This is a genomic window from Staphylococcus sp. HMSC34C02 (assembly GCF_001838705.1).
Lineage (GTDB): Bacteria > Bacillota > Bacilli > Staphylococcales > Staphylococcaceae > Staphylococcus > Staphylococcus borealis.
Genome location: NZ_KV838566.1, coordinates 1 through 57671 on the forward strand (window position 1 = coordinate 1; position 57671 = coordinate 57671).

The 57671-nt window shown below is 33.3% G+C and carries 53 protein-coding genes and 1 pseudogene; 14 read left to right on the top strand and 40 right to left on the bottom strand.

The annotated features are described in order from the left end of the window. Positions 1–174: 174 nt before the first annotated feature. Positions 175–1776 carry an L-lactate permease gene (locus HMPREF3239_RS02840; RefSeq protein ID WP_070854642.1) on the bottom strand — a complete coding sequence of 534 codons (1602 nt, stop codon included), beginning with the start codon at positions 1774–1776 and terminating at the stop codon, positions 175–177. A 375-nt stretch (positions 1777–2151) separates the two neighbouring features. Between HMPREF3239_RS02840 and HMPREF3239_RS02845 the strand changes: the two genes are divergently transcribed. Further along, the gene (locus HMPREF3239_RS02845) at positions 2152–3840 is read left to right on the top strand and encodes a CDP-glycerol glycerophosphotransferase family protein (protein WP_070854643.1); all 1689 of its coding nucleotides are present in this window, start codon (positions 2152–2154) and stop codon (positions 3838–3840) included. A 184-nt stretch (positions 3841–4024) separates the two neighbouring features. Here HMPREF3239_RS02845 and HMPREF3239_RS02850 read toward each other — a convergent pair whose 3' ends face one another. Further along, positions 4025–4540, bottom strand: a complete 516-nt coding sequence (locus HMPREF3239_RS02850) for a GNAT family N-acetyltransferase (RefSeq protein WP_070854644.1) — start codon at positions 4538–4540, stop codon at positions 4025–4027. Positions 4541–4702: 162 nt separating this feature from the next. On the opposite strand from HMPREF3239_RS02850, the gene tatA reads away from it, so the two are divergent. Continuing rightward, the gene (gene tatA / locus HMPREF3239_RS02855) at positions 4703–4936 is read left to right on the top strand and encodes a twin-arginine translocase TatA/TatE family subunit (RefSeq protein ID WP_141763584.1); all 234 of its coding nucleotides are present in this window, start codon (positions 4703–4705) and stop codon (positions 4934–4936) included. Continuing rightward, positions 4878–5633, top strand: a complete 756-nt coding sequence (gene tatC, locus HMPREF3239_RS02860) for a twin-arginine translocase subunit TatC (protein WP_070854646.1) — start codon at positions 4878–4880, stop codon at positions 5631–5633. The genes tatA and tatC overlap by 59 nt, the downstream gene beginning before the upstream one ends. Before the next feature lie 67 nt (positions 5634–5700). On the opposite strand, the gene HMPREF3239_RS02865 is transcribed toward tatC, so the two are convergent. The 3 genes from HMPREF3239_RS02865 to efeO are packed head-to-tail and all read right to left on the bottom strand — an operon-like array spanning position 5701 to position 9510. Beyond that, a complete protein-coding gene (locus HMPREF3239_RS02865) occupies positions 5701–7446 on the bottom strand; it encodes an FTR1 family iron permease (protein WP_070854647.1) in 1746 nt (581 codons plus the stop codon). Next, the gene (gene efeB, locus HMPREF3239_RS02870) at positions 7427–8653 is read right to left on the bottom strand and encodes an iron uptake transporter deferrochelatase/peroxidase subunit (protein WP_070854648.1); all 1227 of its coding nucleotides are present in this window, start codon (positions 8651–8653) and stop codon (positions 7427–7429) included. Before efeB ends, HMPREF3239_RS02865 begins: the two co-directional genes overlap by 20 nt. Further along, complete coding sequence (gene efeO, locus HMPREF3239_RS02875) at positions 8650–9510, bottom strand: iron uptake system protein EfeO (protein WP_053028659.1); 861 nt, start codon at positions 9508–9510, stop codon at positions 8650–8652. The genes efeB and efeO overlap by 4 nt, the downstream gene beginning before the upstream one ends. Positions 9511–9844: 334 nt before the next feature. Between efeO and HMPREF3239_RS02880 the strand changes: the two genes are divergently transcribed. After that, complete coding sequence (locus HMPREF3239_RS02880) at positions 9845–10840, top strand: acrylyl-CoA reductase family protein (protein ID WP_070854649.1); 996 nt, start codon at positions 9845–9847, stop codon at positions 10838–10840. 56 nt (positions 10841–10896) lie between these two features. Here HMPREF3239_RS02880 and HMPREF3239_RS02885 read toward each other — a convergent pair whose 3' ends face one another. From HMPREF3239_RS02885 to HMPREF3239_RS02920, 8 genes are all read right to left on the bottom strand, one after another. Beyond that, on the bottom strand, positions 10897–11298 hold the full coding sequence (locus tag HMPREF3239_RS02885) for a GNAT family N-acetyltransferase (RefSeq protein WP_053028661.1): 402 nt from the start codon (positions 11296–11298) through the stop codon (positions 10897–10899). Positions 11299–11319: 21 nt separating this feature from the next. Beyond that, entirely contained in the window at positions 11320–12351 is a 1032-nt protein-coding gene (locus HMPREF3239_RS02890; RefSeq protein ID WP_053028662.1) for an NAD(P)/FAD-dependent oxidoreductase, read from the bottom strand. Positions 12352–12548: 197 nt separating this feature from the next. After that, complete coding sequence (locus HMPREF3239_RS02895) at positions 12549–12965, bottom strand: DUF2871 domain-containing protein (protein ID WP_070854650.1); 417 nt, start codon at positions 12963–12965, stop codon at positions 12549–12551. A 207-nt stretch (positions 12966–13172) separates the two neighbouring features. Next, positions 13173–13784, bottom strand: coding sequence for a YcnI family protein (locus HMPREF3239_RS02900; protein WP_070854651.1), 612 nt, complete (start codon positions 13782–13784; stop codon positions 13173–13175). Between the two features lie 14 nt (positions 13785–13798). Next, the gene (locus tag HMPREF3239_RS02905) at positions 13799–15046 is read right to left on the bottom strand and encodes a copper resistance protein CopC (protein WP_070854652.1); all 1248 of its coding nucleotides are present in this window, start codon (positions 15044–15046) and stop codon (positions 13799–13801) included. A gap of 415 nt (positions 15047–15461) precedes the next feature. Next, positions 15462–16817, bottom strand: coding sequence for an MATE family efflux transporter (locus HMPREF3239_RS02910; RefSeq protein ID WP_053028666.1), 1356 nt, complete (start codon positions 16815–16817; stop codon positions 15462–15464). Positions 16818–16929: 112 nt separating this feature from the next. Then, on the bottom strand, positions 16930–17358 hold the full coding sequence (locus tag HMPREF3239_RS02915) for a MarR family winged helix-turn-helix transcriptional regulator (protein ID WP_053028667.1): 429 nt from the start codon (positions 17356–17358) through the stop codon (positions 16930–16932). Between the two features lie 161 nt (positions 17359–17519). Next, positions 17520–18797 (bottom strand): YhgE/Pip domain-containing protein, encoded by a 1278-nt coding sequence (locus HMPREF3239_RS02920; protein WP_070854653.1) that lies wholly within the window; start codon positions 18795–18797, stop codon positions 17520–17522. Positions 18798–18962: 165 nt separating this feature from the next. On the opposite strand from HMPREF3239_RS02920, the gene HMPREF3239_RS02925 reads away from it, so the two are divergent. After that, positions 18963–19577, top strand: a complete 615-nt coding sequence (locus HMPREF3239_RS02925; protein ID WP_053028669.1) for a TetR/AcrR family transcriptional regulator — start codon at positions 18963–18965, stop codon at positions 19575–19577. Between the two features lie 31 nt (positions 19578–19608). Beyond that, positions 19609–20550: a magnesium transporter CorA family protein gene (locus HMPREF3239_RS02930; RefSeq protein ID WP_070854654.1), complete on the top strand. Its 942-nt coding sequence runs from the start codon at positions 19609–19611 to the stop codon at positions 20548–20550. A gap of 46 nt (positions 20551–20596) precedes the next feature. On the opposite strand, the pseudogene HMPREF3239_RS02935 reads toward HMPREF3239_RS02930, so the two are convergent. Then, positions 20597–22037: pseudogene (locus tag HMPREF3239_RS02935) on the bottom strand (sucrose-specific PTS transporter subunit IIBC). Positions 22038–22217: 180 nt separating this feature from the next. On the opposite strand from HMPREF3239_RS02935, the gene HMPREF3239_RS02940 reads away from it, so the two are divergent. From HMPREF3239_RS02940 to HMPREF3239_RS02955, 4 genes are all read left to right on the top strand, one after another. Further along, positions 22218–22595: a YbgA family protein gene (locus tag HMPREF3239_RS02940; RefSeq protein WP_070854655.1), complete on the top strand. Its 378-nt coding sequence runs from the start codon at positions 22218–22220 to the stop codon at positions 22593–22595. Between the two features lie 1010 nt (positions 22596–23605). Further along, positions 23606–25711, top strand: coding sequence for an AraC family transcriptional regulator Rsp (gene rsp / locus HMPREF3239_RS02945; RefSeq protein ID WP_070854656.1), 2106 nt, complete (start codon positions 23606–23608; stop codon positions 25709–25711). 61 nt (positions 25712–25772) lie between these two features. Then, positions 25773–26201 (top strand): pyridoxamine 5'-phosphate oxidase family protein, encoded by a 429-nt coding sequence (locus HMPREF3239_RS02950; protein ID WP_156304915.1) that lies wholly within the window; start codon positions 25773–25775, stop codon positions 26199–26201. Between the two features lie 211 nt (positions 26202–26412). Continuing rightward, positions 26413–26766: a DUF4889 domain-containing protein gene (locus HMPREF3239_RS02955; RefSeq protein WP_053028691.1), complete on the top strand. Its 354-nt coding sequence runs from the start codon at positions 26413–26415 to the stop codon at positions 26764–26766. Between the two features lie 150 nt (positions 26767–26916). On the opposite strand, the gene HMPREF3239_RS02960 is transcribed toward HMPREF3239_RS02955, so the two are convergent. Next, complete coding sequence (locus tag HMPREF3239_RS02960; protein WP_053028692.1) at positions 26917–28194, bottom strand: cation:dicarboxylate symporter family transporter; 1278 nt, start codon at positions 28192–28194, stop codon at positions 26917–26919. A gap of 162 nt (positions 28195–28356) precedes the next feature. Beyond that, the gene (locus tag HMPREF3239_RS02965; RefSeq protein ID WP_053028693.1) at positions 28357–28716 is read right to left on the bottom strand and encodes a DUF3139 domain-containing protein; all 360 of its coding nucleotides are present in this window, start codon (positions 28714–28716) and stop codon (positions 28357–28359) included. Between the two features lie 281 nt (positions 28717–28997). Here HMPREF3239_RS02965 and HMPREF3239_RS02970 point away from each other — a divergent pair, with 281 nt between their 5' ends. Next, on the top strand, positions 28998–29441 hold the full coding sequence (locus HMPREF3239_RS02970) for a MarR family winged helix-turn-helix transcriptional regulator (protein WP_070854657.1): 444 nt from the start codon (positions 28998–29000) through the stop codon (positions 29439–29441). A gap of 223 nt (positions 29442–29664) precedes the next feature. Further along, on the top strand, positions 29665–30081 hold the full coding sequence (locus tag HMPREF3239_RS02975) for an Hsp20/alpha crystallin family protein (protein ID WP_053028695.1): 417 nt from the start codon (positions 29665–29667) through the stop codon (positions 30079–30081). Positions 30082–30149: 68 nt separating this feature from the next. Here the strand turns inward: HMPREF3239_RS02975 and HMPREF3239_RS02980 are convergent, their stop codons facing one another. The 19 genes from HMPREF3239_RS02980 to HMPREF3239_RS03070 form a co-directional block, all read right to left on the bottom strand. Next, positions 30150–31307, bottom strand: coding sequence for a nitrate/nitrite transporter (locus HMPREF3239_RS02980; protein ID WP_070854658.1), 1158 nt, complete (start codon positions 31305–31307; stop codon positions 30150–30152). 367 nt (positions 31308–31674) lie between these two features. Then, a complete protein-coding gene (gene nreC / locus HMPREF3239_RS02985) occupies positions 31675–32328 on the bottom strand; it encodes a nitrate respiration regulation response regulator NreC (RefSeq protein ID WP_011274985.1) in 654 nt (217 codons plus the stop codon). 21 nt (positions 32329–32349) lie between these two features. Then, a complete protein-coding gene (gene nreB, locus HMPREF3239_RS02990; protein WP_053028697.1) occupies positions 32350–33384 on the bottom strand; it encodes a nitrate respiration regulation sensor histidine kinase NreB in 1035 nt (344 codons plus the stop codon). Positions 33385–33393: 9 nt separating this feature from the next. Beyond that, complete coding sequence (nreA, locus tag HMPREF3239_RS02995) at positions 33394–33843, bottom strand: nitrate respiration regulation accessory nitrate sensor NreA (protein WP_053029050.1); 450 nt, start codon at positions 33841–33843, stop codon at positions 33394–33396. 23 nt (positions 33844–33866) lie between these two features. Continuing rightward, positions 33867–34550 carry a respiratory nitrate reductase subunit gamma gene (narI, locus tag HMPREF3239_RS03000; RefSeq protein ID WP_070854659.1) on the bottom strand — a complete coding sequence of 228 codons (684 nt, stop codon included), beginning with the start codon at positions 34548–34550 and terminating at the stop codon, positions 33867–33869. Then, positions 34543–35118: a nitrate reductase molybdenum cofactor assembly chaperone gene (gene narJ, locus HMPREF3239_RS03005; protein ID WP_070854660.1), complete on the bottom strand. Its 576-nt coding sequence runs from the start codon at positions 35116–35118 to the stop codon at positions 34543–34545. Before narJ ends, narI begins: the two co-directional genes overlap by 8 nt. Continuing rightward, the gene (gene narH / locus HMPREF3239_RS03010) at positions 35111–36664 is read right to left on the bottom strand and encodes a nitrate reductase subunit beta (protein WP_070854661.1); all 1554 of its coding nucleotides are present in this window, start codon (positions 36662–36664) and stop codon (positions 35111–35113) included. The genes narJ and narH overlap by 8 nt, the downstream gene beginning before the upstream one ends. After that, complete coding sequence (locus tag HMPREF3239_RS03015; RefSeq protein ID WP_070854662.1) at positions 36654–40337, bottom strand: nitrate reductase subunit alpha; 3684 nt, start codon at positions 40335–40337, stop codon at positions 36654–36656. The genes narH and HMPREF3239_RS03015 overlap by 11 nt, the downstream gene beginning before the upstream one ends. A gap of 206 nt (positions 40338–40543) precedes the next feature. Further along, positions 40544–41488, bottom strand: a complete 945-nt coding sequence (gene cobA, locus HMPREF3239_RS03020) for a uroporphyrinogen-III C-methyltransferase (RefSeq protein WP_070854663.1) — start codon at positions 41486–41488, stop codon at positions 40544–40546. Beyond that, positions 41479–41793 carry a nitrite reductase small subunit NirD gene (gene nirD / locus HMPREF3239_RS03025; RefSeq protein WP_011274977.1) on the bottom strand — a complete coding sequence of 105 codons (315 nt, stop codon included), beginning with the start codon at positions 41791–41793 and terminating at the stop codon, positions 41479–41481. The genes cobA and nirD overlap by 10 nt, the downstream gene beginning before the upstream one ends. Positions 41794–41796: 3 nt before the next feature. Further along, on the bottom strand, positions 41797–44208 hold the full coding sequence (gene nirB, locus HMPREF3239_RS03030) for a nitrite reductase large subunit NirB (RefSeq protein ID WP_070854664.1): 2412 nt from the start codon (positions 44206–44208) through the stop codon (positions 41797–41799). Between the two features lie 248 nt (positions 44209–44456). Continuing rightward, entirely contained in the window at positions 44457–45173 is a 717-nt protein-coding gene (locus tag HMPREF3239_RS03035; protein WP_053028704.1) for a sirohydrochlorin chelatase, read from the bottom strand. A 205-nt stretch (positions 45174–45378) separates the two neighbouring features. Beyond that, entirely contained in the window at positions 45379–46200 is an 822-nt protein-coding gene (locus HMPREF3239_RS03040) for a formate/nitrite transporter family protein (protein WP_070854665.1), read from the bottom strand. 142 nt (positions 46201–46342) lie between these two features. Continuing rightward, a complete protein-coding gene (locus HMPREF3239_RS03045) occupies positions 46343–46525 on the bottom strand; it encodes a hypothetical protein (RefSeq protein WP_053028706.1) in 183 nt (60 codons plus the stop codon). A 59-nt stretch (positions 46526–46584) separates the two neighbouring features. Next, positions 46585–47064, bottom strand: coding sequence for an SRPBCC family protein (locus tag HMPREF3239_RS03050; protein WP_070854666.1), 480 nt, complete (start codon positions 47062–47064; stop codon positions 46585–46587). A 158-nt stretch (positions 47065–47222) separates the two neighbouring features. After that, a complete protein-coding gene (locus HMPREF3239_RS03055; RefSeq protein ID WP_053028707.1) occupies positions 47223–47738 on the bottom strand; it encodes a YceI family protein in 516 nt (171 codons plus the stop codon). A 136-nt stretch (positions 47739–47874) separates the two neighbouring features. Next, positions 47875–49425, bottom strand: coding sequence for a zinc ABC transporter substrate-binding lipoprotein AdcA (gene adcA, locus HMPREF3239_RS03060; protein ID WP_070854667.1), 1551 nt, complete (start codon positions 49423–49425; stop codon positions 47875–47877). Between the two features lie 442 nt (positions 49426–49867). Then, positions 49868–50461: a DsbA family protein gene (locus HMPREF3239_RS03065; RefSeq protein WP_053028709.1), complete on the bottom strand. Its 594-nt coding sequence runs from the start codon at positions 50459–50461 to the stop codon at positions 49868–49870. A 22-nt stretch (positions 50462–50483) separates the two neighbouring features. Beyond that, positions 50484–50843: a DUF4467 domain-containing protein gene (locus HMPREF3239_RS03070; RefSeq protein WP_053028710.1), complete on the bottom strand. Its 360-nt coding sequence runs from the start codon at positions 50841–50843 to the stop codon at positions 50484–50486. Between the two features lie 254 nt (positions 50844–51097). On the opposite strand from HMPREF3239_RS03070, the gene HMPREF3239_RS03075 reads away from it, so the two are divergent. After that, complete coding sequence (locus HMPREF3239_RS03075; RefSeq protein WP_070854668.1) at positions 51098–52342, top strand: aminoacyltransferase; 1245 nt, start codon at positions 51098–51100, stop codon at positions 52340–52342. A 73-nt stretch (positions 52343–52415) separates the two neighbouring features. On the opposite strand, the gene HMPREF3239_RS03080 is transcribed toward HMPREF3239_RS03075, so the two are convergent. The 4 genes from HMPREF3239_RS03080 to HMPREF3239_RS03095 form a co-directional block, all read right to left on the bottom strand. After that, a complete protein-coding gene (locus HMPREF3239_RS03080; protein WP_053028712.1) occupies positions 52416–53147 on the bottom strand; it encodes an amino acid ABC transporter ATP-binding protein in 732 nt (243 codons plus the stop codon). Further along, positions 53144–53863 (bottom strand): amino acid ABC transporter permease, encoded by a 720-nt coding sequence (locus HMPREF3239_RS03085; RefSeq protein WP_070854669.1) that lies wholly within the window; start codon positions 53861–53863, stop codon positions 53144–53146. Before HMPREF3239_RS03085 ends, HMPREF3239_RS03080 begins: the two co-directional genes overlap by 4 nt. Then, entirely contained in the window at positions 53844–54644 is an 801-nt protein-coding gene (locus HMPREF3239_RS03090; protein ID WP_053028713.1) for a transporter substrate-binding domain-containing protein, read from the bottom strand. The genes HMPREF3239_RS03085 and HMPREF3239_RS03090 overlap by 20 nt, the downstream gene beginning before the upstream one ends. 264 nt (positions 54645–54908) lie before the next feature. Continuing rightward, positions 54909–56360, bottom strand: a complete 1452-nt coding sequence (locus HMPREF3239_RS03095) for an MDR family MFS transporter (protein WP_070854670.1) — start codon at positions 56358–56360, stop codon at positions 54909–54911. Positions 56361–56527: 167 nt separating this feature from the next. Between HMPREF3239_RS03095 and HMPREF3239_RS12260 the strand changes: the two genes are divergently transcribed. Beyond that, positions 56528–56641, top strand: a complete 114-nt coding sequence (locus HMPREF3239_RS12260) for a putative metal homeostasis protein (protein ID WP_107629047.1) — start codon at positions 56528–56530, stop codon at positions 56639–56641. 94 nt (positions 56642–56735) lie between these two features. Here the strand turns inward: HMPREF3239_RS12260 and HMPREF3239_RS03100 are convergent, their stop codons facing one another. Beyond that, positions 56736–57422 carry a 2,3-diphosphoglycerate-dependent phosphoglycerate mutase gene (locus HMPREF3239_RS03100; RefSeq protein WP_070854671.1) on the bottom strand — a complete coding sequence of 229 codons (687 nt, stop codon included), beginning with the start codon at positions 57420–57422 and terminating at the stop codon, positions 56736–56738. Positions 57423–57671: the final 249 nt, after the last annotated feature.

Consider the following 57671-nt stretch of genomic DNA (forward strand, 5'->3'; position numbering starts at 1 on the left):
TGCGAATTTGCTAAATAGCATTATTATATTATTTTTGTCCCAGACTGTTTTTATACAATAAATAAGCCAGTAAATGAATTTATAAAAAAACTCATTTACTGGCTATTTTTCTAGGAATTATGTGCCGCTCTCATCTTCATAAGAACTATATTTATAAGCACTCATTTATATTGATTACAGAATTAGAGATAAGATAAATGTCCAAATACAGATGAAGATTAATAATCCAACACTGTAACGTAATGTCATTTTAAGTAATTCTGATTCTTTACCTACTTCTTTAACAGCAGCAGTCGCGATTGCTATTGATTGAGGTGAAATTAATTTCGCTGCTACACCACCCACTGTATTTGAAGCTACGAGTAATGAACCGCTTGTACCAATTTGTTGTGCAACTGATGCTTGAATTGGTGCGAATAATGAGTTGTTATTAACCACTGATCCAGTCATAAATACACCAATCCATCCTAAGATAGGAGATAATACTGGGAAGACATTTCCAGTTTTAGCAATACCTTGACCCATTGCTGCACTTAAACCACCATATGTAGTGATTTTAGAGATAGCAAGAATGAAACAAATTGTTAATACTGGCAACCATAATTCTTTAAATGTGACACCAAATAAACGTCCTGCATCTCCGAAACTTACTTTCTTAGCCATTAATACTGTGATAATGATTGTGATTAAAATCGCTGTACCTGTTTGTCCAATGAAATTGAAACTTAACATGATTGATTTATTAGCCACTTCACTGAATGTACCTGGTAAAGTGAAGTTAAGCACTAATGCCGATAATTTACCGTTTGGTAAGAATAAGTTTTTAAAGAATGGTGCACTCCAAATCATAACTACAATTGTTAAGATAACGAATGGACTCCATGCATACATAATTTCTTTTGCATTATGGTGTTTCGCCGGCTCAGGTTCCACATCTTTTTGCACTCTGAAAATATGTTTTGGTTGGAATTTTCTTGAGAATAAAGCTAAAGCACCCATTGTTACTAATGGTGGGATGATATCAGCTAATTCAGGTCCGTTGAACACTGTTAATAATCCTTGCAATAATGTATAAGTTACTGATACAACTAAGATAGCTGGTAATGTTTCTTTAACACCTTTTAAACCATCAATGATAAAGATAAGTAAGAATGGTATAAAGAAGTTAATAATTGCTAATGTTAATGTAGATGTTTGTGATACACCCATTGCATGAACGCCACCTGGTAAGTGAAGTGTATCTACCACACCGACTGGAATTCCGATGGCACCAAAAGCACCTGAAGCAGCATTCGCTACTAAACATAACATTGCAGCTTGTAATGGTCTAAATCCTAGTTGAGCAAGTAATAACGCACAAATTGCGATTGGTACACCAAATCCAGCTGCACCTTCTAAAAACGCATTGAACGCAAAACCGATTAATAATAATTGGATACGTTGGTCTTGTGAAATACTTGTAATACTATCTTGAATCGTATTAAATTGTCCAGATTCTTGAGTGATTTTGTATAGTAATACTGCCATCATGACAATATAACCAATAGGTATAATACCTTGATAGAAACCTTCGACAACGCCACCTGTTGCAATACCAAGTGGTAATTTAAAGAACGGGATGGCAATAAGCAATGTAACAACCAAAGTTGTGATTGCAGCGTAAATACCTTTCATTTTAAATACAGTTAAGCATAATAAGAATAGAATAATAGGTACTGCTGCGATTAAGCTAGATAATACCAAATTATCAAATGGATCAAATGTTTGAACTAACATAATTTTGACTCTTCTTTCCTTTAGTTTGTATTAATGAACATTCTAGCGATTTAACAATTGAAATGTGAGCATATTTCTAACTGTTATAAGGTTAATTAGTTTGTCGACAAGTTAATCATGCTAGATTTCACAAATTTAAGTCTTGTGAACTTTTTCACAATAAAAATATACCATCTTTCCACTTAAATGACAATACTATATAGTACTTTTTATAAAATTTTTGTTAAATTTTTAACAAATTAAAAATCCTCTTTTTTCAACAAAATTTCCCAAACTTTTTAATTTATCAATGATGCCATTTTTGTAAATATGAATTTTTCTTAGTCACATGGTAAAATATATTTAAGAAATTTAAGAGTTAAAGGACAATGTATGATGATTAAACAAATAAATATTTCAAATATGCGCCATCTTGCATTACAACTAAACAAAGCGAAATCAGCTGGTTATTCACATTTCATTCCTTATTCAAATGATATTAAAATCAATCATGATATGTTGGAAGCTGTCGCTGCAACACATAATTCAATCGCAGTAGACTATACGTTAAATGACTTATATTTAAATGACTGTCGCTATTTTGGCGATGATACATTAACTTTTTTATCATGGATGAAAAATATCAATCATTATCCTAATATCATTTTCAATATTGAACGTGCTTTATTCCATTTATCTAAATATGATATCCATTCTATTATGGATTTAGCCGTCGTTACTGTTTTGAAAGATGAAATCGATATTGATAATCATGTCGTTTTTAATTTTATTCATGAATGTCCGACAAGCAATGCATTTTGGAACTCCTTAGATACATTTGATATTAAAAAAATTAATCACTTTGATTTAAATAAATTAGCTTATATTCATGGACATCCTATTCCATATTCTAAGTTTAAATATCCGGGTAAAGAAGATGAAATGCGCTTTGTAGATAGTTGGCTTATCACTACTAAATTTAAATTACCCAAATGGATTTATAGAAAGATGCAAAATCATACCTTAAAAAAGCATCGTAATCTAAGCTATGTATATGATAAAGATCCCTCAAAAGTTAAAAATCATGTTGTATTTTTAGGATTTGATTATGGTTATAGAGGTAACTCTAAATATTTATTCAATTATTTTGTGAAGAGAAACCCTACTACTGAAGCTTATTTCATCACAAATGATCGACGTGGACCATACTTTTTACCTACTGATGCAGAAAATAATAAAGAATTAATAGAAACTGCCAAAATTGTCGTTATTGAAAGTTATATGCCCGATGAATTTAAACCAAATGGCACTGTGATTCAATTATGGCATGGAACACCAATCAAAAAGCTCTTCCTAGATAGCAAAGAACCAGACCAAAATAAAAATATCTACAATTATAAGGCACGTAAATATAATAAATGGCTAAAACAAGACTACCTTTTAACAGATTCCGAGGCTGCTACAGGCTTATTTGAAACAGCATTTCCAAATCAACATACGGAACTGATTTCATATGGTTATCCAAGAATAAGTTATTTATGCCACTATCAAAATGATAAAAATCATCAGAAAAAAATTAAAGATGCCTTAAATGTGGATCGAACAAAGCCAATTTTATTATATGCACCTACGTGGCATGCGGATAAAGATGCTACAGAATTAATGACCATCTCTCCAGAATTATTGGAAGCATACCACGTTATTTTCAAAGGTCATGTTGAAGATGATATGACCCTTCCTGAAGGTGCAATTGAAGCACCAAGTCATATTGAAACTCAAGATTTAATATTAATATCGGATGTTGTAATTACCGATTATTCTTCAATTATCTTTGATGCTTTAACGATTGGCAAAAAGGTATGTCTTTACACACCAAATCATGTGGCTTATCAACAAGAACGTGGTGTATATGATGATGTTATGAATAGTTTAGCTAAAGTTTGGTATACGGATGAGGCATTATTGCACAATAATTTAATACATCATTCATTAACTGATATTTCTAACCATCCACTCGTAAACGATAATAATATGTCGTTAAAAAAATTAACGCAATTGATGCGAGATATCATTAATCATAAATAAGTATGAAAAGAGTCCGGGACAAAAATAATATAATGAAGCTATTTTGCAAATTCGCAGTAGCTGACTGAACTGAGAAGGCGCTTAAATCGAGCTTTTCTCAGTTCTAGTCATCCTTGCGGGGGTGGGACAACGAATTTAAAAGAATTCTGTCCCACTCCCTTATCTAGTTTCAACATATTCTATGCTAAACCTGTCTTTCCATGATTAAATCTATATCAACGACATCACCAGTTATAAATTCATGTTGCCCAGTCACTTTGAATCCATGTTTCTTATAAAATGACAATGCTTGTTGATTGTGTTCCCACACACCTAACCAAACTTTACTTTTCCCCAGTTCTCGAGCTTTATCGAGTGCCAGTTGGATAAATGTGTGCCCTCTTCCTCCACCTTGATAGTTTTTATAGAAGTAAATCCTTTGAATTTCTAAATAGTCCTCACCCATTGTTTCTGTTTGCGCGTCACCAATATTAAGCTTCAAATATCCGGCAATGTGATTATCTACTTTATAAAAATAATGAAACGAATTAGGATTATTCAATTCATTTAATAATACAGTTTCGTTATAACTTTTCTTAAAAAATTGTTCGAAATCATCCTCAGTGTATTCACCCTCAAATGTATCGTAAAACGTAGTTTCTGCAATTTGTCTTAAATCACTAACATCTGTACCTTGAATCATCGTTATTTGTTCTGTCATCATTCAATCCCCCTCATTCATCATGAATTACGTATTTTTATTGTATAATTTATTCCCTATAATCGTCTCGCTATTCAATAAATTCGTTTAATTTGTGAACGGCGAAAATTCCTATTGATAATATTTATCAATGAGTATAAAGTAAAGATGATATTATTATATATGATGAGTGAGGTTATAAACATGTTTGTATTAGGAATTACAGGACCAACCAGTTTAGTTGTGATTAGCATCATTACTTTGATTATATTTGGGCCTAAAAAGTTACCACAATTTGGCCGAGCAATTGGTAGTACTTTGAAAGAATTTAAGTCCGCTGCAGAAAATATAGATACAGATGAAAGTCACGATACGCCCAGTAAAGAATCTAAACAACAACGAGAACATACTAAATAGCAATACGCTTTTAGGACACTTTGATGAATTACGATCTCGTCTCGTCAAAGTGTTTATCGCCTTTATTGTTGCAACAATCATTGTATATATTTCATCACATTGGTGGATGAAACCATTTATACATTATATTAAACGCGCACACGTAACATTACATGCCTTTTCTTTTACAGAAATGATTCAAATTTACATTATGATTATCTTTTTTGTGGCGTTATGTTTAATCATACCCATTGTGTTTTACCAATTGTGGGCGTTTATTGCACCAGGACTTCATGCGTATGAACGTGGCTTTATCATTAAATACAGTTTATGGTGTGCGTTATTATTTATCATTGGCGTTGCGTTTGCGTTTTTTATAGGCTTTCCATTGATTATTAATTTCTCTTTGACATTATCTGCCATTTTAAGCATTGAACCAGTCATTGGATTTAAGGCTTACTTACATGAATTAATACGATGGCTACTCATTTTTGGCATTTTATTTCAACTTCCTACGTTATTTATGGGACTTGCTAAATTTGATTTAATAGATGTTAAAACGCTTAAGCACTATCGTAAGTATATTTATTTTGGTTGCTTTGTAATAGCGAGTATTATCGCACCACCAGACATCACTTTAAATTTACTCTTAACACTACCACTAATCATCCTGTTTGAGTTTAGTATGCTTATTGCCAGACTATCACATCGCGCCTAAACACAAATAAACCTCAAGCCCTTGATACATACAAGACTTGAGGTTTTTATTTGATTATTAATATGTCTTAATGATGCTCAGAATTATTTTGTTTGTGCTGACGATTTTTGAAAATGAAAAACACAATCAATATAATGTAGATTAATTGCGCTACAATTGACTCAACATTAGGATAAAATCCTATAAAACCAATTGTAGGTAAGCCTTCAATGCCATGTTGTGGTAATGTTCCTAACAATTGAAGTTTCTGAATACTTACACCAAGCATTTTGAATGCCATTACAAAAATTAAAATCGAAAGCACTCTAAAGATGTAATAAATAGGTATAAGTTTGACTATGAATCTAAATAGTAATGCAAAGACGATCAATATAACAATCGCTAATGCAATACCAATCACGAAATCCATCGTCGTAATGCTACCTATCATACCCATATAGAAAATGATAACTTCTACACCTTCACGCAGAACAGAAATCAAGCCAATTGTACCTAACAATACTAGGTTGCCATTACTTATCGCATTTTGGTACATATTTTGAATCATGTCATTCCAACGTTTAGCACTTGAACGTCTATGCATCCAAATACCAACCACATACATTAAAATAACTGCGATAATGCCAAGTGTAGCTTCCATGCCTTCACGTAATAAGCCATTATTTCCAAGCGTTTGAATGAAGACTACGGCTAAGGTAATACTTAGAATTAATCCCAATATTGCGCCACCAATAACACTAGCCGTACCTTTATTGTCCTTAACATTGCGTGTCATTGTCGTTAATGTCATAATGACTAACAATACTTCTAACCCTTCACGTAAGAAGATGATCATGACATCTACAAATGTATAGCCTTCTTGACCTACAGTGTCTTTAATATCTTTATTAATATCTTGTAAGCCTTCTTTAACGCGATCTTTATTGCTTTGATCTAAAATACTTTGGTAATAAGGTATTTTATCTTCAATTGTCGTATATAATGTGCCATTTTTAGTTTGAATTTTACCCTCTACATACGGCCAAATTTGAACAAATTTAGATAATGCTGCATCAGTTTGATCTAAGTGATTATCTTCTATCCCTTTAATCGCTTTGTCTAACTCATCATTAAGTTGTGTTACTTTATATTTTCCATTATCTGCGCTAGATTGTTTTTGATCCACTGTATCAATACTTGTTTTGAATGTTGTCCAAGCATTGTCTACTTTTTTAGTATCTAATGGTTCTTTTTGAATGGCAACACGTAACTGCATTAAGTTAACTTCAATTTGACCGTATTTACCTTCGTCATAATTTCTGATGGCAGTTTCATGCGTTGTCCAAATTTGATTCAAACTATTATTAATTGATTGTAATTCGGCATCATTTTTATGTTTAATGGCCTTCTTGATTGGTTCATCTTTAGCATCAACTTGTTGCTTTAGTGTTTTAATTTCACCGCTAATATCTTTCGTAGAGACTGCTTCTTCATAAGCGATTAATGATTTTGTTAAATCAGAAAGTTTGTCAGCTTTCGCTTCAGTTGAAGACGCTTTATCTACCGCTTCTAATTTTGACTTTACGTCTTTACCCTCTTTGTTATCTTTAATATTTAAAGATTTCACTTTTTCTTTAATATCAGCGAGTGCATTTTGTTTTTCTTGATTGCTTTTAGCTTTATCTTCTATCGTTGATTTTGCATCAGTTATCGCCACATACACATCACTGATTTTACTATCATCTGCAGCACTAACTTGATGTGGTGGAACCGTTCTAATAACGGTGAAAATAAGGATTAACACAGCGATTAATTTAATTAAATAAGGTTTCACCGATGTAACCTCCCTTTTTGACACCTGGCAATACAAGGAAGGATGCAGAACCTCGATGTGTAATATATTCATTAAGCTTATCACTATGCCCTAAATTATTTTGAATATCTATAAACTGTTGTGTTGATTTTTGGAAACAAATGAACATTAAGCCTGTTTCTAACGCGCCAGTTTTCGCATTTGTTCCATCATTATAATTATAGGCACGACGTTTAATTGAAGTTTTAACTTCACGTGCTAGACGCGCGTGCGCATTAGGATCGATAACATATTGGCCACTGCTATCTTTCGCATCTAAATCAATATTGTCGAATTCTTTTTTTCCAGTTAATGGTGCACCTGATGCACGTTTACGACCAAATGTTGCTTCTTGTTCTTCTAATGACGTTCGGTCCCAAGTTTCAATATGAATTTGAATACGACGAATAATACAATATGTACCATTTTTAGCCCATCCATCATCGATAAACACATACTTTTTAAGTTCATCATTTTTGCGTGGATTCACTGTACCATCTTTAAATGCCATTAAATTCCTTGGTGTTTCTTCAAGCTTTCCAGATACAAAGCCATTCTGAGACCACTTCATTTTAACTACATCTCTAAATGGTCGAATCAAGTTGTGAATTGCATGAAAAGTAACTTGTGGATCGTTTGAACATGCTTGAATCATAATATCGCCATCACTGTACTCATCATCTAACTGATCATTTGGAAAATGTGGTAAGTCCTTAAATCCTGCTGGGATTTTAGATGACATACCGATTTTCTTTAGAAATGATTTACTAATACCAAACGTTAATGTTAATTTACTAGCCCCTAATCCTATTGATTCGCCAGTATCTGCGGGTGGTAATAATTCATTCTGACTATCTTTAGCAGCTGGCGCACCATCTGTCATGTTTACTGACATTTGCGTCCATTTTTTAAACATATCTTTAATTGCATTTTTATCTTTGGTTTTTAAATCTAGTGCGACAAAGTTACAATTTTTTTGTGTTGGCGTTGTGATACCTGCTTGTACACGACCATAAAATTCGAAAGCATCTTTGTCTTCATTCTCAGGTGTATCGAACATCGATTTAAATGAAAGGATACTACCTGCGCCACTAGCACCGATCACAACACCGGCGCCACCTATACCAAGCATTTTTAAGAATGAACGGCGGGAAACTTGGTCATTTTGTTTATCATCTACATTACTCATTCGGTAACCACAGCCATTTTACTTAGTGGTTCACCAAGTGAATTGACAGCATCTGATAATGCTTTTCTATCTTCTTTGGTTACTGCACTATAGTCTTTATAACCGTCGCCATCTTTATACTTATCTAGCAGTTGATTAACTTTATCGAAATTCTTTTGAATGTCTGAACTTAATTTTTTATCTTTTTTATCCAATTCTGGTTTGAATAATTCATAGATCTTTTGTGCACCTTCAATATTTGCTTTGAAATCATATAAATCGGTATGAGAATAAATTTCTTCTTCTCCAGTTATTTTAGAAGTTGAAACTTCATTTAATAAATCAACTGAACCTTGTAGCATTAATTTAGGTGTAATATCTAAAGTATCTGCTTTCGCATCTAATTCTTTCGCATCTTTTAATAATTGATCAGCATCTTTTTTAGTTGTTTCATCTATTTTATTGTCTTGATAAAGTGACTTTTCAATTTTATGATAGCCTGTCCATTGATCTTCTTTTTTCTCTTCTTTCATATCTGCTAAACGCGCATCAATCTTAGGATCTAAATCACCAAAAGCTTCTGCGACAGGTTCTGATCTTTCATAATACATACGCACTTTAGGATATAATGCTTTAGCTTTATCCATATCATCTGCTTTAATTGCCGCAACAAATTTTTCTGTGCCTTCTAAGAATTTATCAAGTTGGCCATCCGTATATTTTTCATATTCTTTGGTAGCCTTTTGTAAAGCAGCTTTGTTCTCACCTTTACTGCTTTGTGACTGCTTGTCTTTGCTACTGTCGTCACTGTGACCATTATTGCCACAAGCTGCTAAAAGTAACGATGATGCGAGTAAAATAGTTGGTAATTTTTTCATTATGTATTCACCTCAATATAGTTTAGGCGATTATCATTTGAAGATGATTCGTGTTGGTAACCTTACGCTATATTTAACACCAACTCACAATCATGGTTATAACGTCTTTTATATTCATATAAACACTTATAATTTTCAATTGATAATCATTATCAAATTTATTATAGATTTACCCCTTTGATGTGTCAACAACAATTCAAATACAATTTTAACTTAAAATTTTTTTATTTTTTAAAGTTATTAATCTTTACTCATTTGACTAAGAGAAAGTTTAGATCAATTGAGATGCGGGTATTATATACTTATAAAGTTTAATATAAAGGAGTTACATAATATGAAAGAACAATTTAAAGCTTTTATAGTTGATAAAAATGAAGATGGAAGTGTGAAACCTAACTTTACTCAAATAACTATGGATGATTTACCAGAAGGTGACGTCTTAATCAAAGTTCATTATTCTGGAATTAATTATAAGGATGCCTTAGCTACAACAGATAATAATCACATTCTAAAATCATACCCGATGGTACCTGGTATCGATTTAGCAGGCGTTGTAGTAAAATCAGAGGATCCAACGATTGATGAAGGCGAAGAAGTGATTGTTACAAGCTATGATTTAGGTATCGATCATTATGGTGGTTTCAGTGAATATGCACGTGTAAAATCGGATTGGGTCGTTCAATTACCTGACAATCTGTCGTTAGAAGAGGCTATGATTTATGGTACAGCAGGTTATACAGCTGGATTAGCAATAGAGAAATTAGAAAAAGCTGGTTTTATGACATTAGAAGGCGGTAAAGTCCTTGTACGTGGGGCATCTGGTGGTGTTGGTGCATTAGCTGTTCTGATGTTATCTAATTTAGGATATCACGTTGTTGCTAGTACTGGTAATAAACATGCTGTAGATAAATTAGAAACCTTGGGGGCAAATGAGATTATTGATCGTATTACACAAAACGATGATAAGCCACTTGGTTCTAGAACTTGGCAAGCTGCCATTGATCCAATCGGTGGAAATGGTACACCTTATGTCACAAAACGTATCAATAATAATGGTGGTGTCGCATTGATTGGGTTAACCGGTGGTGTGTCATTTGATGCAACTGTTTATCCATTTATTTTGAGAGGTGTCAGCCTTGTCGGAATTGATTCTGTATTTACACCTATGAAACTCCGTGAGCGTGTTTGGAGACGTTTAGCGACGGACTTAAAATCTAATCAACTACATGATATTAAGCAAACCATCACATTTTCAGAATTACCAGAAGCGATTGAAACCGTATTAAATCATGACAATTTTGGTCGTATTATCATCGATTTTAATGCATAAAAAACAAACACTAGGACAATCAAGTATGATTTGATTCGTCCTAGTGATTTTTATAGTTAAAATACGATATACATACCACCTGATTTTGGCTCTGTTGATGTAAACCCGAATTTTTTATAGAGTTGATCGGCTGGGTAATCCGCAATCAAACTAACGTAAGTCCCCTTTTCAGCGACGGAATGTAAATATGACATAATTTGCTCTAATATGATTCTGCCACAGCCTTGGCCTTGATAGTCTGGATCGACGGCTATATCTACAATTTGAAATGCCGTTCCACCATCACCAATGACTCTGCCCATGCCTATCAGTTGTTGGTCATCATAAATGGTAATGTTAAAACAACTATTAGGTAATCCTTTTTGCGCTGCAGCTATTGACTTTGGGCTCATGCCTGCCTTAACTCTTAAATGACAATACGCCTCAGCTTCTGGAGCTTCATGAGAATATCTAATCATCGTCTTCCCCCTTGGTTAATTTTATAAATATTGTTTAATAACAGCCTTATTGGATTCTTTAAATACGTCATTATGACTTGAAACATATCCTTCTTTGTATGCATCAGGGTCAATATACGTTTTAGCTAGATTCGCTGCATTTCCAGCATCACTAAAAGCACTTGCAATAAGATGCACTTTAGCATCATGGTGTACGATATCGCCACAAGCAAAGATGCCAGGAATACTCGTTGTTGTATTACCAAACCCTTTAACACGATAGTCATCATATAAATCAAGTTTAGATGTACAATCTGTTAATAGTGGATTCTCATGATCAAAGCCATGACTAATAATAACGTCGTCAAACGCTCGAGTGATTACTTCACCAGTCTCACTATTCTCAAGTGTCACTTCTTTGATACATTCACATTGATTGTCACCAATTAACGCTTTAATTTGTGTTTTAGGCATTAAAGTCACATTTAATGATTCAAGGACTTGAATCATCGCTTCGTACCCTTTAATATCTGACTTTCTATAAACTAATGTAATTGAATTGGCGATATTCGCTAAATCTCTTGCCCAGTCTAAAGCCGTGTTACCACCACCAGAAATCAATATATCTTTACCTTTAAATTTAGAAAATGATTGAACAACATAATGTAAATTCGTTAAACGGTACCGTTCTGCATCTTTAATTTGAAGTGGTTTCGGATTAATTATGCCACCACCAACTGCAAATATGACAGATTTTGATTCATAGATGTGTCCACGATCTGTTTCAACTTCAAAATGTCTTTCGGCTATTTTACGTATATCTGTAACACGTTCATTTAAATTCACTTTAGGGTTAAAATGTAATCCTTGGTCGATCAAATCTTTAATAATCTCAAAGCATGGTTTCGGAGCGACGCCACCAATATCCCAAATAATCTTTTCTGGATAGATTTGCATTTTACCACCTAATTTATCTTGCACGTCAATGATTCGCACTGACATACCTCGTAGTCCCGCATAGAAACTTGCAAATAACCCAGCAGGTCCGCCTCCAATAATTGTTACATCTTGCATCATTTATCCTCCCAAGATTGTGTCCCTTTTCAAATGATAATAATTATCATTATTTTGCCTATATTATACAATATGTGCATATATTATTGAAGAAAATCATATTTTCAAATCATCGTATTCATACTTTATTTATAAAAAAAGACTTTCCATACATAACACTCACGTGCTATTAATATGAAAAGTCTCCCTATTATCAATTAATCTCTTGGTTCTTTTAAGGCTGCTTGTCGAATTAAGAAAAATAATAATAATAATCCGGCTAGCATACCTGTATGACCGATACCGGCAAACCCAGCAAATGCTTCCGGGGAAAAGCTTTTTCCTAATACTTGGAAAGTGCCTTTCGTTACCATCATACCAATCGTTACAATGACACTGATGTTATAAACATAATAGAACCAGTTAAATAAGTAATAACTACTTAATTTGAATACCTTCTCTAGTGGTATAAGAATTAAAAACATAAACATACCTAAAATAAGTGTATGCGTATGTACAATAGATAATTGTGTATCGCCCGTAAATTCATGTGCTTTTGTCAACTCTCTATAGTAGAACCCACTAATGAGTCCTAAAATCATGTAGACTAAAAACGCATATAATAATCGTCGCATAAATAATGCCTCCCTCACACTAATATTATAATTTATTATCATCAACTTTAAAGTGACAATATATGCAATATTGCGTTACATCATTGTCAGTGCAGTAGCGTTTAGGGAGCGGGACTAGAACAGACAAATTTTAAAGTAACGCGCTTAAGTGTTTAGTTAGTTACTTTAAATTGACTAAGTATCCTTTAGTCCTTGACTCACTTAACATTATTTATTTCTTGAATGTTTAAATAATGCTACTAATGATAATATAATGGCAATAATTGAAACGATCCATAAAGCAATTGAACCACCTGAAGATTGTTGTGCACTAGCAGTATCTTGTGATTTATCATCTTTCGTTTCTACTGCATTAGCATTCTTTTTAACTTCTAACGTTGGTGCTGGGTGTTCACTATCTTCTTTACCAGTCCATTTGACTTTATCATCATTATCATAGGTTTGAATGGCTTTGAATTCATACTTGCCTTCATCTTTAGGACTAGCTACAACAATTGGGAAATCCATAAATTCATCAGGCCCAATCCCTTTACCTTTAGCTGTCCAAGTAATTTTAGTGATATTACCTTTTTTATCTTTATCTATTTTATGTTTATAACCATCCACTGGTTGAATATTAACAACTTGTACTTCTTTCGGAACTTCTAATTCCACTTTTTCAGTATGATCTTTTTGTTCTACTGGCACTCTTACATCTACTTTTTCATAGGATTCAGGATCCACTGCTTTAGGATTCAAAGTGACGTGTGCGTCTGCTACTTTAAAGAAACCTAGTGCAAAAAAGAGTATGAAACTTGTCGCTAATAATTTTTTAATCATCTTTTTTCTCCTTTTTATGGAATACTAATTTGGCTCATAATTACACCAATCAAAATAAGCACAATACCAATGACAACTTCTATAATAAGTGAAGATTTATTGACTCTATGACGTTTGTTAAGTGCACGTGTTGTTTGCAATAATCCTAGTATCATCATGATTAACGTACCAATGACTTTAACTAATAAGAATACCGTCCACGTTTGCATATTTGTCCAAATTGATAAAATCTTTGTTTGATCAATAGACATTAACACGCCTGAAATAATGATAATCCCTACTGCTGTAGCATTAACTTTAAACAATATTTCACGTAATAAATCTACAGCGTCTTTCTTACGTGTAAATACTGAAATTAATAAATAACATAGTGCGCCTAACCATAAACTGATACCTGTTAAATGAAGTGTTCTAAGTATAATTGACCATAATGGCACACTTTGCGACCATGCATGACCTGACATACTCATTGCTAAAATCATAGCAATAGAAATCATCCAATACCATGATTTCTCCATATTTCTTAAGACGAATAGGCCACTTAATACGATTAACGCTATGGCACTTAATATATATGGAAATTGCGTTATCACGCTAGGTTGAAGTGATAATATGTCATCTAGTACATCTGAAGATAATGTCATTAAATAGAGTATAAGCGACATTAAATAGGCCATCATCATGATTAAAGATACTGCAATATGTCTAGGAAAAACATCAAATGTTGATAAATTATTACGACGTGCAATACCATTCAACCAATATAGCCCTACAAGTATAATTGTTGCACCTTCCGCTATGTATCTAAATAGACCAAACCAGAAATCAGGTGTTTCATAAAAGGCTGGAGATGTATCGACACCACTTGCTGTCTTTTCACCTACTGAAAATTCAAATCGATCGCTAATCTCATGCCCATCAGCAGATACGGTATGCCATTCTATTTGCTGTGTACCATGTTGTACTTTATCAGTTGGAAATGAGAGCGTTTTAGAATGTCCCGTTGTAGTAGGATCTATATCGCCTACTTTATCCCCTTTATCATTGTATAATGTGATTCCCGAATATTCAGCATTCACTGGCTCATTAAATGTTAACTCTATAGCATCAGGTTGCTTTGATATCACCCCATTTTGTGGTGGTGTTGTTTTTTCCAAAGTTGCATGCGCAGATGCGACATTTTGAAGTGTTGGAATTAACAATAATAAGAACATCATTACCAATGCCAAAGCTACTTTAGAACTTCGTTGTAAATTCACCATTGCCATCCTCCCATAAAATTTTGCTCATTCACTTATAATAAAATAATGTGTGCTATTTAACAATAATTATTCTAATTTGTCACTTTTTATCCAAAATAAAGACAGGAAATGGGCCGGACATAAATAATATGATGATGCTATTTTAGAAATTCGCAGTAGCTGACTGAACTGAAAAGGCGCTTTAAGCAAGCTTTTCTCACTTCTAGTCATCCTGCCGAGTGGGCCCCAGCAAAGAGAATGTCACTAAGAAATTCGACAAGAAAAGCAAGATGGGAGCGGACGACGAATTTTAATAGCATTCTGTCCCACTCCCTCCTTATTACTAGACTTCTATTAACTCAAATTTCAAACTCAATCTTCATTATAAATCGTTTTATGCGCTTGAATTTATATTGTTAATCTTTTAGTCATTTTATTAAGTTTCAATTAAAGATGCTGTATCTACTGTTAATCGATTTCTTAAGGCATACACAATAAACATTGCTAACAAAGCACAAACTGTTTCCGCGATTAATAATGACCAAATGACACCAGCTAATCCAAATATACTATTTAAAACAAATAGAACTGGAATAATAACTGTCCCTTGTGCGATAGCCATAATCGTAGCACCGCGACCCTGTCCTGTAGCTTGCAACATACCTGTAAATAAGAAACCAATACCATTTAGAAGTAATGATGTCATAGTAACTTTTAAGATAAATGTAGCTAAGACGACAATTTGTGGGTCTGTACTGAACAATTGAACGATGGTATGACCAGCTAAAAGAACGACAGTCATACAAACTACAAATATAACTGCAATAGACATGATGACTACTTTAATTGTATCTTTCATTCTTGTTTTATTCGCTACGAAATTGTACGCGATAAGAGGGACAACACCTTCGGAAAGCCCCATAATAATTAATTCAGGAAATTGAACGAGTCTAAATGAGATACCGTAACTTGCGATGGCATAGTTACCATACGTTGCCAAGAATAAATTCACGACCAAACCTGTTACGCCCATCAAGACAACCATTAAGAATGCAGGTATACCAATTTTAAATATTTCTTGCATCATCGCTTTAGTCGGTTTGGCATGTTTAATATTGAGTGATAATGTTTCATTTTTTCTAGAAAAGTAAACAATGAAAAAGATTGCTGCGACCACGTTTGAAATAGCAGTACCTAATGCTGCACCGACGACATCTAAATGTAATCCAAAAATCAAAATCGGATCTAAGATGATATTGATGCCAACACTTGAGAGCATACCAATCATCGAAATAATTGGTTTACCGATTGCTCTAGCAAATTGCTCTAAAACAAAAAATAAAATAACAAACGGTGTACTTAAAAATTCAATTTTTAAATAGTCACTCGTATAGTTCAACGTTTCACCACTGGCACCAAGTATACTCGCAATTTGGTCCGTAAATGGTAGCGTTATGATAGCAATAACAAGTCCCAAAACAAAACTACTATATATTGAGAAGCTACTTACATAATGACTTTTAGTGTAGTCTTTCGCACCAAGTAAACGTGATATGTAAGTCCCGCCTCCTACACCAAATAAATTACCAAATGCCATGAGTACTGCGAATATAGGCAATGTTAAAGATATCGCTGAAATCATATGGCTATTATCTAAAAAGCCAATAAAGTATACATTTAAGATACCGTAAATCACACTTAATAATGAGCCTATCATCATCGGTAATGAGAAATGCATCATCGCTTTAAATATAGATGCTTTCTCAAAGTAAAATAATTGTTCGTCTTTCATTTCCATAATCTCCTTATATTAGATATCTAATAATTAGATATCTAACTATATTTCCAAAATAATTGCTAGCTGCTATTCCATCATTACTTTAAATTTCAGCTAGCTTTAATAATCAATTTTCTGTTTTAATATTATTCAGCATGCGTTCAAATAAGCTTTTAAGTTGTTGCTTTTCATTCTCATCAAAATCTTTGACAAGTATACTTTCAATATCGTCGAAGATGCTGACAAAAGATTCAACCAGTTGCGTTCCTTCTTTAGTTAATTTCAAATTCTTACGTCTGGAATCCTCAGGATCTACCATCCTATAAATAAGTCCTTTATTCTCCAGACCTTTAAGTATTGAACTTACCGTTGACCCTTTTCGTTTAAATGTCTTTAATAATTCATTTTGTGTTATGCCTTGGTCTTTATGTCTGTAAATATAACCTAACGTATGACTTTGTTCTTGTGTGACATTATACTCATCTAGTTTTCGATCAGCGTAATGTTTCATCTCATGCGCCAACATTCTGACTAAATATTGATAGGTAGCTTCCATCGTCTCACTCCATTTCGTTAGATGTCTAACGAATATAATACGCCGATTCTTATCATAGTCAACCGATATATTAAAGTTTAAATTTTCAGTTTATTTTTATTTTCAAAAAAAGCCTCAAATTTAGCACGTTCATGCCAAATTTGAGGCAAATAACTCCATTCCTATGATGGAATTTCAGTACGTTTATTACTATGTTTTCTTACGATAGCTGCAGTTAAACTAGAAACTGCACCAAAAATAATAAATCCTATCATCATCCACATCGTTGCATTCATTTCAATATGACTACCCATGTAAATAATTTCTCTAAGGGTATTTGTATAATGTGTGAATGGATCAATTTTATAAACCCAACCTTGATACGCTTTAGGTAGCATTTCTTTAGGTAATGTGACTAATTGCATACTAAAGAACATTAAAATAACAAAGATTGGAATAGATTTCATTCCTAACCAGACCATAATACCTAGAATTAATCCGATAAATCCAAGTATTGAAATAGCTAAGAAGAGTGCTACTCGATTTGTATGATTGAAATCAAATCCTAATACACCATGCATGAAGTACACATAAGCGAAACTTGCAGCAAATGCTGTGATGACAGCTAATAACATTTGACCTAATGATGCGATAATTCTGTGTTGAATTTTAAAGTTATTACTTGTTCTGAAAGCAAAGAATAATAATACAGATGTTACAAGTGATCCCATCCATACTGGCATGAACATTAAGAACGGTGCATTACCGCCACCTTGATGGTCTTTAACTTTATTTAACTCTTGATTATCCACTTTAACAGGGTTAGTGATACCTTTAATATCTGATGCGCTCACTTTTACATCTTGTTTTTCTAATGTGCTAAGACTTTGTGATGTAATTTGTTTATTCAAATTATCACCCATGCCATCAAGCACATTACCAGTAATCGTAGCTGCTTGCATGCTTGCACCTTTATTTACAATCGTTTTAAATGTTGCTTGTTTCACATCAACTTTTTGGTTACCCATTTTTTGTTGCATTTGTTGAACGGCAGCTGCAGGGATTTCACCTGATTCAACTTTTTCTTTCATTTCTGCCTTTTTACTATCCATCACTACTTTTTGTGTTTTACTCATTGCATTTTTAGAAAAGTCTTTATTAAAAATAGCTACCCCATAGTATTTTTCATCTTTAAGACCTTTTTTAATATCTGATTCTTTATCAACTTTAACCCATTTAACTGTATCAGAATCACTATCCATTAATTTATCTTCAATTTTTTTCCCGATATTTACTTTATTACCTTGAATGTCTACACCTTTATCATTGTTTACAACGGCAATTGGCAATTGTTTTGGTTTTGGATTAAACGCTGGATAAAATGCCAAAGAGAAAATAACTAATAATAATATCGCTGCAATAGGTGCAAGCCATAATAGTTTGCTTTTAAAAATATTCATGAAATCTAACCTCCTACAATTTATTGAACAATGTGTTGAATATTTAATACTTTGTAAATTATAATGAGATAGTCAAAAATAAACAATAATCAATTATTCAAATACCGTATGTTATTGAACAGATTGTACATTTTTGTCTATTTATTATTAGGAGGTCGATATTTTATGAAAGAAGATAGGAGAATACGAAAGACGAAGTCAGCAATTAAGCGTGCTTTTACTGACCTTTTAAAACGTAAAGACCTCGACAAAATTACGGTTCAAGATATTTCAGATCAAGCAGATATTAATCGTGGTACATTTTACTTACATTATGAAGATAAATACATGTTATTAACTGATATGGAAGATGAATGTATATCCCAAATTTGGACATCGACTCAATTTAATCAACTCGATGTTAGTTCACCAGAAAATACCGCTGAAGATTTTATAAATAATGTTTTGACTAAGGTATTACAACATATCTCTGATAACATGGAGTTTTATCATACGATTCTTCAACTTGAACGTAAAAGTAGACTTGAAGAAAAAATTCATTCCTTAATGAAAGAAAATATGCAAAAATATATTAGTATTAATCATGAGATTGATGGTATTCCCGAAATGTATTTTCACAGTTATGTTTCAGGTGCTACCATTTCAATTATCAAATATTGGGTACAGGATGATCATCGACTCTCTGTAAATGAGTTAACCAAACATATTTTTAATATCATTTATAATGGGCCGCTACGTATTATGATCCAAAATCATTATGAACGTACTCAATCCAACTGAGACTAAATGAATATGAAAGGAATCATTAACCATGCTAACTGCATATAAACATTCAACAAACAATGACATCGTTGAAACGACTTTAGACCACTCTGCATCATGGATTAATGTTGTAGAACCTGATAGAGAAGAAATTGAACAATTAATAGAAACGTATAACTTACCTGAAGATTTTATCCGAGATCCATTAGATGCGGATGAAAGTGCACGTATCGAATATGATGATGACACAGGTTACTCACTTATCATTATTGACTTACCCATCGTCAGTTCAACCAATCGTCGCGTCTTATCATTCGTTACCATTCCATTAGGTATTGTTATTGGAAAAGGACTCATTTTAACAATCTGTGACGCTGAAAATGAATTTTTAGAAAATTATGCGCGACAAGATAATGTAAATTTAAATTTCCATAGTCGTTTTGCATTGGATATCTTATTAACAATTTCAAACCACTACAACAGAAATTTACGACTCTTAAATAAATCACGAATCCGAATTGAACGTGAGTTAAAAAATAACATTACAAATAAACAATTATATAAATTAATGGAAGTTGAAAAAAGTTTGGTTTACTTCCTTGCCGCTTTAAAAGGTAATGACACTATCATAAAAAAATTGTTCCGATTACCTGCCATCAAACGCTTTGATGAAGACGAGGATTTATTGGAAGATTTAGTGATTGAGAACAACCAAGCGATTGAAACGACAGAATTATATACGGGAATTCTGGAGAGTATCACAACATCATATTCTTCATTATTATCAAACGAAATGAATAATATTATGAAGACACTTACGCTCTTTACAGTATTACTCACTTTACCAACGCTTGTCTTTAGTTTCTTCGAGATGAATGTCCCACTTCCACTCGATGAAAAAAGCTATACATCATGGCTATTTATTGTAGGTATTTCACTTATCCTTGTTACAATTGTGAGTATCTTCTTATGGCGAAAACAAAAATTATAACAACACAAAAAACCGGTCTTCTGAGACATTCAGAAGACCGGTTTTGTTATTTAGCGGTAGCTCGATAAGCGTTTCGTCGGGATAAAATAAATGTTATCGCTACAGATACAATAAAGGCAATCAGCATACCAACAAAGTAATGTAACCACCCTGCGTGTGCTGGATTAATTGAAATAAACCCTGGTAATCCTGCTGTACCTAAAGCGATGGCTTTAACTTTAAAGAATGAAATATAAGCCGAGCCTATAGCAGAACCAATAATTGCGCCAATAAATGGATATCTTAATTTAAGATTCACACCAAACATCGCTGGCTCTGTAATTCCTAACAATGCTGAAACACCTGCTGCTGAGGCAACACCTTTTAACTTTTTATTATTTTTAATGATGATAAATGCTGCGAGTGCCGCACCACCTTGTGCCACGTTAGACATTGTTGCGATTGGGAAGATAAATGATCCACCTGTTTTCGCTTGATCAGCAATTAACGTTGTCTCTACAGCAATAAAACTATGATGCATACCTGTAATAACAATTGGTGCATAGAATAGGCCAAAGATAAATCCACCAATGGCACCACCAAAGTTATAACCATGTTAAGCCATCTGATAACCAATACCCAAGTTGTCTAGTTATTGGACCTACAAATAAGAATGTTAGAAAGGCTGTTACTAATATAGATAATAATGGTGTTAATAAATTATCTAATACAGTAGGAATCACTTTTCGTAATCCTTTTTCAATCGTAGCTAAAATGTAGGCAGCCACCAACATTGGTAATACTTGTCCTTGATAACCGACTTGATTAATATGTAGACCAAACAAGTCCCAATGTGGAATGGCTTTACCCGCTTCTACAGCTTTAGGAAAATCATAAGCACTCATTAATGATGGATGTACGAGAATCATACCTAGTGCTGCACCCAAGAAAGGGTTACCTCCAAAGCGTTTCGCTGCACTAAATCCAATTAGTATAGGTAACAGCGTAAACGGTGCATTCGCAAAAATATTAATCATATCTGCTAAGCCAGCAAATTGACTATGAACATCTATCAACGATTGATGATCATAAAAGAGATCAGGTGCAGTTAATATATTATTAATCCCCATTAATAACCCACCAGCTACAATGGCTGGAATAATAGGAACAAAAATATCTGAGAGCATCTTCACGAATCGCTGTAATGGATTCATATTTTGCGTTGATTTATCTTTTACATCTGACGTTGTTGAAGCTTCTTTACCAGTTATATGTTCAAGTTCATTAAACACCTTATTAACCGTACCCGAGCCAATAATAATTTGGTATTGACCACCCGTTGAGAATGTTCCTTTAACAACATCCATGTTTGATAAAGCATCTTCATCTACCTTACTTTCATCGTTAAGCACAAGTCTTAATCTTGTCGCGCAGTGCGCCATTGCATCTAAATTGTCTTCACCGCCTATAGCCTCAAGAATATCTTCAGCTGACTTTTTATAGTTCATTACTTTCCCTCCTATTGAATGGAACCGGTTCTATTTATTAATTTAATTGTAACCGGTTCCAAAAAATAACGCAATACGCTTTTTTATTTTCACTATTTGTTCATATTTAAGGTTCATGATATAAACTTTCGGGAACGAAATAAATGACGATACAACATTTAGTAAACGAGGCGATATTTGATGAAAGAACGTGGCTATATCGAAAAATTATGGCGCGAAGAAAAATATAATGTGTTATACCATAGTCAACAACATTATAATACTATTCGCGAACTGCTTAAACAGTCCCCTACTTTATCAGACGTTCAGCAGGCAATTGATGACGCACTTAACACAACACCAACACATGGAACGATTATAAATGCTTATGATCATATGTGGGGATATTTCAAACATAAAGCAAATGACCTTGAAAAAGAGCGCGCAGCCAAGCTTAAAGCTGATTTTAATCAAGACATCATTCAGAGCACTGATTTGTTAATATTTTTAAAACATTTAGCCGATAAATATCATGTGTCCTACTTACAAAATAGTACGCTTCTTAATATAGAAGCATAGCGAATCATGTTGAGCTTGACTTGCGTTACATAGCATTTCAATACCGTTAACTAGGCATGATCATGTGTCATTCGGCTATAGTTCAAAACACGTTTGTTGTGTTCTTAATTCTATAAAAAAAGTTGAGACGACGTAAATGTTGTCCCAACTTTTTTAAAATTAATTCTGTTTTTCTGAAAAATATTATTCTTGATGGTTTCACTTATAATTAAATCTGTATATTTAAGGAAAATAGATATAAAAACTGTTGCTTATGCATTAGTGATTTAGTAATTGGGGGGAGTTAGGCTCCTTAATAATATACACTAGCATGCTACTGCTAATACCTGTGCTAATGACACATATACATTTCTTATTCTATGATGTATAAATCTAAGTTGTGATGTCTGACTGTTATTTCACTTATTCGTGCTCGTATTCGGTCTTGTTGTTTAATCGTGCTGTTCATGAGCAAAACTTCTATATGACCTATAAAGTTATAATAAACTTCAATTGTGTAGGATGGAAATTTCATGATGTTATGTCTTAACGTCATATAGAAGTGATAAGTTTAAGTTGTTGATTGTATATGCATCATTAACATGAATGTGATGGCAGATTTTAATCTCAATCATTTAATTATAAGCTTATCTTGATGTATCAATATTTTATGTTGTGATGTCATGATGTTGATACAGAATTAATAAATATATGATTTCGTAATTATTAACTAAATCAATGAGAATGGTATTTAATTAAAGCTATCGCGAAATCTATATATAGTATGCCTTAAATTAAGTTGTTCTACGCTATTAAAATTTTCCAAATAAGCGACGCTATATTTTCAATCTTTTAATTAAGTTGCTTCTAAGAGAAAATTTTTATCGCTTTCACAAGATAGTAGCGAAATTTTTTTATTTTTAGTTATTAATTTTTTCTTACTTTTAATTTATAATTACTTTTATTATTCACAATTCAATTGAGTCGTATTGTTTAGCACATAAATATAAAAAGCTAGGAGAACAACAAATATGAGTAATTCCCTTCGATTACATGAACATTTATCAACCGCCCCATTACGTAATATTAATTATGTGATTTTATATTTTTCTTTAACAAATGAATTGACGATGACTATCAATGGCAGCAAGACAGAAATCCATAATCATATTGCCATCGTCAACCAAGGGGATTTCTATAATATCAATCATGCTAATGATTTAATTGAGTTAAAGATACCTATCGCTTATTTCTATATAGAAGATAACGATTTCTTTAACTGTTATTTTGATCGGCATTTATTACAGTCAAATCATTTTATAAAATCTCAAATTTTGCAATGTGTTTCTAATTATTCAAACAATGAAGCACAAGATAGTGAGACAATGTCTAAAATTATCCGCACATTATATAAGGAAGCTGTAGTGAGAAATGCAACATTATATGTACCAACCATGTCCATTGATAATCAATTATTATCTAACATCGTTCTATATATTAATGACAACATTACATCTCATTTATCTCTAATCGATATCGCACAACATGCACTGATTTCAGAATCGTATTGTTCTAATCTATTTGCACGCTTGTTGAATGTCAATTTCAAAGATTATTATACGAGTTTAAAAGTTAATCAATCCGTCCGTTTATTAATGACAACGAATCATTCCATTACAACCATTTCTGAATTGTCAGGTTTTAGTAGCCACACCAATTTCACTAACCAATTTAAAAAACATCTTGATGTGAGTCCTAAGCAATTTCGTACAAAGTTAAATCAATTAGAACCATTACCTTCAATCGCAATACGTAGTTCAGTCAGTCAATCAATTTTAAATTTAATTTCACAATTTGAATTTACCGATTACTTAACGACAGAAACAACACAAATCAATATGGCCCATTACAATCCGAAAGACCAAACTCAATTTTCTACTGCTTTTATTGATTTTCAAAACATCAATGAACTCTTTCAATTTGTATTTAATGATTACTTTGATATTGATTTATCCTATTTACCTAGACCAGCAATCTTAATTAATGATGTCAGTGACATGGTAGGCCGGCATACAAATTTAAATTTATTAAATCGTTGCTTTGAAAAATTATTCGAAAAAAATATTAGACTGGCAGTGACAATTAAAAACAATCAAGAATTTAAGATGATATATCAATTGATTATGATTTTCTTACAAAATAACCGAGATTATAAATGGAATAAAAAATTAGTGAAATTTATGCTTGTATTTGATACTGAAACAATGTCTGTCCATGATATTCACCTTGCACACCTTAAACTTAAAAATAAAAACCGCGCTATCAAATTTAGTTTGATGGTGGACGGTTTATTAAGACAAACAGGTTCATTACAAGAAACCTATGATATTATGCACCGTATGAATTTTGATTTTTATTTTGTAGATATTGAAAATATCGATACCAAAAATGTGTTAATTGATAAACAACGCGGCTTCACTCATTCATCTACACACTTCGAAAATTATTTACGTTTCATAGAAGGATCGAATATCCCTTCCACACAATTTATTTATAGTAATTTATCATTGAAATGTTTCAAATACACCAATAATGGTACACAGTCACTTCAATTATCAGATATCGTTTGTCATTTGTATCAATTAATGAGACATGGTGGCGGCGTGTGTTACAAATTAATAGAAACTGATCCAATGTATATTTCCTTATTTAACAGTCATGGTAGTCTGCTACCTATCATGCATTTATATCGTTTTGTCGCTACATTTAGTAATGAGTCGTTTCAAATCGCCAACAATTATTTAATGTGCTATAAAGATGGTGATTATCATTTGATACTTTTCAACAAAATTAATGATCGCTATTTATCAGATAGTCAACAGCATTATATTTTTGAAAATGATTTTAAAGAAAATACACTCTTCATAGTCAATACACTTAATAATGAATACGGCTCAATACAGCATTTAATTCCTCAAGATAAACGTGATGTGTATATTGAAAAAGATATCATTCAACAACTAGATCAATGCAACCATCCTAAAACAGAATTATTAATCCAAGAAAAGGATTATGCAGCATTTCAAGTAACACTTAAACATGACGAAGTTAAATATATTTGTATTAAACCTTCATAGTATTCACGCTGATATGAGTTTAGACATACGTTATTTAGGATATATGTAAACTAAGGAGATGATGATTGTGGAACAACAACAAGCGATTCAAGCAATTGAAAAAGTGTTAGACACTTCTAAAGTTGGTGTATTGTCTACTGCTTACAATAATAAACCAAACAGTCGTTACATGGTCTTTTATAATGACGAATTAACTTTATATACGAAAACAAGTACTGAAAGCACTAAAGTTGAAGAGATTAAACATAATCCTAGCGCATATATTTTGTTAGGTTACAATGAAACAACAAACAATAGTTTTGTTGAAATAGAAGCTAATATTGAAGTCGTGGAAGATCAAAAAGTGATTGACTGGTTATGGGAAAGACAAGATAAGACTTTCTTTGACTCAAAAGAAGATCCTAAATTATGTGTACTTAAAGTCGTTCCTAAAACGATAACATTAATGAACGATGACGATGTCGATACGCCTGTAACGATTACTGTGTAATTTAGAAAGTGTATTATGAATTTGAGTGTGGGACGATGAATTCCAAAATGAATTCCGTTCCGCTCTTTTTTTGTCAATTTTATTAATTCAACATCTTTGTGTCATTGATATGATTCATTGCGTGTTCAATTTAATATCGTTTATTATTTTATTGCAATTTAATACTATTTTCTGTATAAAAGAGATAGAACTTTTTAAAGGAGTCTATAACATGAAAAATAAAAAGGGTTTAGGTATTGGTATTGCACTGATTGCTATCATGCTTATTGTATGTATTGTTTTAGTGGTCATGATGATGACGGGTGGTCAAAAAGAAACCTACTATGGCTATATGAAGAATGACCATACAATTGATAAAATGGTCAATGAACAAACTGAAAAAGTTGAAAAGAATATCGAATTACCTTCTGATAGCAAAGCGAATGTCAAAAAAGGCGACTTTGTATTTTTAGTTAAAGAAAAAGGATCAGATAAATTCTCAAGAGTATCTAAAGTTGATCATGATGATGTACCACATGGATTAATGATGAAAATTCATGAAATGCATGATATGAAAGGTATGTAAATGGTCATAGATGACTGCCAATGAAGCCCATTGCTTCGTTGGCAGTTTTTTTATGCAATAGTTGTGCTCCAATACAAATCATTGATGCTTTCAAGTAGAAAAAAGTACCGAACGCATTCGCTCGGTACAAAAAATGTCAGATTTCTTTTTTTAAATTGATTGTAAATACTTTTTACCTTGTTCTTTGTCATAAACCTTTTCCCATTTAGAGATAACAATAGCTGATAATGCATTACCTATTACGTTTACACATGTACGAACCATGTCTAATAAACGGTCTACACCGATAATTAATGCAAGACCTTGTGCTGGTAAGCCCATCGCACCTAATGTCGTTAATAATACTACGATTGAAACGCCTGGTACCCCAGCCATACCTTTAGAGGCAACCATCAACGTTACCATTAAGATAATTTGCTCTGAAATCGATAAATGGATGCCATACATTTGTGCAACGAATAACGCTGCGATAGATTGGTATAGCGCTGATCCATCAAGGTTAAATGAGTAACCAATTGGAATAACGAAAGATGTGACATCTTTAGGTGCCCCGAATCTTTCCATTTTCTTCATCATAACTGGTAATACTGCTTCTGAACTAGAAGTAGAGAAGGCTAATAATAATTCATCTTTCAAAATTTTAATAATTGAGAAGATACTTATACCGCACATTCTTGCTACAATACCAAGAACGATGATAACAAAGAATACCATTGCGAACACAACTACAAGTACTAATTTTAATAACGGAATTAAAGCAGCTGCTCCAAACGTCATTACTGTTGTACAAATAAATGCAAATACACCAATTGGTGCTAATTTTAAAATTTTATTAATCATCCAGAAAACTGCTTCAAGTGTTCCGTTTAAGAAACCTTTTACAGGATCTGCTTTTTCACCGATTGCAGCTAATCCTAAACCAAAGAATACTGCGAAGAAGATGATTGGTAATAATTCACCTTTAGTTAATGCTTCAAATATGTTTGTTGGTACAATGTTTACAATGGTATCAATAAAGTGATTGCCATATGTAGATTGTTCTGCAGCTGATGCAGATGATTGATATTTAGAAATATCGCCTTTAGGTAATTTCGTTGGATCTAAACCAGCACCTGGTTTGAATAAATTACCAATAACAAGTCCTAAAGCAATTGCGATTGTCGTTATAATTTCAAAGTAAAGAATTGCTTTCCATCCATAGCTACCTATCTTCTTTGAATCCCCTAAGTTAGAAATAGATAATGCTAAAGCACAGAATACAATTGGGATGATGATCATTTTAATTAAATTTAAGAAAACGTCACCGAAAGGTTTAATATAATTTGCTATGTTATCTTGTCCAAATAATAATAAACCTACAACTACACCTAGTACCAATGCGATGATAACTTGCATCGGCAAACTAATTTTTCTCTTGAACAGAGCCATGTTGGAACCCCCTTCATCTGACATCGCTTAATTATATCAGATAATTATAAATTGGGATATAAATTTTTTAATAGCTCACGCTACCACACACGCATCCAATAGCACAAAAAAACTGTACATAGACAGTGTCATAACGTCTAAATACAGCTTTATAATCAAATGCTATGGTTTAAAATTTTGATCGAAATCATTATATTTCGCATCTTTAATACTTTTTTTAGTTTCAGTATCAAAGCCCTCTGCAAAGATACCTTTACGCGTACCAATTGGTTGAATGACATAAGTCATATGCGGTTCATCTTTAAATACAACTTCTTTGTAATAAACACCCTTTTTGGCACTATAAAGTGTCTCCTCTGATTTAATTTTATCAGTTAAATTCCTTTGCTCTAAATAACTATCAACCGTTTTAATGTTTCTGTGGCCTTGATATGTTTTCATTGCAAAAAAGAAAGCGATTGCTACTACTAATGAAATAGCTAAAATAATACAAATTCTAATCCATTTTTGTTTTTTACTCATTTTGAAACTCCTTTGCACACAACCTAGTCTCAACATATTTAATCACTATCTAAATTATTATGAATGATAGTTAGAAAATTTTAAAGTATTTCTATATTTCTGTAACAAAATAGCCTAACAATTTATCTCTAATTCAAAATAAATCTACACTTACACCCTTTATGTAGATGTACTTTGAAATAACGTTTAAATGACTTGAAAAGTCCATAGAATACTATGATAACGGGCTTGACAATACTTTTAGTTCATACTATCTTTAAATAAGTTAAGGGGGGAAATATATGTATGTAAAGGACAGTTATTTAAGTAATCAATTATGTTTTTTATTATATGTTACTTCTAAAGAAGTCATAAAAAAATATACTCACTATTTAAAAAAGCATGATTTAACATATACAAGCTTTATGGTCATCATGGCTATCGAAAATGATGAAAAAATAAATATTAAATCACTTGGACGTCGTGTCTTTTTAGATTCTGGAACACTTACACCTCTCTTAAAGAAATTAGAGAAAAAAGGCTATGTACAACGTATGCGTGAAAAAGAAGATGAACGAAATCTTCAAATTACCCTCACTGAAAATGGTATTAATATTAAACCAACGTTGGAAGCTATCTCTGACCAAGTCTTTGATGATTTTGATATTACACATGAAGAAAACGAAGAGCTCGTTAATAGCTTAAAACATGTTATTTCAAAAAACTTCGACTATACAGCTAACTAATATTTAATCATAGCAAAAGCATGAACTACTTATTTATCGCAATGACTAGGCTTTATACATAATAGAACTTTTGCCATGTATTTCTTATTCCACACCACTATCTTCTTCTCCTGTTCTATAATACCTTTCGCTTTACGTTCATCGTCTCTGTTACTATAATGTACTTTAAAAGTAGCATTTTACAACTATACTATGCTTACTTAAATAAAGGAGAGACAATCGTATGAATAATAGAGATTTTTTCGATCAATCCATTTTTAAAAATAACCCAAAAGATGTATTTCGTGATTTAGGAGAACAAGTATTCAATCAATTTTCATCAAAAAGCTTCCCAACAAATATTTATAATCAATCAAGCCAGTATGTATTAGAAGCTGAATTACCAGGCGTTAATAAATCAGAAATTGAACTTAAATTTGAGCATTCTGCACTAACAATTAAAGTACAAAAGCATGTATCAGAACAAACAGGTAGCGTCCAATTAAATGAACGTGCAAGTGGCGAGCTAGTCAGACATTTCGAATTTAATGATATTGATAAATCACAAATTAAAGCAAGCTATGAAGATGGCATTTTAGTCGTTACTTTACCTAAAGAAGTAAGTGCACAAGATCAGTCGACTACAATTACAGTAGAATAATCAATGATATATTAAAGAGCAATACAAAGCTATCATTAGCCTTGTATTGCTCTTATGAATGTATAAACTTATTTTGCGTATTCTTTTTTATATAAGTGTCCCATTGTAATAAATGCTAAGATACCAAATATTGCTAAAAGAATAAACGCTAAATGACTTGAACCTGTTAATCCTGTTACGTAAGTAATCACTAGTGGTGGGAAGAATCCGCCTAAACCACCCATCATTGAAACAATACCATTAGCTGCACCAGATTCATTTGCAAAGTATGAAGGCACGAGTTTAAATATTAAACCATTACCTAAACCTGCACAGATACTGATTGTTAAACAACCAATCGTAAATAATGCAATATGACTTGAAATGCCTAAAATAACGGCACCTATAACCATAACGATAAAGTCAATCATTAGTACTTTAACCGCATTAAACTTATCTCCAAGAATCCCTCCGACCGGTCTCAAGAATGTAGCTAAAGCTATAAATACACCTGATCGAATCCCTGCATCTACTTTATCAATACCAAAATTATTTACTAAGTAGTTAGGTAAGAATAATCCAAATGCTACAAAAGCACCAAATGTAATAAAATACCATAGACTTAAATAATATAATTTGTAATTTGATGATAATTTTTTAAATTGAGATGCTAAAGGTACTTTCACTTTTGGTTCATTTTTATCACCAAAAATGAACATTAAAACGGCAAAAATAGCAATGATAATCAAATAACTTCTTACTGTTGTTTGCCAACCAATAATACCTGCAATCGGTGGTGCTAAGAATGATGATACTGCTGTACCAATGTTACCCATACCGTAAATACCATTCGCAAGTCCTACTTTATCTTTTGAGAAATATTTTGGTACAGACGTTACACCAACTGAGAAAATCGCGCCACCAACACCTAAAAAGAATCCTGATAGCATTAACATGCCTGGTGTTTGTGCTTGTCCTAAAAAGAATATTGGGAATAATAGAACGACAAAACTACAGAAGAATACCCATTTTGCGCCGATAACATTCGTTAAATAGCCAAATGGTACGCGTAGTATTGAACCTAATATAACCGGAATTGCCAGTATAATTGATAACTGACCAGGATTAACTTTAATATCTTGTGAGATATACGGCATTAATGGAGAAATGATACTCCACGCCATGAATCCTACTACAAGACTTAACGTTTGTAATGTAAGTTGAAAGCCACCTTTTGTCTTATACATTTTTTCACCTTCATCATTTCATTTTCTTTATCAGTAATTGTTATATAAAAGAGGTCAAAAATTTATATTTCAATCACATTACTGATTACATTTAAATTTTAGTAGATTTGTGAAAAAATGAACATAAGGACATTCCCTTATACTGCCGGGGAATCCCCCTATATTTTCTATCCCAAAATAAACATAAATAAAGAGGCCAGGATGGAATTCTTCTCGAATTCGACTTCCTAGCCTCTTAAGGATGATTAGATTTGAGAACAGCTTAATTTAAGAACCGTCTCAATTCAGTTAGCTACTGCGCATTTGCTATGTAGCTTAAATGATGTTTTTACCTATAACACATTCGTTTTTAGAGATGTAAATGTAATTAAAAATCCAACAATTTCTTTTTCAATGCATATTCAACTAACTCGGGCTTAGATTTTAAATCCAGTTTCGTCATAATATGTGTCTTATGTGCTTCGACCGTTTTAACCGACACAAACAACTTTTCGGCAATATCTTTATTGCCATACCCCTTAGCAATGAGCGGTAAGATTTCTAGTTCTCTTTTAGATAAAATTTTAAAAGGATCATTCGTAGATACGTCATCTGAATGCTTATGATTCACAAATTCATTAACTAACGATGTCGTCAACTTCATATCTACATAGGTTTCACCTTTATAAACTGTGCGAACTGCTAACAATAACTGTTCGTCAGGTGCATTTTTTAAAATATAGCCTTTAGCGCCATTACGAAGAACGTGGAACAGATATTCTTCATCATCATACATCGTTAATATTAAGATTTTAGTTTCTGGAAAGCTTTCTGATATCTTACTTGTCGCTATTAAACCAGATTCACCAGGTGGCATACTTAAATCCATAATTAAGACATCTGGTTTATGTTCCATCACTTTCTGATAAGCCTCTCCCCCATCAGCAGCGGTTGCAACAACTTCCATATCTTCTTGAAAGTTTAATATCATTGAAAATCCTGTTCTAACGACTGCGTGATCGTCTGCGATTACAATCTTCACTTTATATTCCCCTAACTTACTTTAAACTGGTACTTCTAACGTTATAATTGTCCCCTTGCCAATGTGCGTTTCAATGTTCACTGACCCTTTGACAAGTTCTGCTCTTTCGTTCATACCATATAATCCTAACCCAGTGCCTTGTGGTTTCAAATTAGGATCAAAACCATTACCTCTATCAATCACTTCTGCGATAAGACCCTCTGGCGTTTGTTGGACAGACACATCTACTTCATATACGCCAGCATACTTCAATGCATTAAATATTGCCTCTTGAACTACTCGATAAACGACGGTTTCAATTTCACTATCGAAACGTTGATTTTGAATATTTGATTGATACACAACGTTAAATCCATAATTTTGTTCTAATTGCTTGAAATACGATTTAAAAGCCGCTTCCAATCCTAAATCATCGAGTGATGAAGGTCTTAGTTCAACTGACATGTTTCGAATGTCATTAATTAAATTAGACATTAAAACTTCAATGTGCTCAGATTTCTCAATCAGTTGTGACATATCTTGTTGATATTTTAACAACCTCAACTCAACATCTACATTTAACATTTCTTGAACAACACTGTCATGTAGTTCTCTAGAAATACGTTTTCTTTCGTTCTCCTGTGCGGCAATCGTTTTACGTAACATTTGACGTTGATACATTTTTTCTTGACGCTGAATTTGTGGTGATATGTCTTGTAATGTAAAGGCATAGATTTGAGCCTCTTCATCAATACATTGATAAGACGCTGTAAAAGGTTGAATCTTATTATCCACAGTCTTCATGAACACTTGGAAGTTCATATCATTCGGCTTTGTTGTATCTAAATAACAATTAATACAACTTTGTAATGCAAATTCATTAGAGTAACCTTCACAACGATTACATATTGCATTCGTCATAGCACTGTAGTTATTGTCCTTTGAAATGATTTCTTCAGCAGCATCATTCATGGCAATAACTTTACCATCTTTATTCACAAAGACGATTTTTTCGTTCGTTTTTTCATAATATTTTTTTAGTAAGTTCTCTAAATCGAGATTATAAACATCCAACATTAGGATCACCTACATTTCTTCTGAAAATGTCCATAGCTTACCATGAATATCCAACGTTTCATAATCAGGTAACGCCTTACCATCTCTTTGACCTAAGAGTAAGACGCCATATACTTGATTATTGTAACATAATGGAATCGCAACCATTGCTGTCAAGTCTTCAGCAATTAAAATAGGATATTTAATCTTATCTTCAGGTGATAAACTTGAAGCAACGTCGTCAATAATCATTCGTTTACCAGTCTTCATAACCATACCCGCTAAGCCACGGCCTTTACGTAAGATAATCATTTTATAACGTTGATTCGTATTGCCTGAGACATAATGCCATTTAATAGGCGCTGAACTATTATGGTGTTCATATAATGCTACACCTGCAAAATCGTAGCCTTCGTTAACCCTTAGATCATTCAATTGTTGTTGGAAATCCTGTTTCTTAAAAACTGGAGTGGTCGTAATCACATTTGAATCTCCTCTCATACTCATGAACGTGTTTTATGTTTACGATAAACAATATATCTGCGATTAGTATACGATAGTGGCACACTCCATACATGTACTAAACGTGTGAATGGCCAGCAAGCTAAAATTGTAAATCCTAGTAAGATGTGAATTTTAAATGATAATGGCACATCTGTCATTAAGCTTGCATCAGGTGAGAAAGTAAATAAGTGTCTAAACCAGATAGATATCGTTTGACGATAATCAAAGTCACTTACCACCGCATTCGTAACTAATGTTGAATAACAACCCATGAAAATAATTAATATTAATAAAAAATTGACAAAAATATCAGATGCTGAACTTAGCTTTCTAACATTTTTAATTGTAATACGTCGTGCTGTTAAGAGTAACATACCAATAAACGTCATTATACCAAAGATACTACCAATGTATACAGCACCAAAATGATACATTTCTTCACTAACCCCTAGGCCATCAATCCATTTGGCTGGTATCGCAAGTCCTACAACGTGACCAAAAAATACTGGAATGATACCTAAATGGAATAATAAGCTACCCCATTTTAATTGTTTCTTTTCTAAGAATTCACTAGATTTCGCAGTCCATGAGAACTGATCATATTTATAACGTGCAATGTGGCCAACAATAAAGATGGCTACACACAAATAAGGAAAGATAATCCATAAAAATTGATTAAGCATGAGATGTCACCTCATTTGGAATTTCTAAGCAAGCTTTCAATGTATTTCTTAACGCACGTATCACGTAAGCATAAGGATTGTTGTCTTGCGCTAATTGATTGGCCATTTCATACGTACCATCTTCAATAATCATAATAACCAATTCAATATTTCCTTCAGCACGTGGATCGTTTTGCCATGTTGCTACATGCAAGAACTGCAACATCAACGGTAGATAATCAGATAACTCATTATCTACCATTTTCAAACCAAACATTTCATATAACACTTTAAGTTTGGCTAACATTTGTCCGCGCTCTTTTTGCGTATCAAATTTGTTATAAGTCATATAGAGTGGTGATTTTTTATTGAAATCAAATGTATCTGTATAAATCGCTTTAATTTCTGATAGTGTGAATTGATGCATGATTTCTCTATATTTTACTAAATCATCGTAACCAGGATGTGATGGCTCAATCGTTTCTTCAAATGTTTTTGGATGAAACGTAAGTTTCTCAGGAAAAATAAGTTGCTGTGCAATATAGCCAAAGCTTTCTTGATAATAATGAAATTGTTGTAAATTAATCACGGAAAATACCTCCATAGAAATTCTCATTATAAATTTCTTGTCCTGTTTTTCCTGAACCTACGGGAACACCACAGCCTTCACAATTATCACCAAAGTACTCGCCACCGTATCCTTGACTACCTTGTGCATGATACGTATCTAAATAAGTTTCTTTATGAGATGTTGGTACAACAAAGCGGTCTTCATATTTCGCTAAACCTAATAATCGATACATATCTTTAGTTTGAATTTCAGATAATCCAAGTCTTTCTAATTTCGATGTATCAAATTCTTTACCTGTAACTTGTGAACGCATGTAGCTTCTCATCATTGCCATCTTTTGTAGTGATTCCTTAACAGGTTGAACATCACCAGCGGTAAATAGATTTGCTAAGTATTCGATTGGTAAACGCATTTCTTCAATTGCTGGGAAAATCATATCTGGATTTTGACCAGCATTTTTTCCTTCGAAATAGCTCATGATTGGGCTCAATGGTGGGCAATACCAAACCATAGGCATTGTTCTAAATTCTGGGTGTAAAGGAAATGCTAATTTATATTCGATTGCTAATTTATAGACTGGTGAGTTTTGTGCTGCTTCAATCCATTCATAGCTAATACCATCTTTTTCAGCTTGTTCAATCACAGCTTCATCGAATGGATTTAAGAAAATGTCTAATTGTTTTTCATATAAATCTTGTTCATTTTCAGCTGAAGCTGCTTCATGAACTCTATCAGCATCATATAATAAGACACCTAAATATCTCATTCTACCTGTACATGTTTCAGAACAAACAGTTGGTAATCCCGCTTCAATTCTTGGGAAACAGAATGTACATTTTTCTGCTTTATTTGTTTTCCAGTTGAAGTACACTTTTTTATAAGGACAGCCTGTCATACAATAGCGCCAACCACGACATGCATCTTGGTCAACTAAAACGATACCGTCTTCATCACGTTTATACATGGCACCTGAAGGACATGACGCAACGCAACTAGGGTTTAAGCAGTGTTCACATAGACGAGGTAAATACATCATGAACGTTTCATCAAATTGGAATTTAATATCTTCTTCGATTTTTTGGATATTTGGATCTTCTGGACCAGTAATATGTGCGCCAGCTAAGTCATCTTCCCAGTTAGGTCCCCACTCGAGATTAAGTTTTTCGCCAGAAATTAATGAGTGTGCTTTAGCCACTGGTGAATGTTTACCTTCTTTAGCAGTTGTTAAATGTTCATAGTTATATGTCCATGGTTCATAATGGTCTTTAATTAGTGGCATATCTGGGTTGTAAAAGATTTTACCTAACGCCATTTTTGTCCAACGACTACCAGATTTAAGTTCTAATTTTCCTTTTTTGTTTAAGACCCAACCACCTTTATAATGTTCTTGGTCTTCCCATCGTTTCGGATATCCGACACCTGGTTTTGTTTCTACGTTGTTGAACCACATGTATTCCGCACCTGGACGGTTCGTCCAAGTGTTCTTACATGTTACGCTGCAAGTGTGGCAACCTATGCATTTATCTAAATTTAACACCATTGCAATTTGCGCTTTAATCTTCAAGCCAATTTACCTCCTTCATCTTTCTCACTGCTACGTATACGTCACGTTGATTTCCAATTGGTCCATAATAGTTAAAGTGATAGCTAATTTGTGCATATCCACCTACAAGTTGGGTAGGTTTTAAGTGAATTCTTGTTGGTGCGTTATGTGAACCACCGCGTGTATCTGTAATTTCTGACCCTGGTGTTTCAATATGTTTATCTTGTGCGTGGTACATGAACATTGTGCCTCTTGGCATACGGTGTGATGTGACAGCTCTTGCAGTTACAACACCGTTTCTGTTGTATACCTCTAACCAATCATTATCGTTAATGCCATGCTCTTCAGCATCTTCATTAGATAGCCAAACGACTGGGCCACCTCTAAATAATGTCAACATACGTTCATTATCTTGATATGTTGAGTGAATATTCCATTTACCATGAGGTGTTAAATAACGTAATACTAATGCATCTTGTCCACCTTTAACTTGCTTATCTCTCGTACCAAATACCATTGGTGGTAACGTTGGTTTGTATACTGGTAAGCTTTCACCAAATTGTTGGAACACTTCGTGATCGATATAATAACTTTGTCTACCTGTGAGTGTTCTAAATGGTACAAGACGTTCTATATTGGTTGTAAATGGTGAATATCTACGTCCATTTTTATTTGAACCAGGGAACACAGCTGTTGGTATTACTTCACGTGGTTGTGACGTAATATTTAAGAATGAAATCTTTTCTGATGCACGTTCTTTTGAAATATCTTTCAATTCCATACCTGTTTGATTTTCTAAATCTTCATATGATTTTTGTGATAATTTGCCATTTGTCGCTGAAGATATATTCAAGATGGCATCTGCTACTTTTCTAGCTGTATCGATACGTGGACGATTCGTTCTAACTGATTCAGCATCTTCATCATTCCAAGTACCTACCATACTTTTAAGTTCTTCATATTCGTCTTTAACACTAAAGCTTACGCCGTGTGCACCAACTTTTCCTTTTTCAAGTAGTGGACCTAAAGTTACATATTTATCGTAAATTTTAGTGTAATCTCTTTCTACAACTGCGAAGTTTGGCATTGTTTTACCTGGAACAGCTTCAACTTCACCTTTAGACCAGTCTTTAACGATACCGTATTCAGAACCCAACTCTTGTTTAGAGTCATGGCCAAGTGGTGTCGTTACAACATCTTTAAATGTACCTGGTAAATAATCTTTTGCCATTTCAGAAACAGCTTTACTTAATGTTTTATAAATATCCCAGTCTGAACGTGATTCCCATAATGGATCAATAGCTGGATTAAATGGATGAATGAATGGATGCATGTCTGTTGATGATAAGTCATGTTTTTCATACCATGTTGCTGCTGGTAAGACGATATCTGAGTACAATGGTGTCGCAGTCATTCTGAAATCCAACGATACTAGTAAATCTAATTTACCTTCTGTATCTTCACGCCATTTAATTTCTTCTGGTTTATCTTCTTCATTAGGTTCAGCCATTAATCCTGAACGTGTACCTAATAAATGTTTCATAAAGTATTCTTGTCCTTTAGCAGAACTTGAAATTAAATTTGAACGCCAAACAAATAATGTTTTTGGATGGTTCTTTCTTAAATCTGGATCTTCGATCGCAAATTGCGTTTCTTTATTTTTCACAGATTCTATCGCTTTATTTAAAATAGCTTCATTTGAATCATCACCCTCATCTTTGGCTTCTTCCCCGAATAATAGACTATTTTTATTAAATTGAGGGTAAGATGGTAACCAACCTAATCTCGCTGCCGTAACATTATAATCAGCTGGATGTTGATGTTTAATATTATTTGCGAGTGGTGATTTCAATTTATCAACATTAGATTCTTCGTATTTCCATTGGTCCGTTGCAAAATAGAACCAACTTGTACCATTTTGTAAACGTGGTGGTCCTTGCCAGTCTTTAGCAAAGGCTACAGTATTCCATCCTTCAATTGGTCGACATTTTTCTTGTCCAACGTAGTGTGCCCAGCCACCACCGTTCACACCTTGACAGCCACATAATAGAACTAGATTTAAAATCGCGCGATAAATCGTATCTGAGTTGAACCAGTGGTTAATACCCGCACCCATGATAATCATTGAGCGCCCTTCTGTATCAATAGCATTTTGCGCAAACTCTCTTGCTACTTGTGTCACTAATTCTGGTTTAATACCTGTTACACGTTGCTGCCATGCTGGTGTATATTTTGATTCTGCATCATCATAAGATGCTGCTTCTAATTCATGATTAAATCGTTTAATACCATATTGACTTGTCATCAAGTCATATACCGTCGCAACATACACTTCTTTGCCGTTAGCTAATGTGACTTTTCTAGCTGCAATCGGTCTTTCAAAGATGCCATCACCTTGACTATCAAAGTAAGGGAATTGAATCGTTTTGATTTCATATGTGTCTTCCGCCATAGACATTGCTGGATCAATCTTAGAACCATCTTCATTTTCTAATTTTAAGTTCCACTTCTTGCCTTCTTCCCAGCGTTGACCCATTGTGCCATTAGGTACTACAAATTGACGACTATTGATATCGTGAATGACCGGTTTCCATTCACTATTTTCACTATCCATACCTAAATCACTTGCACGTAAAAATCGCCCTGCTTTATAACCATTGTCGTCTTCATCTAACATAATGACGAAAGGCATATCTGAATATTGTTTAGAATAATTAATGAACATATCACTCGGATTATCTTGATAATATTCTTGTAAGATAACGTGTGTCATCGCTTGTGCTACCGCTGCATCTGTACCTGGATTAGGTGCTAACCAGTTATCTGCAAATTTAACATTTTCTGCGTAGTCTGGTGCTACAGAAACCACTTTAGTTCCTTTGTATCTTACTTCTGTCATAAAGTGTGCATCCGGTGTACGTGTAAGTGGTACATTTGAGCCCCACATAATAATATAAGCAGCATTGTACCAGTCACTTGATTCAGGTACGTCTGTTTGTTCACCCCAAATTTGAGGTGACGCAGGTGGTAGATCGGCATACCAATCATAGAAGCTTAGCATTTCTCCACCAAGTAAATTAATAAATCTCGCACCTGCTGCGTAACTAATCATTGACATCGCTGGAATAGGTGTGAATCCAGCAATTCGGTCTGGACCATCCTTTTTAATGGTATACAAAATTTGTGCAGCGATGATGTCTGTTACATCTTTCCAGTTAGCACGAACATGGCCACCTTTACCACGTGCTTGTTTATACATTTTCGCTTTCTCTTCATCTTCAACGATTGAAGCCCAAGCAGCAATGCGGTTACCATTATTTTCTTCTAAAGCCGTATTCCATAAATCTAATAATTTCCCTCTAATGTATGGATATTTCACACGAAGTGGACTATATTCATACCAAGAAAATGATGCACCACGAGGACAACCACGCGGTTCAAATTCTGGCATATCAGGACCACAACTTGGGTAATCAATTTGTTGGTTCTCCCATGTGATCACACCATTTTTTACGAATACTTTCCATGAACATGATCCTGTACAGTTAACACCATGTGTTGTTCGAACTACTTTATCGTGACTCCATCTTTCACGGTACATTTTTTCCCATTCTCTACTTTTGCTCTCAAGAACTGACCAGTTTCCATTAAATTTTTCAGTTGGTTTGAAAAAGTTTAATCCAAATTTTCCCATCTATATGAATCCTCCTACCGTTAAAGGTATTAACTTATTCCGATTTGCTGTTTTACTTTTGAATTTATAATGATTGTACAATTTTTCACATATGATAGGAATTAGGGAATGTCCTAATTTCAATGGGGGAATCCCTAAAAAATAAAAAAGCAGGCAGTGGTACTTAACCCTCTAAGAATTTGTAGTACCACGCCTGCAAGGATGACTTAACAATTAATATATTTAATTTTATGGTCATTGATAATTTGTTGATGTAAATGTTGTTGTGTTGGATGGCAACTTTCATCAACGTCTATTAAACAGCGATAACCTGTTTCTGACATTTCTTCTGCTTTTAATAAAGCATCTTCTTTAGAACCTTTTATCACATATAATGTATCATCAACATTGCGTTCATGTTCTTGTGACACGACGTGTGCTTTATCGATATGATCAACAATCGCGCCTAATATACAGATACCTGGTTCACCTTCAAGTTCATGTTGTTGTAATTGATGTTCAATTGTACTTAATTTACCAATGATAACACGTTGGTTATAACACGTTGCATTAAAGACAATTGCAATCGAATAATCTTCAGTTGTATACGCAGTAATTTGTTTGATAATATGACCTAATCGCTTAATTCCCATGTAGATAGCTAACGTACCACCATTAATGAGATTACGAATATCCGTTTCTTGATTGATTGAATCTTTGAAATGGCCTGTCGAGAACGTAACACTTGGTGCTACTGATCGTAATGTCAAACCTAAATCCATTGTTGCAACAGCTGCACTTGCTGAAGTGACACCAGGAACAATTTCGTAGTCAATGCCATAGTCTTTTAAAGTATTCACTTCTTCAGTAACACGACCAAATATCGCTGGATCGCCACCTTTAAGACGTATCACCGTTTGATATTGTTTTGCAGCCTCAACGATTTTCAAATTGATTTCATCTTGCTGTATATGTTTCGCATAAGGTTTTTTACCGACATCAATGATTTCAGCGTCAGCTGGTGCATATTGTAGAATAAGCGGATTAACTAAACGATCATACAGAATAACGTCTGCTTTCTTAATGCATCGCTCTGCTTTTTTAGTTAAAAGGTTGGGGTTACCAGGACCCGCACCAATCAAATATACCTTTGCCTTCTCATTTATAGACATACATAAACGTCTCCATCAATAACTTCCACTTGATATGTTTCAACACATCCCGTATCTGGTTCTTGGACTTCCCCACTTCTTAAATCAACTTTTTGATCATGTAATGGGCAATAAACATAGTCACCACTCACTGTTCCTTCTGATAAAGGCCCTTGTTTATGAGGACAAATATTATTAATTGCATGAATGTCTCCACTTTCAGTTAAGAAAATGCCAATTTCTTTACCATCAACAATTACTTTTTTACCAATTAATGGTGTTAATTCTTCTAATGTCGTTACTTTAACTTTTTCCATAGATTTCATCGTTTACACCCTCTCAACTTCAAAGATTTTTTGAGCTTCTTTATCTTCAACGATTGCTTCCCAAGGTTCGCCATGTCCATCAATCGCTTTTTTAGCATCCATAATTCTATCGAATAATTCTTTTTGACGTTCAGGATCTAATAACACTTCTTTGACGTTTTCAAAGCCTAAACGATTTAACCAAGGTGCAGTTCTTTCTGCGTAAATACCTGTTTCACGATAATATTGCATTAATGCACCACATAATTGGATAACATCATCTTCAGTTTCAACAGTAATTAATAATTTACCTACAGTAACGTCTGTACCACCGTTACCGCCAATATAAATTTGATATCCATTTTCTACAGAGATAACACCGAAATCCTTAACACCAGATTCAACACAACTACGTGGGCAACCAGATACACCCATTTTAAATTTATGTGGTGTGTCGATATATTCAAATGTTTTTTCTAAACGAATACCTAAGCGTGTAGTATATTGTGTACCAAATCGACAGAATTCTTTACCGACACAACTTTTAACAGAACGTGTTTTCTTACCATAAGCTGATGCTGAACGCATACCTAAATCTTTCCAAACTTGAGGTAATTCTTCTTTTTTCAATCCGTATAAACCAACACGTTGTGAACCTGTTACTTTAACTAAAGGTACGTTGTATTTTTTAGCAACTTCGCCTAATCGAATCAATTGATCAGCATCTGTTACGCCACCACGCATTTGTGGAATAACAGAGAATGTACCATCATTTTGAATATTAGCATGGTAACGTTCATTTGCGAATCGTGATTCTTTTTCATCTTGGTGATCATGTGGATATACCATATTTAAATAGTAGTTAATTGCTGGTCGACATTTAGGGCAACCATTTTTATCTTTGAAATCGAGAACATGACGCACTTCTTTAGAAGTTTTAAGTCCTTTAGCTTTGATTTGCGTTACAATTTGGTCGCGTGTTAAGTCTGTACATGCACAAATACCAGTTGGTTTTGCTGCTACAAAGTCATCACCTAATGTGCATTGTAATAACTCGCCAATTTGACCTTTACATTTACCACAAGAGTTACCTGCTTTAGTTGCTTTTGTAACTTCGTCAACAGATGTTAAACCTTTCGTAGTAATTGCATTCACAATCGTACCTTTGTCGACACCATTACAACCACAAATCGTTTCATCGTCTGGCATGTCAGCGATTGATGTTACCGCTTCTTCGCCACCTTTGTATAATAATGAAACCAATGTATAGTCTTCTAAAGATTCATGTTTTTTCATCATGTTATAAAATCTTGAACCATCATCCGTATCACCGTACAACACTGCTCCGACAACTTGACCTTCACTTAAGTACACTTTTTTATAAATGTTATCTACACTATTGAAAATTTCAATCCCATGGACATTATCATTTTCAACAATTTGTCCTGCGCTGTATAAATCACATCCAGATACTTTTAATGAAGTGAATGTTGTAGACCCTTTATAGCCTTCTGTTTCTTTACCAGTTAAATAGTCGGCTAACACTTTACCTTGTTCATAAAGTGGTGCGACTAAACCATATACTTTACCATTATGTTCTGAACATTCACCGACAGCATAAATATTTGGATCTGATGTTTGTAAATAGTCGTTAACGACAATACCTCTATTTACTTCTAAGCCAGCGTCTCGAGCGACTTGCGTAAATGGACGGATACCTACTGCCATAACGACTAAATCCGTCTCAATCACTCTTCCGTCTGCTAATCTAATCGCTTCAACATCATCTTTACCTATAATTTCTTTAGAGTTTGCTTGTAACTCGATATTCATACCTTGACGTTCTAAATCTGCTTTAAGCATACCACTAGCTTTACGGTCTAGCTGCATTTCCATTAGCCATTCTGCTAAGTGTAATACAGTAACTTCCATGCCTTGGTCCATAAGACCTCTTGCACATTCAAGTCCTAACAATCCACCACCAATGACGACTGCTCTTTTTTTCGTTTTAGCGATGTCAATCATACGTTCAGTATCTTCGATTGTTCTCCAACCAATTACACTTGGTAAATCTGAACCAGGTATAGGTAATACAAATGCACTTGAACCAGTTGCAAAAATACAGATATCGTATTTAACTTCAATACCTTTAGAAGTTGTTACCGTTTGAGCGGAACGATCAACTGTTTCCACTGGGTCATTAACGATTAACTCGATGTTATTTTCTTCATACCATTCATATGGATTCATAATTGTTTCTTCAACAGTCATTTTCTTTTGTAATATATTTGATAACATAATTCTGTTATAATTTGGGTAAGGTTCTTTACCAATAATCGTGATATCAAATTGTGAATCAGAACGTTCAAGAATTTCTTCGATCGTTCTTAAACCTGCCATGCCGTTTCCAATCATTACTAATTTTTGTTTAGTCATAAAATATGCCCCTTTTATCACTTAAAATTTACTTATTTGCCATTTGCAATATTTGTTATTATTAAATGTTTGAATTTATACATTTGTTTCTTCACTGTTATTCTATAACAAATCTCCTTAAAAATGTGATTAAATTCACAAATATTAGTAAAATCGGGGAATTCCCTAATACGCTATTTGCACATAAAATAATAGGAGTAGGACAATGCATTCAATACGAATGGCGTCCTACTCCTTATAATCTGAGTTTATTTATTATCTAATTGCTCTAAACGATCACTAATAATTAATTTTAAAATGTTATCAAAGTTGATAGATGGCGTCATATGCAGTGTACCTTGAATATCCATTTCTGAAATCAGGCGTTTCACTTTATTAACAAGGCGTCCATCATATAGAAACATAGGTACAACAATTAATGTTTCATACTGCTTAGCTAATTGGTCTAAATCGTTTCTAAAGGTAATATCACCGTATAATGTTCGACAAAAGACAGGTACGTCTTGCTTTAGCTTCTTACCAAAGGATTTCAACTCATCATGCGCTTGCGTATATGAAAAACTACCATGTGCAATAAGAACAATAGCATGATTTACCGAAGCATCCACATTAACGTCTCGAATTCGTCTTTCAACTAAATCGACCATTAAATCGTGTGTGCCAAGTGGTTCACTAATTTCGTAATGTATTTGTGGATGTGTTTGTTTAATGTGCGCAAGTATATTCGGCACATCTACAATATAATGCATGGCTGAAAAAATTAATAACGGCACCACTTTAAAATGTGTTTCTCCCGCTTGAATTAAACGCCCTATTGTATTCTCAATACTTTTCTCTTCACTCTCTATAAATGCGAGTTCATATTGATAGGTTTCATCTCTTAAGAGCGACTCTAAAAATGCTTCTAACGCTTGATTTTGGTCACCTTTTCTCATACCATGTGCAACTAAAATATTAGCTACCAATCCTGTCATCCCCCTTTAATCCATGTGCAATCACAATTCATTGAATGCGTCATTAAACTTTAAATGTTGATTAAAATCATATGTTTTTCTACTAATCAAGTCAAGTCTGTTGGTTAATTTGTCACTAATAAAAAAGTTGAGACAAACATAGGGTAGAATTCCTAGTGAATTCATTATCCCAGCCGTTGATCTCAACCAATCCGCCTTATTTATTAATTAAACTATCACGTGAACCATTCAAATAGGCATAAACTAAACCAATAAAGATACCCCCACCGATATAGTTACCAATTAAAGCAAACACAATATTTTTGATAACATCTAACCATGAAAGTGCATCTAAATTATAAAACATCATTCCTGCATATAAGCCTGCATTAAAGACAACGTGTTCATAACCCATAAATACGAACACCACAACTCCTGCCGCAATAAAGAATGCTCTTGCTAATCCTTCTTTAAATAACATAGATACATAAATACCAATATTAATAAAGAAGTTACAAAAGATGGCTTTAACTAAAATATTTAGCCATGTTGATTCTACTGTCTTCATATGTACTGTTTTACTTAAACTGGCAATCATTTCCGGCGTCATTATATGCGTCCCTTTCATTAAGAAAAATAAAATAAATCCGCCAATAATATTTCCAATAAAGCAGAATAAGAAAATGAGTAGCATCTTATTAATAGTAATCGCTCTATAGTACCAGCCTACCGTTAAATACATAAAATTACTGGTCAATAATTCTGAATTAGTTAATACAATTAAAACTAAAGCTAAACTAAACGCAATCGCACCCAATAAATTAACTAATCCTTCGTTAGTTCCAGCAAATTGTGTTTTAATTGCTAACATGAATACAGTTACGATTGCTAATAAAAACCCTGACATCATCGCTTTCAAAGCGTATCGTCCAGGCGTTTTCTTTCCCATAATTTCTTTCGTTTGAACTTGTCCAACAGCCGCTTCTACAATATCACGAGTTGCGTGGGTATCTTCAACCGTTTTATTGTTCTTCAACATATGTATGCCCCCTACATCCTTTTCAAGTTATGTTTCAATTATATATTTTTTAAGAAAACATGAATAGATTAAATTTCATACATCAAAAAAGTGAGGTGAGCTCGTGTCGTGTAAACACGATGCCACCTCACTTTGAGATTTACTATTTTTGTGATTTAAGTCTAGATAAATAACGCAATCCTGTAGCAAAGATACCATAGCCTAATGCAGTTCTTAACACATATTTAATTGCACTATTATCAATCGCTTTTGAATTCAATAGGATTGTAGGGATTAAAGTACTAACTGAAAACAAAGCAAGTACTTTCAAATATCTTTCCTTCATTTCATCAACCTCATTTCATCTACATTATAACGTAAATTTAGTGAGATTTTTTGACATCCTTATGACTTTTTACGTTTCAATAGTGCATCAAGTTGGTCTAACGTAGAATTCATTCCCGCTTCTACACCCATATCAAGTGCTTGTTGCGCAGCATCTTTCGTTGGAAAAATTGAAGTTGACGTAACACGCGTGCGCTCCTCTGATTCTGAAGTAAAATCCATGAAAATTTGCATACCAGGTAATGTTGTATCTTTTTCACCTTGAGGCGTAGCAAAAAAATCAAAGTATTTAATGTGATGCGGTTTTTCGACTTTTTTATATTCTGTAAGTGTATAACTTGTTTGTTCTGGCATTTCAATCGCAAAGAAAGCATCTCCACCGGCAACCGGATTAAAACGATATACCTTTGTTTTGCCTCCTTGAGGATGGAACCATTGCTCAAATAACGCTTTCGTTGTGTACGATTCAAACACTTCATTAATTGGTGCTTCGAACGTTCTCGTAAATATAATTTTATTATCTTTGATCTGAATTGACATGTTAATCCCCCTACTTTTAAAAATAACTCACTCTGAATTTACCAGTTATTTATTTTTAATACAAAGATATAAAAAAACTCCCTTCAAAATTCACATGATCTCAATGTCTACTTTGAAGGGAGTCTATGCTTATATGTCGTATTTATTGTGACGAATGATTAGTCTTCAAGTGGAAATTCTAAATCGAATTCAACATGTAAGTCTTTGCCTAATAAGAATCCGCCAGTTTCAAGTTGTTGGTTAAATGTAATACCATATTTTTCACGATTAAGATTACCAGTAATAACTAAACCAGCTGTATTTTTACCGTTAAGTGGGTTTAAGCTAATACCTTTATAATCTAAATCAAATGTTTCTTCATGTGTTTGGTCTTTCATTGTTAAGTTACCAGTAACTGATTTTTCATCTACTTTTGTAATTTCAAATTTAATTTCTGGATAGTTTTCAGCGTCTAAGAAATCTGCGCTTTTAAGATGATTATCACGATCTGCTACTTTCGTATCAATTGAATTTGCTTTAACAGTAAACGTACCTTGTAATGAACTTAAATCGTTAAAATCACCTGAAATGTTAGCGTCAAATTCGTTAAAACGTCCTTTAACATTTGATACAACTAAGTGTTGAATAGAAAAGTTAACTCCTGAATGTGCTGGGTCTAAATTTAAATTAGCCATGTTTACATACCTCCAATATTTAAATTATGAAACTACGTAGCTGAAAACCAGTACGATAGTTTGTATAATTATTATACTTAGTATAATAAAACAACTTAATTAGAAATACAAGTAAAACGACTCACATTTAAATGATTTAATGTGCTAACATTTCTTCTTTGATATCATCCTTATCTAATGAAGCAGGATAGTACGTTGGCCAGTGATCCATTTCTTTAAGTAATGTTTCATTGTTATCACCCATAAAGATATGGAAATGTTCAGCTTTCTTAGGTGCAATATTATGATCACTAAACTGAACATATTTCGGTAATGATGGCGTATCATTGTTTGTCAATTTATAAATAAATCTTACACCGCGATTACCTTTCTTATAATCTAAGATTTTTTTACCGACATATTCATACGTCCCAGTTACCTTATTCCCATTTTTTTCAAAAGTAATGTTGTCACCTTCAATATGAATATTAGAAATATCAGTTTTATAACCTTTTTCATAGTATGCTTTATATTCTTTTGCGGTCATACTGCTATCTTCTTCAGATTTATGTTTCATAACATCATCTAAATCACCATTTTTTAAATAAGGATAAACTGATTGCCATTCACCTTCATAATCTGATAGCGCACGATTTTTAACTTGCTCATCTTTAAAATAACCATCTGAAATTGCTTTGTCATGCTTATGTTCAGCTTTGTCGTCTTGTACTTTTATATTGGAATCCAATGCTTTATCTAAAGCTTCAATATTTTTGTTCATTAATGTTTGATAATTTATTGATGTGTCTTTAGATTGTTCTTTATTTAGTGACTCCATATTATAGAATTTTAATGGCTTGGCGTTGGTTTCTTTTCTGATTGTCTCAGTCACTTTATTGGCAACATTATCTTCGTATAATATGTATTTAACATTTTTATCATTAATCTCTTTAACTAATTGTGTAAGTGCTTTTTGAGAAGGGTCTTCAGCGTTCATATTTTGAATTCCCTTTTGAACAAAGCCATAGCGATCTGCGAGATAACCTAAAGATTCATGTGAAATAAATACAGCATTACCTTGTTTATCTTTAGTAATGTCTTTTAATTTATTGTCAATGTCATCTAACGATTTTTCTAATTTTTTAAAATTTTTCTCATATTCATTTTTATGCTTTGGATCTTTAGCTACTAACTGATCTTTAATTTCTTTAGCAAAGATTTTATTTTTCTCAGGATCTAACCATACGTGTGGATCATATCCGCCATGATGATGGTGATGATGTTCATGTGAATCTGCATGTTCTTCATCACCGTGTTCATGCTGATCTGTGAGTAATGTTGAACGGTCTAATTTATCTTGTAATGATACTTTCTTTTTATCATCTTTAATTGTTGCTGCAACTTTCTTAGCGACTGGATCTAAATCGTCACCTGTATACACGAATAAATCAGATTTATTAACCTTTAACATGTCTTTCTGAGTTGGTTCATAATCATGTAAGTCTGAGCCAGCAGGATAAATGGATGATACATTCACATGATTACCACCTATTTGTTCTATAAAAGATTGTAAAGGATAAACGGTTGTAGACACATTGATTTTATCGCCATCCTTTGACTCCTTATTAGAACTATCTTCTTTTCCGCAAGCTACTAAAACACATAATATTATAGATAATAAAACGGTAAGACTTAAAAATCGCTTCATAATATTCCTCCTAAATAGTAATAATTACGATTTAAAAGTATAGCTTCATTTGTATAAAATTACAATAGTTTTTTTAATTTTCTTATTCATCGTTTTAAAGAAATGACATCGATTAAAATAGATTTATTATATTAATCTCTCGATACTTGGTTATCATTATTAGAATCAATGCTTTTGAAATTTAAACCTTCACTTCACGCTAGTAGCATGATTTTCTATACTGGACCACCCCAGCTTGCTTTGCTTGTTGAATTTCTGGGTGAAATTCTTTTTGCTGAGGGCCCCACCCCAGCTTGCTTTGCTTGTCGAATTTCTGGGTGAAATTCTTTTTGCTGGGGCCCCGGATGACAAAAACGCCCTTCAAAGTTTCATTTTTCAATGTTTACTTCGAAGGGCGTATATCAATTTTAGTGTTAATGCTTATGACACGTTCAGTTCTGCATTATAAGTATTTCGTCCACTCTTTAACTTTGTATGGATCCTTTACTTTTTTACCATTGATAAAAACAGTTGGAACTGTGTCAATTTTATTATCTTCTGTTAGTTTCTTTTGTTCGTCAGCTTTTTTCCAAGCGTCACTATTTTTAGTTTTATATTGTTTTTTAATTTCTGATTTCTGTTGACTTGTAATATCTAATTTATCAATTTCTCTGTCTAAAAAGTCTTCAGTCAGCCACTTTTTATTTTCGTCTTTTTGGTTGGCAAATACATTATGTTGAAATGTTAAGTATTTATTAGGCGCAACCTCTTGTACTGCATTGCCAGCTCTTGAACCAACTATAGAGTCTTTATCTAGAAATCCAGCATTTACAAATTGGTACTCGACTTTATTCGTATCAATATAGTCTTTTTTTATTGTCGGCATGACGTTCTCTTCAACTTTTTTACAGTACGGACATTTAAAATCTCCATACTCAACGATTAAAATCTTCCCATTTTTTGTTTTAGGTGGTTGTTTCTCTTTATTGTTAGCACATGCACTCATGATGACGATGATAACCATCAACATGCTTATAATTGAAATGATTTTCTTCATAGATGCTCCTTTTCATTTTGTATTAATTCATGTTTTCTTCTTTATAATCAGCATCATGTGATTCTATATATTGCTTTGTATCGAAGTTATCCAGATATTTTCCCTTTTTCCCATCAAATTGATATGTGTAGTAATGAACTTCCTCATTATTACTTAATGGCTTATAAGCTAAAACAACATACTTACCATCTTCATAAACATAAATATTCGCATCTTTTTTATCAAAGTGTTTAACCATATCGCCTGTATCATGCTTAGCCATCTGTTCTTGCTTTTGATCTTGCATTTTTACAGCTTTATCTATTTTATCTACATATTTATCATTACCGCATGCTGCTAGCAATACGATACCTAAAGTTAACATAACTAATATACGTTTCATACATTCACTCCTATTGCCCAATTCTATAAATCTCATCTTATACTTCTGTTGCAAATACTATCATACAATGGTTTTAGATTATGCGCTAGTTCATAAAAATTTACATTTCTAAAAATTTTTATTATTATAAATTAAATATAAATTTCCGTCTACAACTAAAGTACGATGTAATTTAATTAGTTATTTTGTGTAATAGATGTAGTTATTTGGTAAAATAGATGATAATTCTTAAAAATACAGAGGAGTAGATGAATATGAAATTCGTAACTTTAACATCGGGGGAATTTGAGAAATTTACGTCCAGTCATTTCTCACATTATACGCAATCACGAATTCACTTTGATAATAGAAGTGAATTAAAGGGTGATGTACACATTGTAGGTGTCAAAGATGACAGTGACAACGTTATCGCTGCTACATTAATGACTGAAGCGCGTGCATTAAAAGTATTCAAATATTTTTATACACATCGTGGACCGGTAATGGACTACAGTAATATTGAATTGGTTCACTTTTTCTTTAAATCATTAACACGCTATTTAAAAAAGCACAATTGCCTATATGTCTTAGTTGATCCATATATTTTAGAGAACTTACGTAACGCAGACGGAGAAATTTTGGAGAGCTATGATAATCGTGCCGTAATCAAAACGTTGGAAGAACTAGGTTATAAACATCAAGGGTGGTCAGTTGGTTACAGTACAATGAGTCAAATACGTTGGTTATCTATCTTAGATTTAAAAGACAAGTCAGAAGATCAACTGCTTAAAGAAATGGACTATCAAACTCGTCGTAATATTAAAAAAACGTATGAAATGGGTGTAAAAGTAAGAACACTTCCTATGGATGAAACAGATACTTTCTTCGAATTGTTCCAAATGGCCGAAGAAAAACATGGTTTCAAATTTAGAGACAAACCTTACTTTTATGAAATGCAAAAAACATACAAAGACCATGCTATGCTAAAACTTGCTTATATCGATTTAAAAGATTATTTATCTACTCTTCAAGAGAAGCATGATACATTAACACAACAATTAGCGGACGTTGATGCAGTGTTGAAAGAAAATCCGAATTCTAAGAAAAATAAAAATAAGCGCACGCAAATACAACAACAAGTTGATAGTAACGAACGTAAATTAAATGAAACGAAAGATAAAATTGCCCAAGAAGGCGAAATACTTAATCTAGCCGCTGCTTTATATTTATATAATGACCATGAAGTATATTATCTATCCAGTGGCTCAAACCCTAAATATAATGCGTACATGGGTGCGTATCGCTTACAATGGGACATGATTAAATTTGCGAAAGAACATAACGTTGATCGTTATAATTTCTACGGTATCACTGGTGACTTTAGTGAAAATGCTGAAGACTTCGGTGTTCAACAATTCAAAAAAGGATTCAACGCGAATGTGTATGAATATATTGGTGATTTCATCAAACCTATCAAACCTTTCGCATACCGAGTTATGCAACTTTTAGATCGTAAATAAGCATGATAAAAAACATTTCAACTAAAAAACACTTCCTAAAGTACTCAAATGTACTTTAGGAAGTGTTTTGTTATTAGTCTTCATTGATTACATTTAGGAAGCGACGTAATTCTTCAGTCTTTGGATGATTGAACATCTCGTCTGGAGAACCTTGTTCACCTATACGTCCTTCATGTATAAAGACGATTTTATTTGAGACTTGGCGTGCAAATCGCATTTCATGCGTTACAATCACCATTGTCATACCTTCATCAGCTAATTCCTTGATTACTCTAAGGACATCATTCACTAATTCTGGGTCTAAAGCAGATGTTGGCTCGTCAAATAGCATTACTTGTGGATTCATTGCTAACGCTCTAGCAATGGCTACACGTTGTTGTTGACCACCTGATAGCGCATGTGGGCGTTGATCTTTAACACTTGTTAAACCAACTTTTTCAAGTAACCCCATCGCTCTTTCTTTAGCATCTGCTTTATTCATTTTCTTAACCGTCACTAACCCTTCCATAACATTTTCCAATGCTGATTTATGCGGAAATAGGTTATAACTTTGAAATACCATACCCGATTGCTTGCGTACGCTTATTTGAGACTTTTTATTGTTAGCTGTGTAGCTTTCACCATTAACCGTTACGTTACCTTCAGTTGGAATTTCTAAAGCATTAATCATACGTAGTAATGTCGTCTTACCTGAACCAGATCGTCCAATCAGTGTCACGACTTCCCCTTTATCTACATTTAAATCAATACCTTTAATGACTTCTTTATCATTGAACGATTTATGGATGCCACTTAATTCAATCATGAGTTATACCCTCTTTCAATATATGATTCATAGAAGCTTTGAATAACTGAAATGATGAAACATACTACCCAATACATAACAGCTACAAGTATATAAATTGTGAAATACTCATAAGTTGTAGAAGCGACTTCTTGAGCTTTACGGAACATTTCTGCTACCAAGATAAAGCCAAGTAATGATGTATCTTTAATTAAACTTAAGAATGTATTACCTAAAGCTGGAATTGAAACACGAATCGCTTGTGGCAATATAATTCTTTGAATGGTTTGTCTATAGTTCATCCCTATAGAATAAGCCGCTTCAGTTTGACCTTTAGGTATTGAAATAATTCCACCACGTATAATTTCTGATGCATACGCACCAACATTAAGAGATAAACCAATGATAGCTGATACAACGGATGATAATGTCCATTGTTCATCAGCGTTACCCGTTAATAAACGCTCTAGTTCAGGAATACCATAAAAGATAATGAATAATTGAACGATCATCGGTGTACCACGAATAATTGACACATAAACACGTGCAATACCTTTTAAAACTTTACTTGTTGAAATACGCATTAACGCTGTAAATAAAGCAATGATCAAACCTAAGATAAATGTAACAATGGTAATTGGAATAGAATATTTTAATAATCCTTCCAACATCGGTCCAAATGCTTGCCCTGCCGCATCTAATGCATGTTGTTGTTGACTATTTAGGCTCAGAAACATTTTCACCGAACCATTTCTTACCAATTTTTGCTAATTCGCCATTTTCTTTTAATGTTTTAATGCCATCATTGAAATCAGATACAACTTTTTCATCAACATCTTTATTAAATGCAAATGCTGATTTACTTTGTTCTGCATTACCTTTGATTGCTTTGATTTTAGCATTTGGTTTTTGTTTTTTATAGTCTAAGTAAGATAAGCTATCGTTAAATGTACCATCAACACGATTAGATAATAATAAGTCCATCGCTTGGTTAAAGCCATCAACTTTCGTAATATCTGCGCCTTTATCTTTAGCTAATTGACCATAGTTTGACGTAAATGTTTGCGCCATTTTCTTACCTTTAACATCATCAAATGATTTGATATCTTTTTCATTTTCACGAACTACTAAAACTGCGCTTGAATACGTGTAAGGTGTAGAGAATTTATATTTATTCTCTCTTTCTTTATTTACACCTACTTGGTTAGCAATCACATCAAAACGTTTAGCGTCTAAGCCAGCAAACATTGAATCCCATGATGTTTCATTGAATTTAAGTTTGTAACCTTTTTCTTTTGCAACTGCTTTGATGACATCAATATCGTAACCAGTTAATTTGTCTTGTTTATTATGGAAAGTGAATGGTGCATATGTACCTTCAGTTCCTACTTTCAGTGTTTTACTATCACTATTGCTACTACTTGATTTAGAATCACTATTTTTATCTGATGATCCTCCATTTCCACAAGCAGCTAACACAAAGATAAGTGCTAAAGCAACAAATAAAAGTCTTTTCATCTACCTTGTCCTCCATATTCCTATTAGATTAGTCAGAATAAATTAATTCTAATCTCATAGGTAGGAATAGTCAACATTATTTTTATGTTTAATTAAGTGTTCAGAATGTTTGGATATTAATGACAATAAAAAGAGACCAAGACATAAAGCGTTTATGTTTTAGGAAGACATGGATGACATTCCTAAAGCTACATTGGAATATCAAGTATTTTCCAAATCACGCTCGTCTTGATCTCTTATCGTTTCGTGCAATAAATTATTAACTTATTGATCTTCCAACTCCGCTTCAGCCTTTACTTTTTTCTTGCTTTTAATTAAAAATGTAAGCAATAAACTAATAATCGTAATTATTACAGCAAACATAAACCCTGAATGGTAACCATGAAGCATAGCATCAATCTGTATTTGTCCTGCCGTTTCAGTTTTATTCATACCGTGATAATCACTCATTGTCGGTTGAAAGTTTTTACTTGCTGTACTTAATATCGTAATCAAGCCTGCTGTTCCAATTGAACCAGCAATTTGTTGAATGGTATTTGTCATTGACGAACCATGTGCATTAAGTTCTGGTGTTAGTTGATTCATTGTATGTGTCATAATTGGCATTAAGCCCAATGCGATACCAATCATACGAATTGCATAAATCGTAGCCAACATAATGGTTGACGTATGCTCGTCCATCACTACAAAGTACGATGTCGTTACAAGTACAATAAACATACCTATAATCGCTAATACCTTAGCCCCAAACGTTTCATATAACCACCCTGAAATAATCGACATGATGGCCATCACAATGGCACCTGGAAGTAAGATAAGTCCTGAGTCAATCGGTGTTCGACCTAGCAAGTTTTGTACAAACATTGGCAATACTGTTTCAGAACCAATCATTGAAATCATGGTTGCAGCCATTATCGATAATCCAACTGCAAACTCCTTATTCTTAAATACTTTAAAGCTCAATAACGGATTATCAAGTTTTTCTTGGCGCCAAATAAACAAACCTACTAATATTAAGCCACCAATAACCGTGGTCAAGACAAGCGGATCATCCCATCCATCACTAGAAATAGAACTTACACCGTATAACAATCCACCAAAACCTAGTATTGATAATGCGATAGAAATGAGATCGATAGGTGTTCTAACGGTTGTTCCTACATTTTTAATAATTTTTAATGCAATCAGAAATGTGATTGCTAAAATCGGTGCAACGACATGGAACAATGATCGCCAATTAAAATATTCCACTAAATAACCAGATAATGTAGGTCCAATGGCTGGAGCAAGACCTATAACGAGTCCAAACATCCCCATATATTTACCACGTTCATGCGGTTGAAAGATATCTAGAATGGTCGTCATCATCAATGGCATCATAATACCTGAGCCTAAAGCTTGTATAATTCGTGCAATTAAAAGTATCGTAAAGTTCGGACTAAAACCACCTAGCATCGTCCCAAGGAAGAAGATGACAATTCCAGTTAAGAAGACTTGTCTCGTAGAGTATCGCTGTATAATAAATGCAGATAACGGAATGACAACACCATTAGTGAGTAAGAATGCTGTTGTTAACCATTGAACTTGTGAATATTCAATATTGAAATCCTTCATGATACTCGGCAATGCTGTGGTAAGTAATGTTTCATTAAGCAATCCAAAGAATCCACCAAGTAACATTGTAAATATCATTGCTAATTTTTGTTTATGTGACATACTATTCCCCTTTTATCTATTTATGCGCTCAATAGAACCATTTGACTATTATACATATCATTTTTTGATTTTCATATACGATATTAATATTATTTTTATAAATCGTAATAATTCCTATTTACATTTTTACTATTTTCCTTTATGCTTTTAAAAAGGAGGAATCAAATATGAAACTAGATTTACAAACAGCACGTCGTAATTTGAACAGTCCTAATATCAAAACGCGCAAGCGTGCATTAAAAATCATCAAACAACACAAACGCAATCGTAAATCAGCTTAATACAATCCATTTCTTCCATAAATAACTCCTAAAAAGGAGTAGCACATGTAATCTATCGCATAGCATTACTTGTACTACTCCTTTAATTTATGAATTATAAATAATAATGATCAATGACATTTAAATTGTCATCTAATTCGTAAATGAGCGGTGCACCTGTTTTAATTTCATATCCAATAATATCTTCATCAGATACATGATCCAAATATTTAATTAACGCACGAATTGAATTACCATGTGCAGCGACTAAAACAGTTTCTCCATCTAATAGGTGTTGAGAAATTTTATCTGTCCAAATGGGTACCACTCGTTCTAATGTCGTTTTTAAACTTTCTGAATAAGGCATCATACGATGATCTAAATGTCTATAACGGCGATCTTTTAAATAAGATTCACGTTGTTCTTCAGTTTGTGCAGGTGGTTTAACATCATATGAACGTCGCCATTGATGCACTTGTTCTTCACCAAATTCTTTACGTGCTTCATCTTTATTAAGTCCTTGTAATTTACCATAATGGCGTTCATTTAAACGCCAGCTCTTATGGACTGGAATCCATTCTTGATCTGATTCAGCTAATAAAAACTGAGTTGTTTCTAATGCTCTCGTTAATAATGAAGTAAACGCTACATCAATTTCAATGCCATTTTCTTTTAATTTACGCCCAGATGTTATGGCTTCATTACGTCCCTGTTCAGATAGTTGAACATCTTCCCAACCTGTAAATAAATTTTTAGCATTCCATTCACTTTGACCGTGACGACATAAAATTAATTTTGGCATGTAAAACACCTTCCTATACGTTAGATCGATTGTATGATTCCATTTAGCATGTCATCAATCAATGCCTAACTTCTAATTTAAAATTTACTTCCCTATGCTTTGCAACAAGTGACTTACTCTTTTTCTATTACATTTATTATAAAACTATTTCGCCAAATTTCATAATATCTAAGATTCAGTCCCTGAATGCCATAAATGACGTCATTTTGTCATGTTCGTTATCTTCAGTACATCTTTGATATGTTTTTT

Coding starts and splice junctions, on each gene's coding strand:
- HMPREF3239_RS02840 (WP_070854642.1), bottom strand. CDS start 1,776: ATGTTAGTTCAAACATTTGATCCATTTGATAATTTGGTATTATCTAGC.
- HMPREF3239_RS02845 (WP_070854643.1), top strand. CDS start 2,152: ATGATTAAACAAATAAATATTTCAAATATGCGCCATCTTGCATTACAA.
- HMPREF3239_RS02850 (WP_070854644.1), bottom strand. CDS start 4,540: ATGACAGAACAAATAACGATGATTCAAGGTACAGATGTTAGTGATTTA.
- tatA (WP_141763584.1), top strand. CDS start 4,703: ATGATGAGTGAGGTTATAAACATGTTTGTATTAGGAATTACAGGACCA.
- tatC (WP_070854646.1), top strand. CDS start 4,878: ATGAAAGTCACGATACGCCCAGTAAAGAATCTAAACAACAACGAGAAC.
- efeB (WP_070854648.1), bottom strand. CDS start 8,653: ATGAGTAATGTAGATGATAAACAAAATGACCAAGTTTCCCGCCGTTCA.
- efeO (WP_053028659.1), bottom strand. CDS start 9,510: ATGAAAAAATTACCAACTATTTTACTCGCATCATCGTTACTTTTAGCA.
- HMPREF3239_RS02880 (WP_070854649.1), top strand. CDS start 9,845: ATGAAAGAACAATTTAAAGCTTTTATAGTTGATAAAAATGAAGATGGA.
- HMPREF3239_RS02885 (WP_053028661.1), bottom strand. CDS start 11,298: ATGATTAGATATTCTCATGAAGCTCCAGAAGCTGAGGCGTATTGTCAT.
- HMPREF3239_RS02890 (WP_053028662.1), bottom strand. CDS start 12,351: ATGCAAGATGTAACAATTATTGGAGGCGGACCTGCTGGGTTATTTGCA.
- HMPREF3239_RS02895 (WP_070854650.1), bottom strand. CDS start 12,965: ATGCGACGATTATTATATGCGTTTTTAGTCTACATGATTTTAGGACTC.
- HMPREF3239_RS02900 (WP_070854651.1), bottom strand. CDS start 13,784: ATGATTAAAAAATTATTAGCGACAAGTTTCATACTCTTTTTTGCACTA.
- HMPREF3239_RS02905 (WP_070854652.1), bottom strand. CDS start 15,046: ATGGTGAATTTACAACGAAGTTCTAAAGTAGCTTTGGCATTGGTAATG.
- HMPREF3239_RS02910 (WP_053028666.1), bottom strand. CDS start 16,817: ATGAAAGACGAACAATTATTTTACTTTGAGAAAGCATCTATATTTAAA.
- HMPREF3239_RS02915 (WP_053028667.1), bottom strand. CDS start 17,358: ATGGAAGCTACCTATCAATATTTAGTCAGAATGTTGGCGCATGAGATG.
- HMPREF3239_RS02920 (WP_070854653.1), bottom strand. CDS start 18,797: ATGAATATTTTTAAAAGCAAACTATTATGGCTTGCACCTATTGCAGCG.
- HMPREF3239_RS02925 (WP_053028669.1), top strand. CDS start 18,963: ATGAAAGAAGATAGGAGAATACGAAAGACGAAGTCAGCAATTAAGCGT.
- HMPREF3239_RS02930 (WP_070854654.1), top strand. CDS start 19,609: ATGCTAACTGCATATAAACATTCAACAAACAATGACATCGTTGAAACG.
- HMPREF3239_RS02940 (WP_070854655.1), top strand. CDS start 22,218: ATGAAAGAACGTGGCTATATCGAAAAATTATGGCGCGAAGAAAAATAT.
- rsp (WP_070854656.1), top strand. CDS start 23,606: ATGAGTAATTCCCTTCGATTACATGAACATTTATCAACCGCCCCATTA.
- HMPREF3239_RS02950 (WP_156304915.1), top strand. CDS start 25,773: ATGATTGTGGAACAACAACAAGCGATTCAAGCAATTGAAAAAGTGTTA.
- HMPREF3239_RS02955 (WP_053028691.1), top strand. CDS start 26,413: ATGAAAAATAAAAAGGGTTTAGGTATTGGTATTGCACTGATTGCTATC.
- HMPREF3239_RS02960 (WP_053028692.1), bottom strand. CDS start 28,194: ATGGCTCTGTTCAAGAGAAAAATTAGTTTGCCGATGCAAGTTATCATC.
- HMPREF3239_RS02965 (WP_053028693.1), bottom strand. CDS start 28,716: ATGAGTAAAAAACAAAAATGGATTAGAATTTGTATTATTTTAGCTATT.
- HMPREF3239_RS02970 (WP_070854657.1), top strand. CDS start 28,998: ATGTATGTAAAGGACAGTTATTTAAGTAATCAATTATGTTTTTTATTA.
- HMPREF3239_RS02975 (WP_053028695.1), top strand. CDS start 29,665: ATGAATAATAGAGATTTTTTCGATCAATCCATTTTTAAAAATAACCCA.
- HMPREF3239_RS02980 (WP_070854658.1), bottom strand. CDS start 31,307: ATGTATAAGACAAAAGGTGGCTTTCAACTTACATTACAAACGTTAAGT.
- nreB (WP_053028697.1), bottom strand. CDS start 33,384: ATGTTGGATGTTTATAATCTCGATTTAGAGAACTTACTAAAAAAATAT.
- narI (WP_070854659.1), bottom strand. CDS start 34,550: ATGCTTAATCAATTTTTATGGATTATCTTTCCTTATTTGTGTGTAGCC.
- HMPREF3239_RS03015 (WP_070854662.1), bottom strand. CDS start 40,337: ATGGGAAAATTTGGATTAAACTTTTTCAAACCAACTGAAAAATTTAAT.
- cobA (WP_070854663.1), bottom strand. CDS start 41,488: ATGTCTATAAATGAGAAGGCAAAGGTATATTTGATTGGTGCGGGTCCT.
- nirD (WP_011274977.1), bottom strand. CDS start 41,793: ATGAAATCTATGGAAAAAGTTAAAGTAACGACATTAGAAGAATTAACA.
- nirB (WP_070854664.1), bottom strand. CDS start 44,208: ATGACTAAACAAAAATTAGTAATGATTGGAAACGGCATGGCAGGTTTA.
- HMPREF3239_RS03040 (WP_070854665.1), bottom strand. CDS start 46,200: ATGTTGAAGAACAATAAAACGGTTGAAGATACCCACGCAACTCGTGAT.
- HMPREF3239_RS03045 (WP_053028706.1), bottom strand. CDS start 46,525: ATGAAGGAAAGATATTTGAAAGTACTTGCTTTGTTTTCAGTTAGTACT.
- HMPREF3239_RS03050 (WP_070854666.1), bottom strand. CDS start 47,064: ATGTCAATTCAGATCAAAGATAATAAAATTATATTTACGAGAACGTTC.
- HMPREF3239_RS03055 (WP_053028707.1), bottom strand. CDS start 47,738: ATGGCTAATTTAAATTTAGACCCAGCACATTCAGGAGTTAACTTTTCT.
- adcA (WP_070854667.1), bottom strand. CDS start 49,425: ATGAAGCGATTTTTAAGTCTTACCGTTTTATTATCTATAATATTATGT.
- HMPREF3239_RS03065 (WP_053028709.1), bottom strand. CDS start 50,461: ATGAAGAAAATCATTTCAATTATAAGCATGTTGATGGTTATCATCGTC.
- HMPREF3239_RS03070 (WP_053028710.1), bottom strand. CDS start 50,843: ATGAAACGTATATTAGTTATGTTAACTTTAGGTATCGTATTGCTAGCA.
- HMPREF3239_RS03075 (WP_070854668.1), top strand. CDS start 51,098: ATGAAATTCGTAACTTTAACATCGGGGGAATTTGAGAAATTTACGTCC.
- HMPREF3239_RS03080 (WP_053028712.1), bottom strand. CDS start 53,147: ATGATTGAATTAAGTGGCATCCATAAATCGTTCAATGATAAAGAAGTC.
- HMPREF3239_RS03085 (WP_070854669.1), bottom strand. CDS start 53,863: ATGTTTCTGAGCCTAAATAGTCAACAACAACATGCATTAGATGCGGCA.
- HMPREF3239_RS03090 (WP_053028713.1), bottom strand. CDS start 54,644: ATGAAAAGACTTTTATTTGTTGCTTTAGCACTTATCTTTGTGTTAGCT.
- HMPREF3239_RS03095 (WP_070854670.1), bottom strand. CDS start 56,360: ATGTCACATAAACAAAAATTAGCAATGATATTTACAATGTTACTTGGT.
- HMPREF3239_RS12260 (WP_107629047.1), top strand. CDS start 56,528: ATGAAACTAGATTTACAAACAGCACGTCGTAATTTGAACAGTCCTAAT.
- HMPREF3239_RS03100 (WP_070854671.1), bottom strand. CDS start 57,422: ATGCCAAAATTAATTTTATGTCGTCACGGTCAAAGTGAATGGAATGCT.